This window comes from Streptomyces sp. NBC_00344 (genome assembly GCF_036088315.1).
GTDB lineage: Bacteria > Actinomycetota > Actinomycetes > Streptomycetales > Streptomycetaceae > Streptomyces.
This window is the reverse complement of the sequence record NZ_CP107996.1, coordinates 2,883,993-2,927,500: the sequence shown is the minus strand read 5'-3', so window position 1 is coordinate 2,927,500 and position 43,508 is coordinate 2,883,993. Positions and strand designations below refer to the sequence as shown.

Here is a 43,508-nt window from a genome sequence, read left to right as displayed (position 1 = left end):
AACCATCCTAAGGTAGCGAAATTCCTTGTCGGGTAAGTTCCGACCTGCACGAATGGCGTAACGACTTCTCGACTGTCTCAACCATAGGCCCGGTGAAATTGCACTACGAGTAAAGATGCTCGTTTCGCGCAGAAGGACGGAAAGACCCCGGGACCTTTACTACAGTTTGATATTGGTGTTCGGTTCGGCTTGTGTAGGATAGGTGGGAGACTTTGAAGCGGCCACGCCAGTGGTTGTGGAGTCGCCGTTGAAATACCACTCTGGTCGTGCTGGATGTCTAACCTCGGTCCGTGATCCGGATCAGGGACAGTGTCTGATGGGTAGTTTAACTGGGGCGGTTGCCTCCTAAAGAGTAACGGAGGCGCCCAAAGGTTCCCTCAGCCTGGTTGGCAATCAGGTGTTGAGTGTAAGTGCACAAGGGAGCTTGACTGTGAGACCGACGGGTCGAGCAGGGACGAAAGTCGGGACTAGTGATCCGGCGGTGGCTTGTGGAAGCGCCGTCGCTCAACGGATAAAAGGTACCCCGGGGATAACAGGCTGATCTTCCCCAAGAGTCCATATCGACGGGATGGTTTGGCACCTCGATGTCGGCTCGTCGCATCCTGGGGCTGGAGTCGGTCCCAAGGGTTGGGCTGTTCGCCCATTAAAGCGGTACGCGAGCTGGGTTTAGAACGTCGTGAGACAGTTCGGTCCCTATCCTCTGTGCGCGTAGGAATATTGAGAAGGGCTGTCCCTAGTACGAGAGGACCGGGACGGACGAACCTCTGGTGTGCCAGTTGTCCTGCCAAGGGCATGGCTGGTTGGCTACGTTCGGAAAGGATAACCGCTGAAAGCATCTAAGCGGGAAGCCTGCTTCGAGATGAGTATTCCCACCTCCTTGAGAGGTTAAGGCTCCCAGTAGACGACTGGGTTGATAGGCCAGATGTGGAAGCCCGGTAACGGGTGGAGCTGACTGGTACTAATAGGCCGAGGGCTTGTCCTCAGTTGCTCGCGTCCACTGTGTTAGTTCTGAAATAACGAACAGCCGTGTCCATATCCGGTTTCGTTAATTTCATAGTGTTTCGGTGGTCATTGCGTTAGGGAAACGCCCGGTTACATTCCGAACCCGGAAGCTAAGCCTTTCAGCGCCGATGGTACTGCAGGGGGGACCCTGTGGGAGAGTAGGACGCCGCCGAACAATTTTTAGCCTCAACCCCGAGCCGTTATGGCTCGGGGTTGAGGCATTTTTGCGTTTATGGTCAGGGTATGCGCTACGACCTGGTCATCTTCGACAACGACGGCGTCCTCGTGGACAGTGAGCCGATCTCCAACACCATCCTCTCGGGGTATCTGACCGAGCTGGGGCACCCCACCACGTACGACGAGTCCCTCCGCGACTACATGGGCGCCGCCCTTCACCGGGTGCACGACATCGTCCAGGAGCGGAGCGGGCAGCAGCTTCCCGACGACTTCGACGCCACTCTGCACAGCCGGCTCTTCGAGGCCTTCCAGCGGGACCTGACACCGGTCCCCGGGGCCGCCGAAGTGCTCGGCGCACTTGTCGCCCAAGGTGTGCCGTACTGCGTCGCCTCGTCCGGAAGCCACGAGCGCATCCGGGTCGGCCACCGGGTGACCGGGCTCGACGAGTGGTTCGAGGAGGAGTGGGTCTTCTCGGCCGACGACGTCAGCCAGGGCAAGCCGGCACCGGACCTCTTCCTGCACGCCGCCGAGCGCATGGGAGTGGCGCCCGGGCGGTGTGTCGTCATCGAGGACAGCCGACTCGGCGTGACGGCGGCCCAGGCAGCGGGGATGGAGGTCTACGGCTTCACCGGGATGACCCCCGCCGAGCGGCTCGCCGGGGCGAACGGCTTCTTCTCGAAGCTGGTGGAGCTTCCCGAATTGCTGGCCTGACCCATCTACCCACGGGTAAGCCAGGGGCCTACTGTGCCGCCATGACGACAGATGTTCGGCTGCGGCACGGCAGGACCTCCCTGGGGCTGAGCTTCTTCGCACAGGGCGCGGCCTTCGCCCTCCTCGTGACGAGGATCCCGGCGATCCAGGACCGCTACGGGATATCCGACGGCCTGCTGCCCGTCTTCCTCGCCGCCGTGCCGGTCCTCGCCGGCGTCAGCAGCGTCGCCACCGAACAACTGGTGAAGCGGGTCAGGCCGTCCGTCGTCCTGCGCTGGGTGCAGCCGGTGGTGCTGCTGGCCCTGCTCGGGGTGGCGGCCGGCAGCGAGCTCTGGCAGGCGGCGGTGGCCCTCGGCGTGTTCGGGCTGTCCGTGGGTGCGCTGGACGCGTCCATGAACATGCTGGGCGTCAGCCTCCAGCGGGCGTACGGACGCAGCATCATGCTCGGCTTCCACGCGGCGTACAGCCTGGGTGGCATCGCCGGCGCCTCGCTGGCCTGGGCGGGAGCGCACTGGCATTTGTCGCTGCTGACGTCCTACTGGCCGGTCGCCGTGGTGCTGCTGCCGCTCTGCCTGGTGGCGAGCCGCTGGTACGCGGACGCCCAGCGGCCGGCCGGCCCCGCCGCGGTGGCGGAAGCCGCGGCGGGCGGGTCCGTCGTCTTCAGGATGCTGCTGCCGCTCTGTCTGGTGATGGCCTTCGCGTACATCGGCGACTCGACCGTCTCCAACTGGAGCGCGAAGTATCTGCAGGACGTGCTGGGCAGCTCCGAGCAGCTGTCCACCCTCCCGTACAACGTCTACATGGTCACCACCCTGCTGGGGCGGGCCGTCGGGGACTTCGGGGTGCGGCGCTTCGGCGCTGCCGCCGTGGTGCGGCTCGGGTCGGTGCTGGCGGCGTTCGGGTTCGCCGTGGTGGCGGCGGCGCCCGGTCCCTGGGTGGGGATGCTCGGATTCACGCTGCTGGGCTTCGGGTTGTGTGTGATCGTCCCGCAGACCTTCGCGGCAGCGGGCCGGATGTTCCCGGCAGCATCCGACGCGGCCATCGCCCGGCTGAACATCTTCAACTACGTGGGATTCCTGGTCGGCTCTCCGCTGGTCGGAGCGATCGGCGACGCGTGGAACTACCGGGGGGCGATGCTCGTGCCGATGGTGCTGGTACTCGCGACGCTGCTGTACGCCCGTTCGTTCGGAGCCGGGGACGCCCGATACGGTGGCGGGCATGAGTGGCCGCGGACTGTTGATGTGGGACGACGCAGTAACGAAGTATGACTTCGGGCCTGGGCACCCGATGGATCCGGTGCGGCTCGCACTGACCATGGGACTGATCCGGGCCTACGGTCTGGACAAGGCGGTCGACGTGGTCGCCGCGAAGCCGGCCGGCGAGTCGACGCTGCGGCTGGTCCACCGGGCGGACTACGTGGACGCGGTGCGGGCAGCTTCGGCCGATCCGGAGGGCGCCGACCCCTCCTACGGACTCGGCACGCCCGACGATCCGGCGTTCACCGGAATGCACGAGGCCTCCGCGCTGATCGCCGGGCAGTCGGTGGGCGCTGCCGAGGCGGTGTGGCGCGGCAACGCCACCCATGCGGTGAACTTCACCGGCGGTCTGCATCACGCCATGCCCGGATCGGCCTCCGGCTTCTGTATCTACAACGACGCGTCGCTGGCGATCGCCAGGCTGCTCGAGCTGGGCGCCGAGCGGATCGCGTACATCGATGTGGACGTGCATCACGGTGACGGCGTGGAAGCCGCGTTCCAGGACGACCCGAGGGTCCTCACGGTCTCGCTGCACGAGCACCCGCGGACGCTGTTTCCCGGGACCGGATGGCCCCAGGAGACGGGGAGCGGGGAGGCGCAGGGCTCGGCGGTGAATCTTCCGCTGCCGGCCGGGACCGGGGACGCCGGCTGGCTGCGGGCCTTCCACGCGGTGGTGCCCGAACTGCTGGCCGACTTCAGGCCGCAGGTGCTGGTGACCCAGCACGGCGCCGACACGCACTTCGAGGACCCGCTGGCCCATCTGGCGGTATCGCTGGACGCCCAGCGTGCGGTGCAGGTCGCCTGCCATGACCTGGCCCACCAGTACGCCGACCAGGGGCGCTGGGTGGCACTGGGCGGTGGCGGCTACTCGGTCGCCGATGTCGTGCCCCGGTCGTGGGCGCATCTGGTGGCGATCGCGGCCCATGCGGAGATCGAGCCAGGGTCGGTCGTCCCGGCATCCTGGCGGGACGAGGTGTTCGCGCGGACCCGTGAGCTGGCGCCCGGCCGGATGACGGACGGGCGGTGGCCTGTGGAGTGGCGGTCGTGGGACGAGGGTTACGACCCGTCGGACCGGCTGGACCAGGCGGTGCTGGCCACCCGGCGGGCGGTGTTCCCACTGCGGGGGCTGCTCGCGTAGCAGGATGTGGTGCGCCCGACGGGGCGACTGTGGTGGCGCGTTACGCCAACTGTGCCGCATATCTCCCGTTCCGCCGTGCTGGCCGCCATCCTTACGGAAGCATCGGCGGCGTGTTGAGCACCGGCGCCCTCCGTGCGCATCTGTTGGCGGCCAGGCTGGCCGGCCCTGTGGCCACCGCCAGGGAGACGAGTCTGCGCAGCTACCGCCTCTTTGCCGCCCGGGACCCCCGGGTGACACTGGGGCTCGATCCCGAACAGTGCTGGGACGAAGGGGATTTGCTGCGGCTGATGGCCCGGAAATGCGGGGTGTCCGGCGACCCGCGGCATGTGTCGGGACCCGATGTCATCGATCCCGAAAGGACGTTGGCCGCCCTGGACGCGTTCGCCGACCGGCTGGCGGCGGCGGTCGTCCGGCGGGCGGCGGTGCTGTTCGGCACCGGGCATCCACATCGGCTGCTCGGTTTCTACGCCGCGCTGGCAGACGCCGTGTCGGCGGCCGGATGTGACGTCCTCACCCCCGCAGAGGGTCGCCGTGTCGACATAACGACCCGGTTCGGCGTACGTACCTACAACCTGGAGTACGCCCGAGGCGTCGCGCTGATGCGCGAACCAGGCGTGCGCGCCCCGGGGAGTGAGCCGGGCGCACATACCCATTCCCCGCTGCCCGTCCGAGTGGCTCTGGAGGCTGCCGCGACGAGTGGCGGCGGGCTGCCCGGGCTTGTGGTGGGGGACCATGGATGGGTCTGCGGCGCAGGTCAGCTGGGCATCGAGGCCATCGGTCTGGCCGATACGGACGATCCGGCGCTGTTCGTCGGGGAGGCCGAGGGGCGGGTGTCCGTGGCCGTTCCGCTGGATGATGCCGTGCGGTCCGACTACTACCGACCGCTTACGCGCTATGTACTCAATCGGGCGCGTCTGTCCCAGTAGGCGCCCGATCGCTACTCCTCTTCCCCACTCGTACCACCCGCACCTAGTCTGGTGAGTGAGCGCACAACGACGAAGCGTCACCGGAAGGGGAAGCCGGTGCCCGTCGGGTGCGGAAGGTTCAGGTGGGTCATGGCTGCTGGGAGTGAAAGGCCTCTCAACGAGGTCAAGTTCCTGACCGTGGCGGAGGTCGCCTCGGTGATGCGAGTGTCCAAGATGACCGTGTACCGGCTGGTGCACAGCGGTCATCTGCCGGCGATCAGGGTGGGCAGGTCCTTCCGGGTTCCGGAGCAAGCAGTGCACGAGTACCTTCGCGAGTCCTTCGTGGGGGTCAGGACCGCCTAGCGGCGTGGCAGGCGATGTTTGCTCTGCGGACATCGCCTGCCACGGCACGGGATATGGCCGGGCGAGGAGCGGGCGGTTCCCCTCGGATTACGTCCCTCACTCGGCGGCAGGTAGGCTAGGCCGACGTAGGTCGTGTGGGCCCAGACGCCCCGCACCGAGTGAAGAGAAGTGAGCGAGGGTAGTCGTGGGCTCTGTTATCAAGAAGCGGCGCAAGCGGATGGCTAAGAAGAAGCACCGCAAGCTGCTCAAGCGCACCCGCGTTCAGCGTCGCAACAAGAAGTAAGCGGCAGCTGTACGTGGTTCCGTGGCCCTTCCACCATCATGGTGGGAGGGCCACGGCGCGTTGTGCGGGAAAACTTTTCGTCACGTCGTGCAGCGCCTGGTCATCACAGAGCAACATCGACCCGCTACGGTGGCCCGTACGGGAGTCCGAATGGGAAGGCGCGGATCTTGGGCAAGGTCGTGCTTGTGACCGGAGTGGCCCGGCAGCTCGGGGCTCGGCTTGTGCGGCGCATACAGCGCGATCCCGAGGTGGGCCGGGTGATCGGGGTGGACATCGTGCCGCCCGACCATGATCTGGGCGGCGCCCATTTCGTGCGGGCGGACATCCGCCAGCCGGCCATTGCCCGGGTGCTCGCCGAGTACGACGTCGACACGATCGTGCACATGGATGTCACGGGCACGCCGCTCGGCGCCGGAGGCAGCAGGGCGACGGTCAAGGAGAACAACGTCATCGGCACCATGCAGCTGCTCGGTGCCTGCCAGAAGTCGCCGACCGTGCGTCGGCTCGTGGTGAAGTCCAGTACCAGCGTGTACGGATCGGCGCCGCGCGATCCCGCCGTCTTCACCGAGACCACGCCTCCGAAGTCACTGCCGAGCGGCGGCTTCGCCAAGGACGCGGTCGAGGTCGAGGGGTATGTGCGGGGCTTCGCCCGGCGCAGGCCCGATGTGGCTGTCTGCGTGCTCCGCTTCGCCAACATCCTGGGCCCCAGCGCGGACTACCCGCTGGCCCAGTACCTGTCACTGCCGGTGCTCCCGACCGTTTTCGGCTACGACCCGCGGCTCCAGTTCGTCCATGAGGACGACGTCATCGGGGTGCTGCGGCTCGCACTGGGTGAGCCGCCACGCGGAACGCTGAACAGCGGCACCTTCAACGTCGCAGGCGACGGTGTCCTGCTGCTCTCGCAGTGCTCCCGGCGGCTGGGACGGCCGACGGTTCCGGTGCTGCTGCCCGCCGTGAACTGGGTGGGCTCCGCCATGCGCACCGTCGGCGTCTCGGACTTCTCTCCGGAGCAGATCCGGCTGCTGACGCACGGCAGGGTGGTCAGCACCGTGCAGATGCGGGAGACACTGGGCTTCGTCCCCGAGTACTCGACGGCCGAGGCGTTCGAGGACTTCGCGCTCAGCCGTGGAGCCGGACTGCTGCCTCCCCGGGCCATGGAGCGCGCAGTCGACCGGGTATCTTCCTTTGCCACTTCTGTCAGCAAGGAGCGCATCTGACATGGCCGATGCCAAGGTGATCCCTTTCGGCGACGAGCCGAGGTCACGGCGGGTCAGGAATGGCAAAGCCGTCAAGAGGCCGATGGGGCGCAGCCGGACGGCCGGGTCCCTGGCACCCGTACCGGAGCAGCAGACGGGGCCCGACGCCTCGCCCGAGCCGCCTGTGCGGACGCCTGAGGAGCGACGGCCGGCCGTCGGCGGCCTGGAACGGCGGATCGCCGGCGGTCTCGCCTTTCTGCGGCGGCGGGTCACCGGGGACTACGACGTCGACGAGTTCGGCTATGACAAGGAACTCACCGACCAGGTACTGATGTCGCTGGTGCGGCCGTTGTACGAGAAGTACTTCCGGGTCGAGGTGAAGGGCATCGAGAACATCCCGTCGGAGGGGGGCGCGCTGGTGGTGGCCAACCACTCGGGGACTCTTCCGCTGGACGGGCTGATGCTCCAGGTCGCGGTACATGACCGGCATCCGGCCGAACGCCATCTGCGGCTGCTCGCGGCGGACCTGGTCTTCATGCTCCCGGTCGTCAATGAGCTGGCCAGGAAGGCCGGTCACACCCTGGCGTGCACCGAGGACGCGGAACGGCTGCTGGAGCGCGGTGAGGTCGTCGGGGTGATGCCGGAGGGCTTCAAGGGCATCGGCAAGCCTTTCGCGGACCGTTACAAGCTGCAGCGTTTCGGGCGGGGCGGCTTCGTCTCGACCGCGCTGAAGGCGGGTGTGCCGATCGTGCCGTGCTCGATCGTCGGCGCGGAGGAGATCTACCCGATGATCGGCAATGCGAAGACCGCGGCGCGGCTCCTCGGCTTTCCGTACTTCCCGATCACGCCGACCTTTCCGTGGCTGGGACCGCTGGGAATGGTGCCGCTGCCGACCAAGTGGACCATCCAGTTCGGGGAGCCGATCCAGACGGACGGATATCCGGCGGAGGCGGCGGACGATCCGATGCTGATGTTCAACCTGACGGATCAGGTGCGGGAGCAGATCCAGCACACCCTGTACAAGCTGCTGGTCGAGCGCAGGTCCGTCTTCTTCTGAGTGGCCGCGGGTGCCGCAGCCCGCGAGTAGCCGACCCCGAGGGCCGCCTGCCTTCGCGTAGCGCGCGCAAAGGAGTGCGCCGGGCCCTTTGCGGGCCCGGCGCACTCCTTTGAACAGACTGCGGACTACTGCGCGTCCTCCGCGTCGATACCCAGGCCGGGGAGCAGGCCGGGGAGCAGCGGCGGCAGAGTGACATGCGGAGCGCCGGGGTGGCCACCGCCCGCCGGGCCGGAGTCATCCGGGGACGACGGGCTGCTGCCGGGTTTCGGCGGGTCGAGCAGACCGCCGGTGTTTCCGCCGATCAGCCCCTGGTCGGCCCTGCTGCCCGAACTGGAGGGCCGCGGTGTGTCGCTTCCCGTCCCGCTGTGGCCGGAGGCGGACGCGGTGGGCCCGGGGCGGTCCGTTCCTGGTGCGGCCGACTGGGACGGCACCGTGTGCCGGGGGGCACGGGTCGTGCCGGGGTGGCGCGGCAGCTGCGACTCCAGGGGTTCGACCTCCTGGTCTATGGCGTCGAAGACCGCGTTCACCTGGTTGCCCACGTCGTGCAGCTGGGCGGGCAGCCGGCCCCTGAGCTTGCTCCAGGCCGATCGGTGCGACCGGGAGAACGAGGAGAGCGTCTGGATCGGGCCGAGAGCCCCGTCCCTCGCGTACGCCTCGTGCAGCAGCCGGTGGCCCTCACTCGCGTCGTGGTTCATGCCGTTCAGCGCGCGCCTGACTTCGCCCAGCTGTTCGTGGTCGAGCGATCCTGCCCGTTCGCGCTCCATGAGGCGGCGCGCCTCCTGGAGACGGGTCGAAGCCTGGTCCAGATAGATCTCACCGCGGTCGGCGTTGTCATTCGCCATCCCCAGTTTGAGATCTTCCATGCCGCGCTTCAGCCCGTACAGCGAATCACCTGGGAGGGCGTCGGAGCTGGCAGCGGCGACGCCGCTGAACGCTCCTGCCGCCACACCGACGGCGAGTCCGCCCGCAGCGATGCCCTTCGACCAGCGGGAGCGGGGGCGCAGTTTCCGGAGCGCGCCCGCCCGATGGGCGCCGCGTCCGGTCCGCTGGGCGGGCACCTGAGGGCCCTCGGACGCACCTCCCTCCGTGGCTGCGCCTTCCAGCAGCAAAGCCTCCATGGCGGCAACGAGCTGAGCCCGCTGCACCACTTTGACCTCGGGATCCAGCTGCGGTTTCGGTAGCTCGCCGAGACCGGCGACCAGGGCGAGCAACTGCCCTGGTTCGCCCTGGTCGGCGGGAGCTTCTGACTGGTCGGCCGCCGTGTCCTGGAGCGATTGCTCCTCCAGGGCCTGGGCGAAGGCGTTCGCCCGCCGGTGTGCCGAAACTTGTCCGATCACTGGCGGCACCTCCTCTCGTCATGACGATCGACTCCCCTCGGGGTCCGGAAGGTTGCACACCTTGAGCGCTTCCACACGATCGGGTGAGCATCTTCGGGCGTGGCGTGACCACAGGGAGCCTGCATCCCACTCAACGAGCGCCACAGCACTTGGGTTACGGACGAAGGATGATCCGACCGCACTATTACGGCAGGGTCATCAGGCGGTAACCGAGGGTGAGTTGTGACCGGAATGATCAGCGGACGTCATCCGGGAGAAGTCGTGCCAGAGTGCGCACGGCCCGGTACTGGAGGGTCTTGATCGCACCCTCGTTCTTGCCCATCGCCCGAGCTGTCTCGGCGACGGACAGCCCTTGCAGGAAGCGCAGGGTCACGCACTCCTGCTGCTGGGGGTTGAGTCGCCGCACCGCTTCGAGCAGGGCGGCGTTGGAGAGGGACTCCAGGACGGAGTCCTCGGGGCTGCGTTCGACCTCGTTGGCGTCGAGCATTTCGCCGGTGGTCACTTCGAGCCGGAATCGGCTCGACTTGAAGTGATCAGCGACCAGGTTCCGGGCGATGGTGACCAGCCAGGCGCCGAAGTCGCGGCCCTGCCAGGTGAAGGTGGAGATGCGGCGCAGGGCGCGCAGAAAGGTCTCACTGGTGAGGTCCTCTGCCGTCGCCTTCCCGCCGACGCGGTAGTAGATGTAGCGGTAGACGGTGTCGCAGTACTGGTCGTACAGGCGCCCGAAGGCGTCGGTCTCGCCGGCCTGAGCGCGTTCGACGAGATCCATCATGCGTGCGCTGTCGCTGTCGGCCGCAGGCCGACGGGCGGTGGACGTGCCGGTGCCGCCACGGCTGCGTCTGCCGACCGTCGCATGGCCCTCGGCGAGGGCGTAGCAGGGTCCGGCAGGCACAGGGGTGGCAAAAGCGGGGACGGCGTACGCGGTGGGGACAATGCCGCGCAGCTGGTCAAGGACCGTTGCGCGCAGCGTAGCCAGGCCCGAGGCGTCAACCCCGACGTGTGGGTACACGGGACTCCCAGAGGCAGAGCTTCCATCACGTGCAGTGCTGGACCTTTCACCCGACGTGATGGCGAGTGGGGTCCGGTATGCGTCTGAGGAGAATAACGCTTCGTACAGGCAGTGCTACACCCAGTTGCTCAAATCATCGATTACGTCGCTTCTCTTACGTGAACGCGTCGAATCAAGTAGCACTTCGTGACCGTTTATTGATCGGATAGCCCCACGATCCGCTTGATTACGGGGTCACTTGTGGCCGGGAGGGCACAACAGGACTGGCGGAGGGTGCGCAGGGGTAGCAAGTTCGATTTGCCCGTGCATGCGTCGGATGGCGGCGTGTCGCGGCGGGTGAGGCCCGGCGTGTCGGCGCGCCGTACCGGCGTGGCGCGCATACCGGCGCGGGTGACGACCGTGGGTGACGAAGGTCCGGCCGTCCCCGCCCGGTCCTCCCCGCCCGGGCGGCCCGGCCGGGGACGGCCGGACGGCGGGTCAGCGGCGGCGGCGGTGCAGGGCGACGGCGGCCGCTGTGCCGCCTGCCAGAGCGCCGACACCGGCGGCTGCCGGGATGCCGACCCTGGCCGCCTTGCGGCCGGTGCGGTAGTCCCTCAGCCGCCACTCCCGCTCGCGGGCGTGGCGGCGGAGCTTGGTGTCCGGGTTGATCGCGTACGGATGGCCGACCAGCGAGAGCATGGGGATGTCGTTGTGCGAGTCGCTGTATGCGGCGCAGCGGCCGAGGTCCAGGCCCTCGGCGGCCGCGAGCGCCCGTACGGCTTCGGCCTTCGCCGGACCGTGCAGCGGTTCGCCGACGAGGCGGCCGGTGTAGACGCCGTCCATCGATTCGGCGACGGTGCCGAGGGCGCCGGTCAGTCCCAGCCGGCGGGCGATGATCGTCGCGGTCTCGACGGGCGCGGCGGTGACCAGCCACACCTTCTGGCCCGCGTCCAGATGGGCTTGGGCGAGCGCACGGGTACCGGGCCAGATGCGGTCCGCCATGTACTCGTCGTAGATCTCCTCGCCGATGGACATCAGCTCGGACACGCGATGCCCTTTGACGATGGACAGCGCGCTGTCCCGGGCGTCCTGCATGTGCTCCGGGTCCTCGACGCCGGCCAGTCGGAACCACGCCTGCTGCCAGGCGAATCTGGCCAGCTCGCGGCGCTGGAAGAACTGCCGCTTGTAGAGGCCCCGTCCGAAGTGGAAGATCGCGGCGCCCTGCATCACGGTGTTGTCGAGATCGAAGAAGGCGGCGGCGAGGTCGTCGCCCACGACGGGGAACGCGGGCTCCGGAGCGGATTCGCCGTCCGGTGTCACCAGCGCCAGCTCTTGCGAGGTCTTGCGGGCTGCCTCGGCTGCGGCCTCGCCCGCCAGCACGCTGCGTGCTGTCGCCGAGCGCCTACGAGGGGTCAGCCATCCCAGTGCGGCCATGCCGTGAGCATAGCCATTCTGTTCGGTCGTTCCCGACTTGCCGGGATGCGGCCGGGTGAACTCTCCGTTGCGGAAAGGGCCGCCCCGCCCCGCATCGGGGCTTCGGTCCCGCGCCCCGCGGCTCCGGCCGGAGCGGTCTTCAGATGTCCCCCGGCCGTCCCGGGCCGCCCCGCCGGCTCCCGGCGTCCCCTTTGAACGCGCGGCAGGTGAACGCGTGGCAGGGGGGCTTGAGTATGAGGCCCGGCGGGCGAGGCCGGAGATCATCACGCTGCGAAGGGAGGACGGACGAAGGGGCGGGGAGCGGAACGGGGCCGCGTCGGGCGGACAATGGCGGGATGAGTCTCTTTCCGCGCAGTCGGGCCGGCAGCCGCAAGCGCCTCGTCACCCTGGTCGGCAAACCCGGCTGTCATCTCTGCGACGACGCACGCAGAATCGTCGCCACCGTCTGCGATGACCTCGGCACGGAATGGGAGGAAAAGGACATCACTCAGGACGCGGCGCTGAATGAGGCCTACTGGGAGCAGATTCCCGTAGTGCTCATCGACGGCGAACAGCACACGTTCTGGCGCGTCGATCCGAATCGGCTCCGACGCGCACTGGGCGCCTGAGGCGAAAAGCCAGCTACCATCGTGGGCGATTTGAGCGATCTCGGGGGCGATGACGCAAGGAGTGTGTGCGGTTTTGTCCCCTTCGGGATCTCAACGCATCCGATCGATCCGCAGTTCCGGGGTCGCACGGCCGAAGCGCGTGACTCCGGTCACTTCACGCGGACAAAACGGACACCATCTTTGTGCACGCGTTCACAAAGACATAGCCTGCATTCGACGGGGCGGTCCTGCGACACGAGGCCGCCTGCAGCCTCGCTCATCCCGCAGGAGCACCGTGGCAACTGGCCGAACTCACCGACCGGCGACCCGTAGCCGAGGAATCCCCGAGGCCACCGTCGCCCGACTTCCCCTGTATCTCCGCGCCCTCACCGGGCTGTCCGAGCGTTCCGTGCCCACGGTTTCATCCGAGGAGCTCGCCGCCGCGGCCGGGGTGAACTCGGCGAAGCTGCGCAAGGACTTCTCCTATCTGGGTTCGTACGGAACTCGCGGTGTCGGATATGACGTGGAATATCTCGTATATCAGATCTCGCGTGAGCTGGGTCTCACCCAGGACTGGCCGGTCGTCATCGTCGGTATCGGAAATCTCGGTGCCGCGCTCGCCAACTACGGCGGCTTCGCCTCCCGTGGCTTCCGGGTCGCGGCACTGATCGACGCAGACCCGGAGATGGCGGGCAAGCCGGTCGCCGGAATGCCCGTACAGCACAGCGACGATCTCGAGAAGATCATCAGCGACAACGGCGTCTCCATCGGAGTCATCGCGACCCCGGCGGGCGCCGCCCAGCCGGTGTGCGAGCGGCTGGTCGCCGCCGGAGTCACCTCCATCCTCAACTTCGCGCCCACCGTGCTCTCGGTGCCCGAGGGTGTCGACGTGCGCAAGGTCGATCTCTCGATCGAGCTGCAGATCCTGGCCTTCCACGAGCAGCGCAAGGCCGGCGAGGGAGCAGCTGCCGCCGCTGCCGCAGCCGCAGGGGCGCCGCCTCTCAAGGGCGCGGCCCGTGCCGACCGGAAGGGACCCGACGGGGACATGCCCGCCGTGATGCCGGCATGAGTCTCCTGGTAGTCGGACTGAGCCACCGCAGCGCTCCGGTCAGCGTGCTGGAGCGGGCGGCGCTCTCCACGGACGCGCAGGCCAAGCTGTTGCAGGACACGCTGGCCGCGGAGCCGTCCGCCGAGGCGGCCACGCTCGCCACCTGCAACCGCATCGAGCTCTACGCCGACGTGGACAAGTTCCACGCGGGCGTCGCCGAGCTCTCCACGCTGCTCGCCCAGCACAGCGGAGTCGGTCTCGAGGAGCTCACTCCTTATCTCTATGTGCACTACGAGGACCGGGCGGTTCACCACCTCTTCTCGGTGGCCTGCGGGCTCGACTCCATGGTCGTCGGCGAGGGGCAGATCCTCGGCCAGATCAAGGACGCCCTGGCGCTCGGCCAGGAACTGCACACCGCGGGGCGGCTGTTGAACGATCTGTTCCAGCAGGCGCTGCGGGTGGGCAAGCGGGCCCACAGCGAGACCGGCATCGACCGGGCCGGGCAGTCGCTCGTCACCTTCGGTCTCGAACAGCTCGCCGACGGATCCGAAGTGGCCGTGTGGGCCAAGGAGAAGCGGGCGCTCGTCATCGGCGCCGGTTCGATGTCCTCACTCGCGGCCGCGACGCTCTCCCGAGCCGGAATCGGCGAAATCGTGGTGGCCAACAGGACGCAGGCGCGAGCCGAACGGCTGGTGGAGATCCTCGGCGAAGCGGGCACCGCGGCGAGGACCGTCCCGATGGACGCCGTCGACAGCCAGCTCGCCCAGGTGGATGTCGTCGTGTCCTGTACGGGCGCGACCGGCCTCGTGCTGACTGCGGAGTCCGTCGCGGATGCGCTCGGCCAGCCGTTCACACCGGCCGACGTGCCCACTGCCGCAGCCACCGGCCACGTGCCCGCCGACCGGCCCGCCGGAGCCCGGACGACCGCGGCCGACGAGCTGGAACAGCACGGCGCCTGGGCCGAGAACGCCGTCACCGTCTCCCGCCCGCGCCGTGTCCCCGACGGCACGCCCGTCCGGCTCGCGCTGCTCGATCTCGCGATGCCCCGCGATGTCGACGGCGCGGTGCACCGGCTCGGCGGAGTACGTCTGGTGGACATCGAGTCGCTTGCCGACGCGTCCGCCGACGCACCGATGGCCGCCGATGTCGACGCCGTGCGCACCATCGTCTCCGACGAGGTCGCCGCCTTCGGCGCCGCTCAGCGTGCCGCGCACATCACCCCGACCGTCGTCGCGCTGCGTACCATGGCGGCCGGCGTTGTCGCCGGTGAGGTCGCGCGGCTCGAGGGCCGGCTCCCCGACCTGGACGACAAGCAGCGCGCCGAGATCACCCAGACCGTGCGCCGTGTCGTCGACAAGCTCCTGCACGCGCCCACCGTGCGGGTCAAGCAGCTCGCGAGCGAGCCCGGCGGTGCCGGGTACGCGGACGCGCTGCGGGAACTCTTCGACCTCGACCCGCTGACGGTCGCGGCCGTCAGCAGGGCCGATCTGACCGACCTGAGCAACACAGACGTCAAGAACCGAGGGCGGGCATGACAAATGCCTTGAGGCTGGGGACCAGGCGAAGCAAGCTCGCCATGGCCCAGTCAGGAAAAATTGCCGAGGCGGTGCGCCGGATCACGGGACGCCCCGTGGAGCTCGTCGAGATCACCACGTACGGGGACACCTCCCGTGAGCATCTCGCGCAGATCGGCGGAACCGGTGTGTTCGTCACCGCGCTGCGTGACGCGCTGCTGCGCGGGGACATCGACTTCGCCGTGCACTCCCTGAAGGATCTGCCGACCACGCAGCCGGACGACCTGGTGCTCGCAGCGATCCCGGTCCGCGAGGATCCGAGGGATGTGCTGATCGCGCGGGACGGGCTGACCTTCGAGCAGCTGCCGGACGGTGCCCGGGTGGGCACCGGCTCGCCGCGCCGGATGGCGCAGCTCAACGCGTACGCACGTAACCACGGCATGCGCATCGAGACGGTGCCGATCCGCGGCAACATCGACACCCGCATCGGCTTCGTCCGCAGCGGGGAGCTGGACGCGGTGGTTCTTGCCGCTGCCGGGCTCAGCCGCATCGGCAGGTCCGACGAAGTCACCGAGTTCCTGCCGGTCGACACCATCCTGCCCGCCCCCGGCCAGGGGGCACTGGCAGTCGAGTGCGCGGCGTCCGACGCCGGCCTCATTGCCTCGCTCGCCGAGCTCGACGACCCGTACACCCGGGCCGCCGTGACCGCCGAGCGATCCCTGCTCGCCGCCCTGGAGGCCGGTTGCAGTGCGCCTGTGGGCGCACTGGCCGACGTCCTGGCCGACGGGCAGTCTGATGTCACCGAGATGCGCCTGCGCGGCGTCGTCGGCTCGACCGACGGTTCCTCGCTTGTGCAGTTGTCCACCACCGGTCCCGTACCTGCGTCGCACGAAGGCATCGAGGCGCTCGGACGCGAACTCGCGTCCGAGATGCTGGCCAAGGGTGCGGCCGGTCTTATGGGGGAGCGAGCACGATGAGCCCCACGACCTCGAACCATCCCGTCCTTCCCGCACACGGGCACGTCACCTTCCTCGGTGCCGGACCCGGGGATCCGGGACTGCTCACACTGCGCGCTGTGGAAGCGCTGGCGAGTGCGGACGTACTGATCGCCGAGCCGCACGTGCTCGACGTCGTACGCAGCCATGCGCGGGCGACCGTAAGCACGCCTCAGCTGACGGTTGTTGACGAAGCGTCAACAGCCGCCGGAATCCCGGCCATCCGAGATGCGGGCAATCTTGTCATGGAGGCCGCGAAGGGCGGCAAGCGGGTCGTCCGTGCGGTCACGGGCGACCCCGGACTCGACGGGAACACCGGCGAGGAGATGCTCGCCTGTGCCGCGGCCGGCATCCCCTTCGAGGTCGTTCCCGGCGTCTCGACGGCCGTCGGCGTCTCCGCGTACGCCGGGGTGCCGCTGCGTGACGCGCACGGCTCGGACGTGCGCTTCGTCGACGCCCGTACGGCGTCCGACCGCTGCTGGAGCGAGGTCGGCGCCAGTGACGCGACCGCCGTTGTCTCCACCACGCTGGACACGGTCGGAGCGACCGCCGGTGAACTGGTCGCGGCCGGCCGCAAGCCGGACACCCCGATGACGGTGACCGTCGCCGGGACGACCACCCGCCAGCGCACCTGGTGCGCGACGCTCGGTACGGTCGCCCAGGTGCTGAAGCAGGCCAAGGTCCTTCCGTCGCCGGAAGGCCACCAGCCGGTCATAGCCGTGGTCGGCGAGCGCAGCTCCGCCGCCCAGCGCGACCAGCTGTCGTGGTTCGAGTCGAAGCCGCTCTTCGGGTGGCGGGTGCTCGTGCCGCGAACGAAGGAGCAGGCGGCTTCGCTCTCCGACCAGTTGAGCTCGTACGGCGCGGTGCCGCACGAGGTTCCCACCATCGCCGTCGAACCGCCGCGGACCCCGCAGCAGATGGAACGCGCGGTCAAGGGCCTGGTCACCGGGCGCTACGAGTGGATCGCGTTCACCTCGGTCAACGCGGTCAAGGCGGTCCGGGAGAAGTTCGAGGAGTACGGGCTGGACGCCCGCGCCTTCGCCGGGATCAAGGTCGCCGCCGTCGGCGAGCAGACCGCGGCCTCGCTGGTCGAGTTCGGTGTGAAGCCCGATCTCGTACCTTCCGGCGAGCAGTCGGCGGCCGGTCTCCTCGAGGACTGGCCTCCTTACGACCCGGTCTTCGACCCGATCGACCGGGTCTTCCTGCCGCGTGCCGACATCGCCACCGAGACCCTGGTGGCCGGTCTCATCGAGCTGGGCTGGGAGGTCGACGATGTCACCGCCTACCGCACGGTGCGTGCGTCCCCGCCGCCGGCCGACACCCGCGAGGCGATCAAGGGCGGCGGTTTCGACGCGGTCCTGTTCACCTCGTCGAGCACCGTCCGCAACCTGGTGGGCATCGCGGGCAAGCCGCACAACGTGACGGTCATCGCCTGTATCGGACCGGCCACCGCGAAGACGGCCGAGGAGCACGGGCTGCGGGTCGACGTCATGTCGCCCGAGCCGTCCGTGCACAGACTGGCCGAAGCACTCGCCGCGTTCGGCGCGCAGCGCCGCGAGGCGGCGAAGGAGGCGGGCGAGACGGTCACCCGCCCGAGCGAGCGCCGCCCGGGCGGCCGCAGGCGCCGCACCACCTGAGCGGCGGCGAGCAGCAACGTCTGATGCGTTCGATGCATTCGAGAAGGTAATTTGAGGATGACTGTGTACGGATCATTTCCCGGCGCCCGTCCCCGGCGGCTGCGCACCACCCCCGCGATGCGGCGGATGGTCGCCGAGACGCGGCTGCACCCGTCCGATCTGATCCTGCCCGCCTTCGTGCGGGAGGGGATCAGTGAGCCGGTGCCGATCACCGCGATGCCGGGGGTGGTCCAGCACACGCGCGACACTCTCCGTAAGGCGGCCGTCGAGGCCGTTGAGGCGGGGGTCGCCGGGATCATGCTGTTCGGCGTTCCCGAGGACTCCAAGAAGGACGCGGCCGGCTCGGCCGGCACCGACCCGGAGGGCATCCTCCAGGTCGCCCTGCGCGATGTGCGCGCCGAGGTGGGCGACGAGCTGGTCATCATGTCCGACCTCTGCCTGGACGAGTACACCGACCACGGCCACTGCGGTGTCCTGGACGATTTCGGCCGTGTCGACAATGACGCCACTCTGGAGCGGTACGCCGAGATGGCCCAGGTCCAGGCCGACGCGGGCGCCCATGTGGTGGGCCCCAGCGGCATGATGGACGGCCAGGTCGGCGTGATCCGCGACGCCCTGGACACGATCGGCAAGGAGGACGTGTCGATCCTCGCGTACACCGCGAAGTACACATCCGCCTTCTACGGACCGTTCCGCGAGGCTGTCGGCTCGTCGCTGCGGGGCGACCGCAAGACGTACCAGCAGGACCCGGCGAACGTCCGCGAGTCGCTGCGTGAGCTGGCTCTCGACCTCGAGGAGGGCGCGGACATGGTCATGGTCAAGCCGGCCGGACCGTATCTCGACGTCCTGGCGAAGGTCGCCGAATCGGTGGATGTGCCGGTGGCCGCGTATCAGATCAGCGGTGAGTACTCGATGATCGAGGCAGCGGCCGAGAAGGGCTGGATCGACCGTGACAAGGCGATCCTGGAGACCCTGACGGGGATCAGGCGCGCGGGTGCGAGCATGATCCTCACGTACTGGGCGACGGAGGTCGCACAGCAGTTCTGAACACCGCTTCGACACGCCGACCGGCCGCCCCGCCGCCCGTCGCCCTGACCCGCACTCCGGGTTCCGGGGACGGGTCCCGGGACCGGCCGGTCAGCTGTCTCGTGGGCGGCCTGCCGGCCGCCCGAGCCTCGACGGCGACACACAGTGACGGTTATGGCCGCTTTGCGTGCTTGATGGATACAGTGCGTGACGAATGGCCGGATGATCACGGCCCCGAATGCACGGAGCTGCCCTCATGCGACGTATCACCACCAAGCTCGGGACCCTTGCGGCGGTCGCGCTGCTCGCGCTCACCACGACCCAGGCCGCCCGGGCGGAGAGTGCGTCCCCATCGGCGCCCCGCGCGGCGGCGGACGCTCCCGCCTACTTCAAGATGCAGGACATCGCCCGGGACGAGTTCATCGTCAAGATCACCGAAGCCGCCAAGATCGCGGAGGCCCGGGAGATCATCGCGGACGACTCCCGCAAGATCCTCATCGGCCGGATCGTCAAGCGCAAGGCCGACTACAACCCGCGGTGGGACTTCCACTACAACCCCGACACTGTCTCGTTCGCGGACATGGCCATCGAGGTGTGCGACTCCACGATCCGGTACACCGATGATCACCTCGACGAGGCCGGTGGCGCCTTCCTGCCCGGTCTCTACTGGTGCCCGTGGACCGGACGTCTGACGGAAGAGGTCCCCGCGCCGTAAGTCGTGCTGTGCGGTCCCGTCGGGAGGGCTGCGCAGCATGGAGCGCCGTGACCGGCAGGGTTGGTGCCGGTCACGGCGCTCCGTCACGTGATGCGGGTTCCCGTGCGGGACGCCGGGCCGGCAGGGGCGTCCGGCCGGGGGTCGCGGTGACTACGGGAGGGTGTGCACGGTGGCGAAGAGACCGCGCGTCGTGGTGCCGTCCGGCAGCTGCCAGCCCGCGGTGACATGTCCCCGGGCCTGCCCCGGGGTGTCCTGGCCGGGGTGCAGGACACGGTTGAAGTGCAGGTTGAGCAGCGATCCGCCGGGTCCGGCCGTGACGGCGGCATCGCTGCCTTCCGCGGCGTGGGTCGTCCTGAGGTGAGTGATCGGCGCCGTGGCGTGAGGGTGTGCGAACCACCCGGTGACTGACGGGTCCGGGGTGTGGCTCGTGCTCTGCATCTGCGGTTCGGCCGCACCGGCCATGAGCGCGAACAACTCGGCGACGAGCTCGGTGTCCTGCGTTCCGTCGTAGACCCACCGCTGCCCCAGCACCCCGTGCTCGGTGGTGCCGACGAGGGCGTGCCCGGCCGCTGCGACCGGTTCGCTCCGGTAGGTGAGAGGCACGTGGTAGGTGACCGGCCGGTCCCCCGACGTGTCGGTGACCGCCATGAACTCCATCCCGATCTCGCCCTGCGGGTCGTCCAGCCGGAACCCGCCGGCCTTCGCCAGTTCGGGTTCGCGGTCGCCGACGTACCAGGGCCGCTGGGGCAGCCAGGAGGTGAGCAGCTCCAGCTTGGTGGGTGTGAGGGTGGTGCGGTGGATGACAGACATGGTGGCGCTACCTCTTCCGTCGGCCCGTGCCCGCTCGGGCAGCCGTTGACCCACGGCCGCGGCCACGGAGCGGGCGAAGGCGGACCACGCTACGGGAGTGGGGCTGTTGCCGGGGCCGCCGGCTTCGCGTACGAGGGTGGCCGGGAACGGGGCCGCCCCGGCAAGGTGGTCCGCTGTGCGGGGCGCCCTCGGGCGGTCGGTCCTACGCGAAGGCCGTGAGCTGGTCGTCGACCGGGGCGTCGAGCAGCCGGTTGGCCAGGGTGGAGGTCGTGTAGGCGCCGATGCCGAGCACGACCTCCAGGGCGTTCTGCGGGGTGTATCCGCAGGCCAGGAACGACCGCAGGCGGTCGTCGCCGACGGCTCCGGCGGTGGTGACGACCTCCAGGGTGAAGGCGCGGATCGCCTCCAGCTTCCGGTCGGCGAGGGGCCGCTGTGTCCGCAGGTCCTCGATGAGGCCGGGGTCCGCGCCGAGGGCGGTCAGCTTCGCGGTGTGCATGGCGACGCAGAGATGGCAGCTGTTGCGGGTGGCGATGGTGAGGATCACGGTCTCGCGGGCGAGCGGGTCGAGGGTGGTGGATTCGAACAGTGCGCTCAGCTTCAGGAAGCCGTCGAGGAGCTGGGGAGAGGTGGCCATGCGGCCGACCCCGGCGGGGAGGTAGCCGAGCCGGTCGGCGGTCGCCCGCATGGTGCGGCGGGCGGCCGCGGGGGCGGAATCGACGGTGTGGTCGGGGAAGTGGGCGTGGGGAAGCGGCATGGTGGAGCCCTTCGCTAAACTCGACAATGTGATTGACGAAAAGGTAAACCAAGTTGTCGAGTTGCGCAATGTCTGAGACCGGTGCCGGGGACGGCCGTGGCTATGAGCTGCCGATGCTGCTGTTCGCCGGATTCCGTTCGCTGATCGACGAGTTGCACGAGCGGCTGGCCGATGAGGGGCACCCCGACGTCCGCCCCGCCTACGGCTTCGCCCTGCAGGCGGTCGGTCTCCAGGGGGCCACCGCGAGCGAGGTGGGGCGGCGGCTCGGTGTCTCCAAGCAGGCGGCAGGCAAGACGGTCGAGCGGCTCGAGGCGCTGGGATATGTCGAGCGGGTGGACGACCCGGCGGACGGCCGCCGGAAACTCGTGCGGCTCACGGCGCGGGGCACGCAGGTGCTGGTGAGATCCGGCGAGATCTTCGACGAGCTGCATGCGAAGTGGGCTGACGCGCTGGGTTCGCGCCGGCTGGCCGATCTGGAGTCGGGTCTGCGGGCGGTGGTCCCGGGCGCTGTGGCGGGCGGCGGGTTCCGGGTGGATGTGGCGGGGTGGTTCGGGGGGTGAACGGCATCTGCGCGGCGATACCTCCGGCCCCGTCCATGAAACCCACAGCCTCTGCGGCCCTGACGGGCCCGCACGTCTCGTCCTGGGCCCGGCTCCCGGACCGCCGGGCACCCTGGTCTTCCGGAGGAGGGAACACCAGGGTGGGCTCGGCGGCGGGCCCCGTGACGGGCTACCAGATGAGGGCGTCGGCCGCCGTGTACTGCCAGTACGAGACATACGCGCCGTCGTCGACCACGGTGCCCGCCGGGAGCTCCAGTTCGTCCGGAACGGTGTGCGTCGAGCCGCCGCCGATGGCGGAGAACGAGAGGGTGGCGTGGGAGGCCTTGTGCCGGTGGTGGCCGGTGCCGTCGCCGGACAGACCGAGAGAGGCGTAGCCGGACTCGCCGGGGGCGAGGGTGACCACGGCCTGCGGCATGCTGTCCTTGATGATCTTCGCGTGCCAGGTGTCGTTGTCGAAGCTGACGGTGGGTGCGTAGTACGCGTCACAGTTACGGGTGCCGGTGTTGGTGATCTTGACGAGCAGGTGGTTCACCGGGCGGCTCACCTTGCTGACGGTGACTTTGGTGTTGTCGCCGACGCAGGTGAGGCGCTTCGAGGCCTTCGCCTTGGCCGGTGCTGCGGTGGCGCCCGTGCTGGACAGGCCGGTCAGGGCGAGCGCGGCGACCAGGGTGGACGCGGCGGCGGTGGCGATGCGGGTGCGGCGGACGTTCATGGTGAGTGGATCTCCCCGTGTTGCTCACGTACGGGACGTGAGGCCGAGATGTCGGTCAGAGGTGCGCGATGAGAGCGACGACCGTCGTGGTGGACGCGGCGAGTACGCCGAGGGCCACACCATCGACGAGGCCGAAGCCGAGTCCGTTCCGGAGGCGGTTGAACACGAACTCAGCTTGTGGGGTGGCTGATTACGGCCGCAATCATCCGCGAGCCATTGGGGACGCTGGAACGCCTGCGCGTACTGTGACCTGGGGGGAAGGGACGTCCCTGGAACGCCTGCCTGGGACGCGGTACGAGGGGGAACAGTGGCCGTGGGGTCGGAGACCGGGGAATTCGCCGCGCTGCTAAGGGATCTGAAGACCCGTTCGGGGCGCAGCTACGGGGCGTTGGCAAGCAAGCTCCATATGAGTACGTCCACCGTCCACCGCTACTGCAACGGTGACGCGGTGCCCACCGACTACGCGCCGGTCGAGCGCTTCGGACGGCTGTGCGCGGCGTCGCCGGACGAGCTGGTCGAGCTGCACCGGCGATGGATTCTGGCCGATGCGGGGAGGCGGCGGCCGAAGGGGGCCGCGGTCGCGGACGCCGGACCGGAACTCGCCCTGAGGGGCGCGGACTCCGCTGCCGGGGGTGCGCCGGATCCCGCCGCCGGACCGGGACCCGCACCGGAGCGCGAGCCGGAACCCGCGCCGCGGCCCCCCACCGCAGAGCCCGCCGCGCCGGCCGTCCGCCGGACGAAGCGACGGCTCCGGCTGACCGTAGCCGCCCTGGTCGTGGCTGCCGCGGCGGTGCCGACCGCCGTGGTAGTCCTGCACTCCGGCTCGCGGGCGCCGTCCGATACCGCGTCGGTCGCCGGGGCCTCGGAGATACCCGTGCCTCCGAGGGTGACCCCCCGGGCCTCTTCTCCGGCACGGACGGCCCGCTCCGCTGCGCCGTCCGGTTCCGCTTCGCCTGCCGCCCCCCGCAGTGCTTCACCTTCGGCTGCCCTGGGCAGCCCGGACGGGGGCAGCGTCCCCGCCGTTCCGCTGGCCGTGAGCGTCCGGCCGTACATCTGGGACGATCCGTGCAGCCAGTGGTATCTGGTGAACCGGCAGCCGTCCAAGGTGCCGCCGCCCCCGGCCGAGCAGGACGCGAAGGGCTGGGCCGACGCGCTGGGCGGTGTGTCGAGCGGGGGCGCGCGCATCGAGCTGGCCGTCCAGGGGAAGTCGGCGGACGTGGTGGTGCTGCAGGCCCTGCACATCCGCGTCGTGGGACGTCACGCACCGCTCGCCTGGGCGTCGTACGCGATGGGCGACGGCTGCGGGGGCGGACTCGTACCGGCGGCCTTCGATGTGAACCTCGACGCGGGGACCCCGTTGGCCCGTGCGACGGCCGGCGTCCAGGGCGACCGCAGGATCCCGGCGACCGACTTCCCGTACCAGGTCTCCGCGACCGATCCGCAGGTGCTCGAGGTGAACGCGCACACCTCGTCCCAGGACGTCAGCTGGTACCTGGAGTTGCAGTGGAGCAGCGGGAGCCGGCACGGGACGCTGAGGCTCGACGACCACGGCAGGCCCTTCCGCGCGAGCGGCGCGAAAGGCCGGCCCCAGTACGTTCACCCGCTGGGCGGGGACGCCTGGGAGCCGGCCGTTCAGCCGTAGGGCGCCGGCGCGGGCCCGGTACGGGCTACAGACGCTCGGGTGTCCTGATGCCGAGCAGGTCCATGCCCTGGTGGAGGGTGCGGGCGGTCAGCTGCGAGTAGAAGAGGCGGTTCTCGGCGACATCGCCGGGGACCTCGGGCTTCAGAACGGGGCACTGGTCGTAGAACGTCGTGAAGAGCGAAGCGAGTGAGTAGAGGTACGCGGTCAGCTTGTGCGGCTCGTAAGCGGCCGCCACCTCCGACAGAACCTCTCCGAACCGGTCCAGGTGCAGTCCCAGCGCGCGCTCGGCCGGGGCCAGTTCCAGCTCGGGACGAGCCTGCGCCCGCAACTCACCGGCCTTGCGTGTGATGGACCGGGACCTGGCGTGGGCGTACTGGATGTACACACTCGTGTCGCCGTTCAGCGACACCATCTGGTCCAGGTCGAACTTGTAGTCGCGGCTCGCGGAGGTGGAGAGGTCCGCGTACTTCACCGCGCCGATACCGACCTGGGTGCCGCGCTCGGTGATCTCGTCGGCGGTGAGGTCCCGTGCCTTCTCGCGCACGACGGCCGAGGCACGCTCGACCGCCTCGTCGAGCAGGTCCTCGAGGCGCACCGTCTCGCCCTCACGGGTCTTGAACGGCTTGCCGTCCTTGCCGAGGACCGTGCCGAAGGCCAGCTGGACGGCCTTGACGCCGTCATTCAGCCAGCCGATCCTGCGGGCGGTCTCGAAGACCATCTTGAAGTGCAGGGACTGCCGGACGTCCACGACGTAGAGCAGCGTGTTCGCCTTGAGGTCCTGCACCCGGTTGCGGATCGCGGAGAGGTCGGTCGCCGCGTAGCCGTACCCGCCGTTGGTCTTCTTCACGATCAGCGGGACCGGGTTGCCGTCCGGGCCCTTCACGTCGTCGAAGAAGACACACAGCGCGCCCTCGGAGCGCACCGCCACGCCGGACTCCTCCAGCAGACGGCACGTCTCCTCGAGCATGTCGTTGTACGCGGACTCGCCGACGATGTCGGGGTCGTCGATCTCCATGTCCAGCTTGCTGAAGACCGAGTAGAAGTAGATCTTCGACTCGTCGACGAACTGCTGCCACAGGGCGCGGGTCTCGGGGTCACCCGACTGCAGTGCCACCACCCGGTCACGGGAGCGTTCCTTGAACGCCTCGTCGGAGTCGAAGACCGCACGTGAGGCCTTGTAGATGCGGTTGAGCGCGGACATGGCGGCTTCGCCGTCCGCCTTGCCGTCCTGGTGGTCCAGCTCGTGCGGATGCTCGATCAGGTACTGGATGAGCATGCCGTACTGGGTGCCCCAGTCGCCGATGTGGTGCCTGCGCACCACCGTCTCGCCCTCGAACTCCATGATCTTGGCCATCGCGTCGCCGATCACCGCGGACCGCAGATGGCCGACGTGCATCTCCTTGGCCACGTTCGGCTGGGCGTAGTCGATGACCGTGGTGCCCGGGTTCTCGGCGTACGGCACACCGAGGCGGTCGTCGGCCGCACGGGCGGCCAGTGTCCCGGTGATCGCCCGGTCGGTGAGCGTGATGTTCAGGAAGCCGGGGCCCGAGACCTCGATGTCCTTGATCAGGTCGTTGGCCGGGATCGCCGATGTGACGGTGGCCGCGAGGTCGCGCGGGTTGCCCTTGAGCTTCTTGGCGAGCGCCAGGATCCCGTTGGCCTGGAAGTCGGCCCGGTCGCTTCGGCGCAGCAGCGGGTCCGCGGAGCCGGCATCCGGCAGGGCTGCCTTCAGGGCGTCCGCGAGGTGCTGCTGGAGCGTGGAAGCGAGGGAATGGACCGAGGCCATGAGCCGGCTGCCGTTTCCGTAGGGGTACAGGGAATCGGTCCAGTATCCCATGACCTGTAAAGCCGTTTTCGCGGTCGCGGGGGTACCTGGGACAATGGTTTTCGCCAGTACTCCCAGGCGCACGGCATGCGCAGACCGCAGGCGTACGAGAAAGAAGGACGTGCCGATCGTGGCTCAGAGCACAGAGACCGACTGGGTCTCCCGTTTCGCGGACGATGTCATCGCCGAATCGGAGCGTCGTGCCGAGGGCGCGAAACACATCGGCGCCGATGCCCCGGTGGTCGTCGTCGCGTCCGGCCTCTCCCCTTCGGGCCCGATCCACCTGGGCAACCTGCGCGAGGTCATGACCCCGCACCTGGTCGCGGACGAGATCAGGCGGCGGGGCCACCAGGTGCGGCATCTGATCTCCTGGGACGACTACGACCGGTACCGCAAGGTGCCGAACGGCGTCCCCGGTGTCGATTCCTCCTGGGCGGAGCACATCGGCAAGCCGCTGACCTCGGTGCCCGCGCCCGCCGGGTCCGCGCACCCGAACTGGGCCGAGCACTTCAAGGCGGCCATGGTCGAGGCGCTGGCCGAGCTCGGCGTGGAGTACGACCCGATCAGCCAGACCGAGCAGTATCTGGCGGGCACCTACCGCGAGCAGATCCTGCACGCCATGAAGCACCGCGGCGACATCGACGCGATCCTCGACCGGTACCGGACCAAGAAGGACCCGGCGAAGGGCAAGAAGCAGAGCCAGAAGCCGGTCGACGAGGCCGAGGTCGAGGCCGTCGAGGGGTCGGGGGCCGCGGACGAGGACGACGGCAGCGGCGCCGGCACGGCGTACTTCCCGTACAAGCCGTACTGCGGTTCCTGCGAGAAGGACCTCACCACGGTCACCGCCTACGACGACGAGACGACCTCGCTGACGTACACCTGCACCGCCTGCGGGCACTCCGAGACCGTGCTGCTGAGCGAGTTCAACCGCGGCAAGCTGGTCTGGAAGGTCGACTGGCCGATGCGCTGGGCGTACGAGGGCGTCGTCTTCGAGCCGAGCGGTGTCGACCACTCGTCGCCGGGGTCCTCGTTCGTCGTCGGCGGGCAGATCGTGCGGGAGATCTTCGGCGGAGTGCAGCCGATCGGCCCGATGTACGCCTTCGTCGGGATCAGCGGCATGGCGAAGATGTCGTCTTCCAAGGGCGGGGTGCCGACCCCGTCCGACGCGTTGAAGATCATGGAGGCGCCGCTGCTGCGCTGGCTGTACGCGCGGCGCAGGCCCAACCAGTCGTTCAAGATCGCTTTCGACCAGGAGATCCAGCGGCTCTACGACGAGTGGGACGCGCTGGCGAAGAAGGTCACCGACGGCTCCGCGCTGCCCGCCGACCTGGCGGCGTACTCGCGGGCCACCCGCACCGCCGCGGGTGAACTGCCCCGTACGGAGCGTCCGCTGCCGTACCGCACGCTCGCCTCGGTGGCGGACATCACGGCCGGTGCCGAGGCCCAGACGCTGCGCATCCTCAGTGAACTGGACCCGGAGAACCCGATCACCTCCCTCGGCGCGGTGCGCCCGCGACTGGACCGGGCCGAGAACTGGATCACCACCCAGGTGCCGGCCGAACAGCGCACCCTGGTCCGCGACGAGCCGGATGCCGAGATCCTGGGCGGCCTCTCCGACCAGGACCGGGAGTCGCTGCGGCTGCTTCTGGACGGGCTGGATTCGCACTGGTCGCTGGACGGGCTGACGACGCTGGTCTACGGCGTGCCGAAGATCCAGGCCGGTTTCGAGCCCGACGCCAAGCCGACCCCGGAGATGAAGGTCGCCCAGCGCACCTTCTTCGCGCTGCTCTATCAGTTGCTGGTCGGGCGGGACACCGGACCGCGCCTGCCCACTCTGCTGCTCGCTGTGGGGGCGGACCGGGTCCGCAAGCTGCTCGGCGCCTGAGCGGTCCTGCCACGGCCGAGGGCCGCCGTCCGGGATTCGTTCCGGACGGCGGCCCTCGGCCGTGGGCTCGCTGCTAGGCGATGTGCTCCGCGTCCAGTTCGGTGTTGTACCGGACCTGGAAGCGGTTGATGTAACCGCGCATCGAACTGTCGCTGAGGGTGTCGCCGTTGCGGCCGGTGACGCCGTACAAGTCCTTCAGATACCGGCCGAACTGACGCGGGGTCGGGGACTCGTTGTTCTCGCTGATGTACTTGCGGAACGCCGTGAAGTAGGCGTCCTCGCGGCTCACGTCGTCCGGCAGACCGGTCGTCTCGGGACCCACCACGTCGGGCAGGCCCTCCGCCTGCTCCTCGCGGGGGCCGGGGACCACACCGCCGAGGGGGCGGGTACGGCCGGGGCCCGAGGGGATCATGACCTGGCCGGCCTCGGAGCCCTCGGGACTCCCGGGGCCGTCCGGGCCGGCGTACGCCTCGGCGACGCCGGCGCCCTCGGCGTAGGCCTGTTGCTGATGAGGGCCGTCCTGCGGCTGCCCGTACTGCTGGGCGTATGCCCGCTGGTCGTACCCCTCCTGGTCGTACCCCTCCTGGTCGTACTGCGGGTGCCCGCGTTCGAACTGCGCCTCGTAACCCTGCTGGTCGTAATCCTGCGGGTCGTAGTCCTGCGGGTCGTATGCCGGGTCGTAGGTCCCCGCATAGGCATCCTGGGAGACCTGGGGCGCCGCGAACCACGGGCTCTCATGGGTGGGCGGTGGCCCCTCCTGCTGCTGCTCACCGGCCGGTGCCTCGACGGCGGCGGGAGCTTCGGTGGCGGCGGCCGGGGCCGCTGCCAGTGCGGGAGCCGGCGGCAGCAGCACGGGCTCGACACCTGCGGCGGCGAGGCCGGAGGGGCCTGTTTCGGCGAGCGGGACGCCGTATTTGGCGAGCCGCAGGGGCATCAGGGATTCGATGGGGGCCTTGCGCCGCCAGTTGCGGCCGAACCGGGCCTGGAGGCGGGCCCGGTAGATCAGCCGGTCCTGTTCGAGCTTGATGACCTCGTCGTAACTGCGCAGCTCCCAGAGCTTCATGCGGCGCCAGAGCCGGAAGGTGGGAATGGGGGAGAGCAGCCACCGGGTGAGGCGGACGCCTTCCATGTGCTTGTCGGCCGTGATGTCGGCGATCCGGCCGACCGCGTGGCGTGCGGCCTCGACGCAGACCACGAACAGGATCGGGATCACGGCGTGCATCCCGGTGCCGAGCGGGTCCGGCCAGGCAGCGGCGCCGTTGAAGGCGATCGTCGCTGCCGTCAGCAGCCAGGCCGTCTGCCGCAGCAGCGGGAACGGGATGCGGATCCAGGTCAGCAGCAGGTCCAGCGCGAGCAGCACGCAGATCCCCGCGTCGATACCGATCGGGAAGACCAGCGAGAACGTGCCGAAACCCTTCTGTTCGGCAAGCCTGCGCACGGCCGCGTAAGAGCCCGCGAAACCGATCCCCGCGATGATCACCGCGCCTGCGACCACGACGGCGATGAGTATCCGGTGCGTGCGTGTCAGCTGCATCGCGGCCACCCGCGATCCCCTCCTGATTTCGACATCTGGCGGGCACAGCCTGGCACATGTGTGCGGGCAGTGTTGCGCGGGTACGCCGGGAGCCCGGCATCCGAGGACGGCCGGGCTCCGCAAAACGGACTACTCGTCTGTTGTTCGACGGCTGCCGGGGAAGTGCTCGACGGCCGCTCGCCGAGTGATCGCCGAACGCTCGCCGACTATTTGTTGGCCGTGGCGACCGACGCCACTGCCTCCTTGGCGGCGGTCTGCGCGCCCTTCGTCATATCGCCGGCCGAAGGGGACTTGGAGCCCTCGTAACCGGCGCCGTTGTGGTTGACGACGACGACCACGTTCTCCGTACGGGCGATGACCACCGCATACGTGAAGTCCGTGTCGGTCTTGTGCTGCTCGTAGGTGACCGTGGTGGCCGCGTTGCCGAGACCGGTGGCGGGCGCCGTCTTGACGTTCTTGGCACCGTCCGTGGCCTTGGCGTCGGCGACCGCCTTGGCGTACTGCTGCCCGGCGCGGTCGGCGCCGCTGCCGAGCGTCGCGTCCGAGTCGTACCGCAGATACGAGACGGAGAGCCAGCGGTACTGGGAACCCTTGGTGCCCTTGCTCTCCAGGCCGTTCCACGAACAGCCCGAGCGGGCGGACAGATCGCTCGACTTGTCCTCCGTCCCTGACTTGTCCTTCGCCTTGGGGACCAGGTCCCCGACCGTCTTCGACGAGATCGACTTACAGGCGTCGGGCAGCTTGGCGAACACGGCCTTCGCGACCGTGGGGGACTTCGAAGGGCCGGGGGTGCTGGACGCGCTGGAATCCTTCTTGCTGCCGGAGTCCGATGAGCAGCCGGCGACGACGAGCATCACGGGGACGGCTGCACAGGCGAGAAGGCGGGTGAGTCGCGGGGCTGATCGGTGCATGGTTCCTTCGCTCATGTGTCGTACGGGGGCGTTCGGTCCGGGCCGCAACGGTACGCCGGGGGCGGTGGGCGACGGCCTATTCGCTGATCTGGTCGGCGAGTTTGTGGGCCATGGCCTGAGCCCGGTCCTGGAGGTCCTTGCTTTCCGGCAACTGGGACGACCCGGTGGGCTGCTCGCTGTACTCGACCGTGACGAGGACATTCGACTCGCGGAAGACCACCCGAATGGTGCGCTGCTGGGTGCCTGCGTTCGGCGCGGACGGGATGTCGTCGATGAAGGCGGCGCTTCCGAGGTCGTCGAGCACCCGTGACTGGAGGTCGTCGGAGCTCTGGGGCCCGCTGGAGCCGTCCGTGCTGCCGGAGCCGTCCGGGCTGCTGGAGCTGCTGGAGCCGTCCGGGCCGGGGGGCTGCTTTGAATCCGTGGTGTCGACCCCGGGGGACGCGCTGGATGTTCCCGACGGGGTGCCGGAGCCGGGCAGGTCCGCGGCGGTCTCCTTCTGGTCGTACAGCGCCTTCGCCCGGTCGTCATCGCTGACTGCGTTGTCGTAGCTCACGACACGCTCCATGTCGACGTACAGCCGGTGCGAGGCGGTGGCGCTGCTGCCCTTCCAGCGGCAGCCGACCCGGCGGTCGGTGTCGAAGGTGGGCTCGGGCGTGCCCGCGTACACCTTCTCCTGCTGCTCCTCGGACAGGCCCGCGACCCCGGGGAACATGTCCTTGAGCACCCCCTGGTCACCGGCGCCGCACGGCTCGGGCAGTGTCAGATACTTTCCCGGCGCCGCGGCGGGTGTGGTCTCGCCGGGCTTCGCGTCGATGGGGGAACCACCGTCCGCAGAGCCCGATGTGCAGCTCGTGACGAGCGCTGCGAGCAGCACCAAGCCGGGTACGTACGCCCTTCGCTGCACTGTCCGAGGCTCCCTTCGGGACGGAAAACGGATACCGCCCGATGGCGGTGGCCGGACACAATGTCTATCGCACGCACTGGTGTACATGCCGGTCCGCTGTCGCTTTCGCGGGCATTGCTGCGTGTTTTTCTGTTACAGGTCTTTCGGGGGAATTGGGGAGTTATGTCGTATGTAGAGGTTCCGGGTGCGCAGGTTCCCATCCGCATGTGGGCCGACCCTTCCACTGTGGAGGACGCCGCGATGCAGCAGCTGCGCAATGTCTCCACCCTCCCCTGGATCAAGGGCCTGGCCGTGATGCCCGATGTGCACTACGGCAAGGGCGCGACGGTCGGCTCCGTGATCGCCATGCACGGGGCTGTCTGTCCGGCGGCGGTCGGAGTGGACATCGGCTGCGGGATGTCGGCGGTGAAGACGTCACTCACGGCCAACGATCTTCCGGGGGATCTGTCGCGGCTGCGCTCCAGGATCGAGCGGGCGATTCCCGTCGGCCGCGGGATGCACGACGACCCGGTCGACCCGGGCCGGGTGCGGGGGCTCCCGACGGGGGGCTGGGACGATTTCTGGGCACGGTTCGACGGGATCGCGGAAGCCGTCAAATTCCGTCAGGGCCGGGCGCTGAAGCAGATGGGAACGCTGGGCAGCGGGAATCACTTCGTCGAGGTCTGCATCGATTCGGCCGGTGCTGTCTGGCTGATGCTGCACTCCGGTTCCCGGAACATCGGCAAGGAGCTGGCGGACCACCACATCGGAATCGCGCAGAAGCTGGCACACAACCAGGGTCTGGTCGATCGCGACCTGGCGGTGTTCATCGCGGATACTCCGCAGATGGGGGCGTACCGGAACGACCTGTTCTGGGCGCAGGAGTATGCGAAGCACAACCGCGCCATCATGATGGGCCTTCTCCAGGACGCGGTCAGCAAGGAATTCAAGAAGGCCCGGGTCGCCTTCGAGCCGGTCATCAGCTGCCATCACAACTACGTGGCGGAGGAGCGGTACGAGGGCATGGATCTGCTGGTCACCAGGAAGGGCGCGATCCGCGCCGGTTCCGGCGAGTTCGGGATCATCCCGGGCTCGATGGGCACCGGTTCGTACATCGTGAAGGGTCTGGGGAACGAGAAGGCCTTCAACTCGGCCTCGCACGGCGCGGGCCGGAAGATGAGCCGGAACGCTGCCAAGCGCCGTTTCTCGACCCAGGATCTGGAGGAGCAGACACGGGGTGTGGAGTGCCGCAAGGACTCCGGCGTCGTGGACGAGATCCCGGGTGCGTACAAGTCGATCGAGCAGGTCATCGGGCAGCAGAGTGACCTGGTCGAGGTCGTGGCCAAGCTGAAGCAGGTCGTGTGTGTGAAGGGCTGACTGCCGGCCTCGGTCCCCGGGATCCTGGATCCCGGGGACCGAGCCGTGTCACAGCTCCCTGTGCACCTTGGAGTTGGATGCCTGCGCGCGGGGACGGACCACCAGGAGATCGATGTTGACATGGCTGGGGCGGGTGACCGCCCAGGTGATGGTGTCCGCCACGTCCTCGGCTGTCAGGGGCTCGGCCACGCCCGCGTAGACCTTGGCGGCCTTCTCCTCGTCGCCTCCGAACCGGGTGGTGGCGAACTCCTCGGTCTTCACCATTCCGGGGGCGATCTCGATCACTCGTACCGGCTGTCCGACGATCTCCAGCCTCAGCGTCTCGGCGATGACGCGGGCGCCGTTCTTCGCTGCCACATAGCCGCCGCCGCCTTCGTAGGTGGCGTGGCCGGCGGTGGAGGAGAGGATGACCACCGTGCCGTCGCCGCCCGCGATCAGGGCGGGGAGCAGGCTCTGGGTGAGGTTGAGGGTGCCGATGACGTTGGTCTCGTACATCTGCCGCCACTGGTCGGGGTCGCCGGTGGCCACCGGGTCCGCGCCGAGCGCGCCGCCGGCGTTGTTGACCAGGACGCCGATGGTGGGGAAGGCGCGGGCGAAAGCCGCGACGGCCGGCCGGTCCGTGACGTCCAGGGCGTAGGCGGTGGCCTGGTGGCCCGCCGCGTTGATCTCCGCCGCCAGGGCTTCGAGGCGGTCCTTGCGGCGGGCGGTGAGCACGACGCGGTAACCGGCCGCCGCGAGTTGCCGTGCGGTGGCGGCGCCGATGCCGCTGCTCGCTCCTGTGACGACGGCGATGCGGTTGGTGGCTGCGGGCGCGGCGGTCATGGGGCTGCTCCTCGGGCATACGGTCGATTCACGGACAGGATATGCGGGTGGGGTCCCGGGCCGGTCGGGCCACTTCGACGGGAGGTCAGCGGCCGCGCGGTGCGTACATGATCACTGCCATGCCTGACAGGCAGATCAGTGCTCCGATCACATCCCAGCGATCGGGGCGGTAGCCGTCGGCGACCATGCCCCAGACGATGGAGCCGGCCACGAAAACACCGCCGTACGCGGCGAGGATCCGTCCGAATTCGCCGTCGGGCTGGAGCGTGGCGACGAAACCGTAGATGCCGAGAGCGATGACCCCGCCGCCGATCCAGATCAAGCCGCGGTGCTCCCGCACCCCCTGCCAGACGAGCCAGGCGCCGCCGATCTCGAAGAGCGCGGCAAGCACGAAGAGGGCAGCGGAACGGGCGATCAGCATGACCGCACTGTGGCATGCGGCCGGCCGTCAGACACCCAGCAGGTGTGCGAGCCGATCGCCGGTGTCCTCCTTCTCGCCGGCCCAGGCGATATAGCCGTCGGGGCGGACCAGAAGGGAGGTGCGGCGGGCGCCGGGCCAGTGGGCGGATATGACATGGGCGGGGAGGTCGGGGGTCCGGCCTGCCGGGGTGATCAGGACGGGAGAGGCGTTCCGCAGCAAGGTGTGGAGGCGGCCTTCTGCGAGCTCCAGGTCGGGCGCCCGCTTGCCGGTGAGGCGGTGGGCCCCGCGCTCCGCTCGATAGGAGATGCCGATGCCGGAGACCATCTGCATGGCCTTGGCGGAGGCCGGCCGGACGGTGTTGACGAGCTGAGCGCAGACCGACCGTGCCGCGCGCTGGAGCGGGGTGTGCGCCATGGCGAGGCGGACGAGGGCGCCGCTGCTGCGGAGCACCGCCCTGCCGACCGGGTGCCGCTCCGATTCGTAGGTGTCCAGCAGGGCGGCAGGTGAGTGCCCCTTCAGCACGGCGGCGATTTTCCAGGAGAGGTTCGCGGCGTCCTGGATGCCGGTGTTCATGCCCTGTCCGCCGGCCGGCGAATGGACATGGGCGGCGTCTCCGGCGAGGAAGACCCGTCCCGCCCGGTACGCAGGGGCCTGGCGTTCGTCGCTGTGGAAACGGGAGATCCAGCGGGCTTCATGCATGCCGAGGTCGGTGCCGAGGGCCGCGCGGGTGATCTCGCGGACCTCATCGAGCTCGACGGGCTCGGAATCGGGGACCTGGCGGTTGCGGTTCCAGCCCATCACGCGATACCAGCCGTCGCCGAAGGAGGCGATGACGGTGAAGGCCTCGCCGTTGCCCCTGACGCTGAGGAGCGCTTCCGGTTCCCGGGCCAGGCGTACGTCCGCGAGCACGATGGAGCGGATGACGGAAGTGCCGGGGAAGGGGAGTCCGAGTGCCTCGCGGACCGCGCTGCGCATACCGTCCGTGCCGACGAGATAACGGGCGCGGAGGGTGGTCAGGGCGTCGTCTTCGCCCCGGACCTCTGCGGTGACGGAATCGGCGTCCTGCCGGAGGCCGACGAGCCGGGTGTCGTACCGGAAGTCCACGGTCGCCGACCGGGCCCGGCGCTCCAGCAGGTGCTCGACCTCGTACTGCGGGGTGACGAGCAGGTAGGGGAAGCGGGTGCGCAGCCGGCCGAGATCGAGGGAGAGACGGCCGAACAGGTGCATCCTGCGGACGATCTCGCCCCTCCGTATCAGCTCGTCGGTGAGGCCGCGGGCGTCGAGCATTTCCAGGGTGCGGGCATGGACGGCGAAGGCGCGGGTCAGATTGCCGGTCTCGCGCGGGCGGCGCTCGACGAGTGTGACGCTCAGGCCTACTGCGGCGAGATCGCCTGCGAGCAGGAGTCCGGTGGGGCCTGCGCCCACGACGAGGACGTCGGTGGTGTTGCTGCTGCTGGTGGGCTTGCCTGTCATGACGGCCTCCTGAGCCACTCCTGAACCGACGTGCACATGAACCCGGAAAGCCTCTGCCAACACACGTTGGCAAACGCTTGTTGGCAAACGTAGGCCAGAGGCCGGTCGATGTCAACACTTGTTGGCCAACGGGTGTTGGCATACAGTGGATGTCATGAACGACACCCGGTCTCCGGCGCCTCCCAGGCGTTCGTCCGAAGCGACCAAGGCAGTGATCCTCGAAGCTGCCCGGGAGCGGTTCGCCGCCGACGGGTACGAGCGCGCGACCATCCGGGCCATAGCGCGGGACGCGCGGATCGATCCGTCGATGGTGATGCGTTACTTCGGCAACAAGGAGGCCCTGTTCGCCGCCGCTTCGGAATTCGACCTGCGGCTTCCTGAGCTCACCGAGCTCACCGGGATGGGCGAGAGCGGCCCTGGTGCTGTGGGTGCATTCGGTGCACTGCCGGGCAGGCACATCGGCGCCGTGCTGGCCTCGCACTTCGTCGACCGCTGGGAGCAGGACGATGTGCTCGTGGCCCTGTTGCGGGTCGGTGTGACCAATCCCGCGGGGGCCGAGCGGATGCAGGGCATCCTCAGACAGCAGCTCGGGCCCATCGCCGATGGGGTCTGTCCCGACCCGGAGCAGGCTCCCGCCCGGGCGGCACTGGTGGCCGCCCAGATCCTGGGGATGGCCATGGCCCGCTACATCCTGCGCTTCCCGCCCATCGTCGACATGACCAGGGACGAAGTGGTCGCCTGGCTCGGCCCCACGATCCAGCGCTACCTGACCGCCGAGCAGCCATGAGGGTGCTCCGGGTGCCGGGCCCGGCAGGCACGGGCCGCCACACACTTCTGCGTCGTACACTTTCTGCATGACACAGGATGTGCGCGATCCGGCGCGTCAGGCGGGGCACCGGGAAGCCCTGGTGGCCGAGCTGGGTGTCACAGCGCGCCGGTACATGGCTGCCTATGCGCTGTTCAACCAGGCGATGGCCGACCATCTGCAATTGCACCCCACCGATCTGCAGTGCCTCAACCTGCTGGGGCTGGAACGCGATCCGGTCACCACCGGGCGGATCGCGGAACTGACCGGACTCACCACGGGGTCCGCGACCCGGCTCGTCGACCGGCTGGAGCGCGCGGGCTATGTCACGCGCCGGCGCGATTCAGCGGATCGGCGGAAGGTCCTCGTCGTCACCGTTCCTGAGCGGATGGCGGAGGTCGGCGCGGTCTGGTCGCAGCTGAACCGCGACTGGTTCGCCATGTTCGACACCTACGACGACGAGGAAATCGCCCTGCTCACCGCGCACATGCAGCGGACCGTGGACCTCAGCGCCCGGCAGATCAGCCGTCTGCGGAGCGGGGCACTGGGCTGAATTCGCGCAGCGCCTCGGCCACGATCGCCTCCAGGCGGTGGTGGTGAGCGCCCCGCCAGTAGACCCGTTCGCAGGCGATGCACTGGGCGAAGACGTCGTGCGAGCGTTCGGTGCCGCCTTCGATTCGGTCCCGCACACTGTCCTTCGAGGCTGGGGCGAGATCGCCGTTGCAGGCGGTGCAGCGGGTCCATGGCGCGAGCCCGGGGGCGAACCTGCTCAGTACGTCCCGGAGTTGCTCGTCGGGCTGGTCGCTGTAGACATAGGCGCCGGCCCACAGTTCCCGGCGGCGCAGCAGTCCCCGGTCACGCGACAGCATGACCCGTCGCTCGCGGGCGGAGCAGCCGGCCAGCGCCGGGTCGCCGATGTCCTCGCTGTAGTACTCCGCGTCCACGCCCAGCAGGCGCAGCCGCCGCGCCAGGGTGCCGAGATGGACATCGAGCAGAAATCGGAGCGGGGCGCCCGGCACCCGCTGGGGGCGCTCCACCGCGTGCACCTCGACCGACTCGCCCGCGCCCGGAATGTGTGAGACTCCGACCGGATGTCCGTCGACGACGATCCGGCCCGCTTCGGTGAGCGGTACGCCGATCGACTCGATGACATGTCCAAGAGTGGACCGGCCGTCGGTGATCACAGGGGTGCGTCCCTGACGGCGCTCCGACGGGACGAAGAGGCGCAGTTCGGGGGCGAATTCGAGATGGATCTCGGGTCCGTTCACGCCCTCAGGATGTCATCCGGACGGATGTCCCGGCCACGATTTTCCTGCCGTGGCGGTGTCCTGTCGATGGTGCTCGGATCTGTCCGTGGCGTTCGCCCGGCCCGTGGCGCGCTGCTTCTGCCGGCGTTCACTCCGGCCTCTTGTGCTGCGCCTCGTTCGTGGGGGTCGACCGGTTACGTGGCGGCGGCCCGGTGCGGCGGACTGCGCCGGAATGCTGAACCTCGCGTGAGCGGCTTGCCGCCGGGGCGGCCGCCCGGGCGGGGAAGGCCTACGCGTGGGTGGGGGCCTGCGGCGTACGGAACCGGTCGGCGTTCTCCGCCGCCCAGGTGGCGAAGGTGCGGGCCGGATGGCCGGTGAGTTTCTCCACATCGCGGGTGATCGATGTGGGAATCCCTTCGTTCGCCGCCCAGAGGCTCAGCAGTGCGTCCGCGAAGACATCGGGCAGGTAGTCGCCCATGGCCTTCTTCCAGGTCTCGGGTGAGACGTGATTGACCGGGATGGTGTGGCCGATCGCGCTCGACAGGGCCGCGATCTGCCCACTGAAGGTCAGGGACTGCGGCCCGGTCAGGTGGTAGGAGGCGCCCCGCAGTCCGGGTTCGGTGAGCACCGCGAGCGCCGCCTCCGCGATGTCCTGCTCGTGGATCGGGTCGGTATAACTGCCCGGATGCGTGAGGTCGATGGCGCCTGTGGACTTCAATGCCCACGACCACTGGAGGGCGTTGGCCGCGAAGGCACCCGGCCGCAGGACGGTCGATTCGACGGAGGCGGCGGCCAGGGCCTTTTCGACCGCGAGGTGCGAGGCGGCGATCGGGCTGTCCGCGGCGCCGGGGTCGAGTACCGAGCTGGAGGAGAGCAGCACGATGTGCTGCACACCCGCCGATGCGGCTGCTTCGATGAACGCGCTGATCCGGGTCGGCTCCGCGTACAGAAAGACCGAATCGGCCGAGGCGAGCGCGGCCGGGAAGGTGGCCGGGTCGTGCAGGTCGCAGCGTACGGCGGCCACGCCGGCCGGCAGGTCGAGTTCCTCCGGGCGGGCCGACGCGGCACGCACGCCGGCGCCCCGCTCGTGCAGCAGCCGGACGAGCGTGGAGCCGACCTTGCCGCGGCTTCCGGTGACGAGGATGGTCATGACGGATCTCCTTCCAACGGGCCGTTCGGATGCGCACGGCCAGAATGACATGGTCGCACAGAATCTGCGTGGCGCAGATAAAAATGCAAAAAAACTCCGTGCAGAAATCAGGGTTCAAGGGGTGCGCGCGGGCTTCGGAGCACTGCCGGACGGGCGTTGAGGGCGCGGAGGGAGACGGATTCGCGGCGGGTCGCGTGCCTTCGGGCCCCGCCAGGCGTTACATCGATCATGAACGTACGTCGAATTCTCACCGCCGCTGCCGCAGCGTCCGCGCTCGTCGCAGCCATTGCCCCCGTCGCTCAGGCAAGCGACCTCGACGGCACCCTCGGCAGAGCGGCGTCCACCGCATCGGCCGTCGGTGACCAGGCCAAGCCGGTGACGGACAGTGTCGTGGGGAAGAAGATCGGCACGAAGGTGCGTGCCGTGAAGCGCGCGGCCAGCGCCGGAGGCGATGTGCTGAAGGCCGGCAACGAACTCGTCCGCTGACCCTCGGAATCCGGGGCGGACCCGCAGGCCCGCCCCGGAACACGGTTCGTCAGAGATCCCTGCCGTGCACCGGGCCGAGTTCCACCCGCCAGTCGTTGCAGCGCAGCGGGGTCCCGGGTGGATACTCGAAGTCGCACTCACCCATGAGCGTGAAGCCGGCCTTGCGGCACACCGCGTTCGACGGAGGGTTGCCCACCGACGGATAGGCATGCAGATACCGGTGCTTCCGCTCCTGCGCGGCCTTCCGGATCACCGCCTCGATCGCGGCGGACGCCATGCCCCGGCCCTGAAAGCCGGGCAGCACGCCCCACCCGGATTCGTACACCTGCTGTCCCTGCCAGTCCCGCTCCCAGTAGCCGATGGTCCCTACGGGCACTCCTCCCGGCAGCTCGACGATCCGGAACATCGTGCCCGCGCCGGTGGTGCCGGCGCCGGCGCTCATGGCGACGTACCTCTCATGACGGACGAGCAATTGCTCCTCCGTCTCGGGCCCACCCAAGTGGTCCATCAGCTCAGGCGCGTTCATCTGCCGGAGCAGGTCGAGGTCGCTCTGCGACCAGGGCTCGATCCGCACGTGGTGTCCCATCCGGCCGACTGTAGGGGCAGGGTCGGACAACGGAGCATCACGGCAGGTCAGTGCGGTGCGTAGGCCGTCGGTGGAACGCCGATCGTGGAGGTGAAGTCGCGGGTGAGATGCGCCTGGTCGCTGTAACCGAGTTCGGCGGCGAGCCCGGCCCAGTCGATCGCGCTCTCCGACTCCGCACGCTCCAGGGCCTCGTGGATGCGGTAGCGCAGAATCACCCACTTGGGGCTGACACCCACATACGCGGCGAAGAGCCGCTGAAGCGAGCGTGCCGATACGCCTTCCTCCGCGGCCAGTTCCTCGACCCGGCGGATCGTGCGGTCGGTGCGGATCCGGTCCACCAGGTCCATCGCCCGTGTCGCCTGCGGGTCCGGCTCAGGTGCGAGCGACAGGAGGAAGGCGTCCAGCGCTCTCACCCGTTCGTCCTCGTCGGACGGACCCAGTACGCAGGGCGGCGCGCCGGACACCGGGGAGCCGGGGAAGACGTCGCGCAGCGGCACCCGCAGACCGGTCCAGTCCGACACCGGCCGGTCCGGCGCGAAGGGGCGGAAACCTCCGGGCCTGAACTGGATTCCGCAGACCTTGCCGCGCCCTTCAAGCCGCTGGGTGAAGAGATCAAGGCCGATGCCCGAGACCTCACCGAAAGCGGGGGAGTCACCGAATTGCTCGAAGACCACATTCACCGAGGGGTGCGGCACCAGGTGGGAGAGGTAGGGCTCGTCCAGATCCCAGTCGATGAGCCAGTAGTGCTCCAGATACGGGCGGAGCGCGGGGGCCGGTTCGCGGCGGCGGAAACGGACACGGGCGAAGAGTTCGGAGGCATCGACGATGCCCCGGGTGTCGCGGCGCGGACCAGGCATGACAGCGAGCCTATGTCGCGTTTGTTCAAGACGCATGCGCTTGCCCTTCCGTAGCGTCGAATCATGAACGACACGACGAAGACCCATACCGAGAAGACCAGTACTACGGAGACCGGGACCTCACGAAGCGGTACGGCGGCCGGAGAGCCGCAGAAGATCAGCGAGCTGCTCGCAGCGGCTGCGGCGCAGGCCGCCCCCGTCGTCCGGGCGATCGAGGAAACCCAGCTGAGGGACCCCACCCCTTGCGCCGAGTACGACGTCCGGGCGCTGCTCAACCACCTGATTCAGGTGGTGATCAACTTCCAGGCGCTGGCCGCCAGGCAGGAGGTCGACCTCGGCGATGAGGGTGACTTCCTCGGTGGCGACTGGCGCACGGAGTTCACGCAGCAGACGGATCGGCTCGTCACCGCGTGGGCCGCCCCCGGCGCGGACGAGGGCACGGCCGGCTCCATGGGGCTGCCCGCCAGGACCGTCGCGCACATGGTGCTCGGTGATCTGACCGTGCACGCCTGGGACTTGGCGCGGGCGACCGGGCAGGAGTACACACCGCCCCCCGCCGTGCTGGACGAAGTCAGTCCGGCACTCGGGCAGATGGCTCCGATGGCGAGGAGCGCAGGAGTCTTCGGCGAGCCGGTCACGGTGGCGGACGGCGCCACCGAACTGGAAAAGCTGCTCGCCGCCACCGGCCGGGATCCCCACTGGACCCGCTGACCGGGATGGCTGCGCACACCTGCGCCGGGTCCGAGGACGGATCGCCGCGGCCACACCGGTACCGTGACGGCCCCTACGGCCCCTACGGCCCCTACGGCCACACCAGGCAGTACGCCTGATGTCCCGCGTCGTGCAGCCGGTGGGAGAAGTCCTGCCACTCATGGAGCAGCTGGTACGCGTTGAAGGCGTCCCGGGGCCCGCCGCGGTCCGGGACCGTCGACCAGATGAATGCCGCGGCGCCCACCGTCTCCTCGCCGATACCGCGGAGCGGGTCCACGACGGTCATCGGCAGTTTGACCACGGCGTAGTCCGGGTGAAGTACGACCAGCTCAAGCGGCGGGACCTTGCCGAGCGGGATGCCCTGGATGCCGGTGAGGACCATGGCGGCCATCGTCTCCGGCTTTATCTTCGTGAACAGTCCGCCCATGCCAAGCTCGTCGCCGCCCAGTTCCTCCGGGCGCATGGTGATGGGCACCCGCGCAGCCGTCGCTCCATCGGGCGCGCCGAAGTACTTGTAGGTCACCCCCACAAGCCCACCACTGCCACTGCTTCTGTTCCCTGCCTGTGCCCGTGCCTCGGCCTCTCGTCGGTGTTTGCCCTTTCGGGCAGGCTCGGGACCCAGGTCGTCGGTCCCCTCGCCCAGTCCGCCACCGCGATGCATATCTCCACCCGACCACTCGCGGCCCCCGCCGCGCAACCCGATCATCGTGTCAGAGACCTCCCCCGCGGATGTGCTGTGAAACACCTGTCCGCAATCCTGTCTGCGCCTCTGACACCATGGCTTGTGTGAGCTATCCGTACGAATACGAAGCCCCAGTTTCGCAGACGCTCTTCGACCGCGCGTCTCTTGTGACACCCGGCGGGGTGAACTCGCCCGTTCGTGCTTTCCGCGCGGTGGGCGGTACGCCCCGTTTCATGGTGTCCGGTTCCGGGCCCTATCTGACCGACGCCGACGGGCGGGACTACGTCGACCTCGTGTGCTCGTGGGGGCCGATGATCCTCGGACACTCCCATCCCGAGGTCGTCGCGGCGGTCCAGGCCGCGGTCGCGCGCGGTACGTCCTTCGGTACGCCCGGAGAGGGCGAGGTCGCGCTGGCCGAGGAGATCGTCGCCAGGGTGGACCCGGTCGAGCAGGTGCGCCTGGTGTCATCGGGCACCGAGGCGACCATGTCGGCGATCCGGCTGGCCCGCGGTTTCACCGGACGCGCCAAGGTGGTGAAGTTCGCGGGCTGCTACCACGGCCATGTGGACGCGCTGCTGGCCGCGGCCGGCTCCGGGGTGGCCACCTTCGGTCTCCCCGACACGCCGGGGGTGACCGGTGCTCAGACCGGTGACACGATCGTGCTGCCCTACAACGATCTCGAAGCCGTACGCCGGGCGTTCGCCGCCGCCCCGGGGGAGATCGCCTGCGTGATCACCGAGGCGTCACCCGGGAACATGGGTGTGGTGCCGCCGGGCGAGGGCTTCAACGCCGGGCTCAAGCAGCTCTGCTCCGAGCACGGCGCGCTGTACATCTCCGACGAGGTGATGACCGGATTCCGTACGTCGAAGGCGGGCTGGTACGGCGTGGACGGCGTCCGTCCGGACCTGATGACCTTCGGCAAGGTCATGGGCGGCGGGTTCCCGGCCGCGGCGTTCGGCGGGCGGGCGGACGTGATGGCGTATCTGGCGCCTGTCGGCCCCGTCTACCAGGCGGGCACGCTCTCCGGTAATCCGGTTGCCACCGCCGCGGGTCTCGCTCAGCTGAAGCTGCTCGACGACGCCGCCTACGACAAGGTCAACGCGGTGTCCAAGGAGATCCGGGGGCTCGTCTCCGCCGCCCTCACCAAGGAGGGTGTGGCTCACCGGATCCAGACGGCGAGCAATATGTTCTCCGTCTTCTTCAGTGAGGGCGACGTGCGCGACTACGAGGACGCCAAGGCCCAGCAGGCCTTCCGTTTCACGCCCTTCTTCCACTCGATGCTGGCGCAGGGCGTCTATCTGCCGCCGTCGGCCTTCGAGTCCTGGTTCGTTTCGACCACGCACGACGAGCGGGCGGTCGAGCGCATCGCCGCCGCACTTCCCGCCGCCGCCCGAGCAGCCGCCGAGGTATCCGCATGAGTGACAGCAGTAGCTCCAGCACCGGCAGCGACGATGAGATCACCGTCGTCCATCTGATGCGCCACGGCGAGGTGCACAACCCCGACGGGGTGCTGTACGGGCGCAAGTCCGGATACCACCTCTCGGAGCTGGGCCGGGAGATGGCCGACCGGGTCGCCGAGCACCTGGCGAGCCGCGACATCACTCATGTCGTCGCGTCCCCGCTGGAACGCGCACAGGAGACCGCGACGCCGGTCGCCAAGTCGCACGGCCTGGACCTGGCGACCGACGCGCGTCTCATCGAGGCGGCGAACGTCTTCGAGGGCAAGACCTTCGGGGTCGGCGACGGCGCCCTGCGCAAGCCCGCCAACTGGAAGCACCTCACGAACCCTTTCCGGCCGTCCTGGGGCGAGCCGTATGTCGATCAGGTCGTGCGGATGATGGGCGCGCTGAACGCCGCGCGCGACGCGGCCCGCGGGCATGAGGCGGTCTGCATCAGCCATCAGCTGCCCATCTGGACCGTGCGGAGTTTCGTGGAGCGGCGCCGGCTCTGGCACGACCCCCGTAAACGGCAGTGCACGCTCGCTTCGCTGACGTCCTTCACGTACC

44 protein-coding genes and 2 rRNA genes (2 of these 46 cut by a window edge) are annotated in these 43,508 nt (G+C 69.1%); 28 read left to right on the top strand and 18 right to left on the bottom strand.

The annotated features are described in order from the left end of the window. From OHS16_RS13255 to OHS16_RS13210, 10 genes are all read left to right on the top strand, one after another. Window positions 1-982: ribosomal RNA gene (locus tag OHS16_RS13255) — 23S ribosomal RNA — on the top strand; it begins 2,143 nt to the left of the window's first position. A 78-nt stretch (window positions 983-1,060) separates the two neighbouring features. Beyond that, window positions 1,061-1,177 (top strand): 5S ribosomal RNA (gene rrf / locus OHS16_RS13250). A 68-nt stretch (window positions 1,178-1,245) separates the two neighbouring features. Further along, window positions 1,246-1,890, top strand: a complete 645-nt coding sequence (locus OHS16_RS13245) for an HAD family hydrolase (protein ID WP_328537390.1) — start codon at window positions 1,246-1,248, stop codon at window positions 1,888-1,890. Window positions 1,891-1,931: 41 nt separating this feature from the next. Then, window positions 1,932-3,158, top strand: coding sequence for an MFS transporter (locus OHS16_RS13240; protein ID WP_328537389.1), 1,227 nt, complete (start codon window positions 1,932-1,934; stop codon window positions 3,156-3,158). Next, complete coding sequence (locus OHS16_RS13235; protein ID WP_328537388.1) at window positions 3,109-4,284, top strand: acetoin utilization protein AcuC; 1,176 nt, start codon at window positions 3,109-3,111, stop codon at window positions 4,282-4,284. The genes OHS16_RS13240 and OHS16_RS13235 overlap by 50 nt, the downstream gene beginning before the upstream one ends. A gap of 110 nt (window positions 4,285-4,394) precedes the next feature. Further along, window positions 4,395-5,210 carry a phosphatase gene (locus OHS16_RS13230; protein WP_328537387.1) on the top strand — a complete coding sequence of 272 codons (816 nt, stop codon included), beginning with the start codon at window positions 4,395-4,397 and terminating at the stop codon, window positions 5,208-5,210. 129 nt (window positions 5,211-5,339) lie between these two features. Then, on the top strand, window positions 5,340-5,552 hold the full coding sequence (locus OHS16_RS13225) for a helix-turn-helix domain-containing protein (RefSeq protein ID WP_328537386.1): 213 nt from the start codon (window positions 5,340-5,342) through the stop codon (window positions 5,550-5,552). A 184-nt stretch (window positions 5,553-5,736) separates the two neighbouring features. Continuing rightward, a complete protein-coding gene (locus OHS16_RS13220; RefSeq protein ID WP_003948845.1) occupies window positions 5,737-5,835 on the top strand; it encodes a 30S ribosomal protein bS22 in 99 nt (32 codons plus the stop codon). Window positions 5,836-6,002: 167 nt separating this feature from the next. Beyond that, window positions 6,003-7,052: an NAD-dependent epimerase/dehydratase family protein gene (locus OHS16_RS13215; RefSeq protein WP_328537385.1), complete on the top strand. Its 1,050-nt coding sequence runs from the start codon at window positions 6,003-6,005 to the stop codon at window positions 7,050-7,052. A 1-nt stretch (window position 7,053) separates the two neighbouring features. Then, window positions 7,054-8,088: a lysophospholipid acyltransferase family protein gene (locus tag OHS16_RS13210; protein WP_328537384.1), complete on the top strand. Its 1,035-nt coding sequence runs from the start codon at window positions 7,054-7,056 to the stop codon at window positions 8,086-8,088. Between the two features lie 125 nt (window positions 8,089-8,213). Here OHS16_RS13210 and OHS16_RS13205 read toward each other — a convergent pair whose 3' ends face one another. The 3 genes from OHS16_RS13205 to OHS16_RS13195 form a co-directional block, all read right to left on the bottom strand. Further along, complete coding sequence (locus OHS16_RS13205) at window positions 8,214-9,425, bottom strand: DUF5667 domain-containing protein (RefSeq protein ID WP_328537383.1); 1,212 nt, start codon at window positions 9,423-9,425, stop codon at window positions 8,214-8,216. 235 nt (window positions 9,426-9,660) lie between these two features. Next, the gene (locus OHS16_RS13200; RefSeq protein WP_328537382.1) at window positions 9,661-10,434 is read right to left on the bottom strand and encodes an ECF subfamily RNA polymerase sigma factor, BldN family; all 774 of its coding nucleotides are present in this window, start codon (window positions 10,432-10,434) and stop codon (window positions 9,661-9,663) included. Window positions 10,435-10,911: 477 nt separating this feature from the next. Next, window positions 10,912-11,847 carry an HAD family hydrolase gene (locus tag OHS16_RS13195; protein WP_328537381.1) on the bottom strand — a complete coding sequence of 312 codons (936 nt, stop codon included), beginning with the start codon at window positions 11,845-11,847 and terminating at the stop codon, window positions 10,912-10,914. A gap of 335 nt (window positions 11,848-12,182) precedes the next feature. On the opposite strand from OHS16_RS13195, the gene OHS16_RS13190 reads away from it, so the two are divergent. The 7 genes from OHS16_RS13190 (at window position 12,183) to OHS16_RS13160 (ending at window position 19,369) form a co-directional block, all read left to right on the top strand. Further along, the gene (locus OHS16_RS13190) at window positions 12,183-12,455 is read left to right on the top strand and encodes a glutaredoxin family protein (RefSeq protein ID WP_328537380.1); all 273 of its coding nucleotides are present in this window, start codon (window positions 12,183-12,185) and stop codon (window positions 12,453-12,455) included. 274 nt (window positions 12,456-12,729) lie between these two features. Continuing rightward, window positions 12,730-13,503, top strand: coding sequence for a redox-sensing transcriptional repressor Rex (locus tag OHS16_RS13185; protein ID WP_328537379.1), 774 nt, complete (start codon window positions 12,730-12,732; stop codon window positions 13,501-13,503). Further along, window positions 13,500-15,017 (top strand): glutamyl-tRNA reductase, encoded by a 1,518-nt coding sequence (locus OHS16_RS13180; RefSeq protein WP_328537378.1) that lies wholly within the window; start codon window positions 13,500-13,502, stop codon window positions 15,015-15,017. Before OHS16_RS13185 ends, OHS16_RS13180 begins: the two co-directional genes overlap by 4 nt. After that, complete coding sequence (gene hemC, locus OHS16_RS13175; protein WP_328537377.1) at window positions 15,014-15,973, top strand: hydroxymethylbilane synthase; 960 nt, start codon at window positions 15,014-15,016, stop codon at window positions 15,971-15,973. Before OHS16_RS13180 ends, hemC begins: the two co-directional genes overlap by 4 nt. After that, on the top strand, window positions 15,970-17,628 hold the full coding sequence (locus OHS16_RS13170; RefSeq protein WP_328537376.1) for a bifunctional uroporphyrinogen-III C-methyltransferase/uroporphyrinogen-III synthase: 1,659 nt from the start codon (window positions 15,970-15,972) through the stop codon (window positions 17,626-17,628). The genes hemC and OHS16_RS13170 overlap by 4 nt, the downstream gene beginning before the upstream one ends. A gap of 57 nt (window positions 17,629-17,685) precedes the next feature. Beyond that, window positions 17,686-18,675, top strand: a complete 990-nt coding sequence (gene hemB, locus OHS16_RS13165) for a porphobilinogen synthase (protein WP_328537375.1) — start codon at window positions 17,686-17,688, stop codon at window positions 18,673-18,675. A gap of 235 nt (window positions 18,676-18,910) precedes the next feature. Next, window positions 18,911-19,369 carry a BP74-related protein gene (locus OHS16_RS13160; RefSeq protein WP_328537374.1) on the top strand — a complete coding sequence of 153 codons (459 nt, stop codon included), beginning with the start codon at window positions 18,911-18,913 and terminating at the stop codon, window positions 19,367-19,369. 150 nt (window positions 19,370-19,519) lie between these two features. On the opposite strand, the gene OHS16_RS13155 is transcribed toward OHS16_RS13160, so the two are convergent. Both OHS16_RS13155 and OHS16_RS13150 read right to left on the bottom strand, forming a co-directional pair. Then, entirely contained in the window at window positions 19,520-20,179 is a 660-nt protein-coding gene (locus OHS16_RS13155; protein WP_328537373.1) for a maltokinase N-terminal cap-like domain-containing protein, read from the bottom strand. Window positions 20,180-20,381: 202 nt separating this feature from the next. Further along, window positions 20,382-20,933: a carboxymuconolactone decarboxylase family protein gene (locus OHS16_RS13150; protein ID WP_328537372.1), complete on the bottom strand. Its 552-nt coding sequence runs from the start codon at window positions 20,931-20,933 to the stop codon at window positions 20,382-20,384. A 68-nt stretch (window positions 20,934-21,001) separates the two neighbouring features. On the opposite strand from OHS16_RS13150, the gene OHS16_RS13145 reads away from it, so the two are divergent. Continuing rightward, the gene (locus OHS16_RS13145; protein ID WP_328537371.1) at window positions 21,002-21,493 is read left to right on the top strand and encodes a MarR family winged helix-turn-helix transcriptional regulator; all 492 of its coding nucleotides are present in this window, start codon (window positions 21,002-21,004) and stop codon (window positions 21,491-21,493) included. 169 nt (window positions 21,494-21,662) lie between these two features. Here OHS16_RS13145 and OHS16_RS13140 read toward each other — a convergent pair whose 3' ends face one another. Next, complete coding sequence (locus tag OHS16_RS13140; RefSeq protein WP_328537370.1) at window positions 21,663-22,205, bottom strand: DUF4232 domain-containing protein; 543 nt, start codon at window positions 22,203-22,205, stop codon at window positions 21,663-21,665. 307 nt (window positions 22,206-22,512) lie between these two features. On the opposite strand from OHS16_RS13140, the gene OHS16_RS13135 reads away from it, so the two are divergent. Next, window positions 22,513-23,847, top strand: coding sequence for a helix-turn-helix domain-containing protein (locus OHS16_RS13135; RefSeq protein WP_328537369.1), 1,335 nt, complete (start codon window positions 22,513-22,515; stop codon window positions 23,845-23,847). A 25-nt stretch (window positions 23,848-23,872) separates the two neighbouring features. Here the strand turns inward: OHS16_RS13135 and argS are convergent, their stop codons facing one another. Next, window positions 23,873-25,633 (bottom strand): arginine--tRNA ligase, encoded by a 1,761-nt coding sequence (argS, locus tag OHS16_RS13130; protein WP_328540827.1) that lies wholly within the window; start codon window positions 25,631-25,633, stop codon window positions 23,873-23,875. Between the two features lie 160 nt (window positions 25,634-25,793). Here argS and lysS point away from each other — a divergent pair, with 160 nt between their 5' ends. After that, window positions 25,794-27,557, top strand: coding sequence for a lysine--tRNA ligase (gene lysS, locus OHS16_RS13125; protein ID WP_328537368.1), 1,764 nt, complete (start codon window positions 25,794-25,796; stop codon window positions 27,555-27,557). 73 nt (window positions 27,558-27,630) lie between these two features. On the opposite strand, the gene OHS16_RS13120 is transcribed toward lysS, so the two are convergent. The 3 genes from OHS16_RS13120 to OHS16_RS13110 all read right to left on the bottom strand — a co-directional run bounded on the left by OHS16_RS13120 (window position 27,631) and on the right by OHS16_RS13110 (window position 30,906). Then, a complete protein-coding gene (locus OHS16_RS13120; RefSeq protein ID WP_328537367.1) occupies window positions 27,631-29,100 on the bottom strand; it encodes a DUF2637 domain-containing protein in 1,470 nt (489 codons plus the stop codon). 197 nt (window positions 29,101-29,297) lie between these two features. Next, on the bottom strand, window positions 29,298-30,002 hold the full coding sequence (locus OHS16_RS13115) for a DUF3558 domain-containing protein (protein WP_328537366.1): 705 nt from the start codon (window positions 30,000-30,002) through the stop codon (window positions 29,298-29,300). 76 nt (window positions 30,003-30,078) lie between these two features. After that, window positions 30,079-30,906, bottom strand: coding sequence for a DUF3558 domain-containing protein (locus tag OHS16_RS13110; protein WP_328537365.1), 828 nt, complete (start codon window positions 30,904-30,906; stop codon window positions 30,079-30,081). A gap of 162 nt (window positions 30,907-31,068) precedes the next feature. Between OHS16_RS13110 and OHS16_RS13105 the strand changes: the two genes are divergently transcribed. Then, window positions 31,069-32,262: an RtcB family protein gene (locus OHS16_RS13105; protein ID WP_328537364.1), complete on the top strand. Its 1,194-nt coding sequence runs from the start codon at window positions 31,069-31,071 to the stop codon at window positions 32,260-32,262. Between the two features lie 48 nt (window positions 32,263-32,310). On the opposite strand, the gene OHS16_RS13100 is transcribed toward OHS16_RS13105, so the two are convergent. The 3 genes from OHS16_RS13100 to OHS16_RS13090 form a co-directional block, all read right to left on the bottom strand. Next, window positions 32,311-33,084, bottom strand: a complete 774-nt coding sequence (locus tag OHS16_RS13100; RefSeq protein ID WP_328537363.1) for an SDR family NAD(P)-dependent oxidoreductase — start codon at window positions 33,082-33,084, stop codon at window positions 32,311-32,313. An 85-nt stretch (window positions 33,085-33,169) separates the two neighbouring features. After that, window positions 33,170-33,505, bottom strand: a complete 336-nt coding sequence (locus tag OHS16_RS13095) for a YnfA family protein (protein WP_328537362.1) — start codon at window positions 33,503-33,505, stop codon at window positions 33,170-33,172. A gap of 27 nt (window positions 33,506-33,532) precedes the next feature. Next, window positions 33,533-34,978: an FAD-dependent monooxygenase gene (locus OHS16_RS13090; RefSeq protein WP_328537361.1), complete on the bottom strand. Its 1,446-nt coding sequence runs from the start codon at window positions 34,976-34,978 to the stop codon at window positions 33,533-33,535. Window positions 34,979-35,132: 154 nt separating this feature from the next. Between OHS16_RS13090 and OHS16_RS13085 the strand changes: the two genes are divergently transcribed. Together OHS16_RS13085 and OHS16_RS13080 are read left to right on the top strand one after the other, a co-directional pair. Next, entirely contained in the window at window positions 35,133-35,765 is a 633-nt protein-coding gene (locus tag OHS16_RS13085) for a TetR/AcrR family transcriptional regulator (protein ID WP_328537360.1), read from the top strand. Window positions 35,766-35,832: 67 nt separating this feature from the next. Beyond that, window positions 35,833-36,336, top strand: a complete 504-nt coding sequence (locus tag OHS16_RS13080; protein ID WP_328537359.1) for a MarR family winged helix-turn-helix transcriptional regulator — start codon at window positions 35,833-35,835, stop codon at window positions 36,334-36,336. Here OHS16_RS13080 and OHS16_RS13075 read toward each other — a convergent pair. Then, entirely contained in the window at window positions 36,305-37,051 is a 747-nt protein-coding gene (locus OHS16_RS13075) for a Mut7-C RNAse domain-containing protein (RefSeq protein ID WP_328537358.1), read from the bottom strand. The two genes, OHS16_RS13080 and OHS16_RS13075, sit on opposite strands and share 32 nt — an antisense overlap. Before the next feature lie 268 nt (window positions 37,052-37,319). Next, window positions 37,320-38,180 carry an NAD(P)H-binding protein gene (locus tag OHS16_RS13070; protein WP_328537357.1) on the bottom strand — a complete coding sequence of 287 codons (861 nt, stop codon included), beginning with the start codon at window positions 38,178-38,180 and terminating at the stop codon, window positions 37,320-37,322. Here OHS16_RS13070 and OHS16_RS13065 point away from each other — a divergent pair. Continuing rightward, a complete protein-coding gene (locus OHS16_RS13065) occupies window positions 38,179-38,340 on the top strand; it encodes a hypothetical protein (RefSeq protein WP_328537356.1) in 162 nt (53 codons plus the stop codon). The two genes, OHS16_RS13070 and OHS16_RS13065, sit on opposite strands and share 2 nt — an antisense overlap. Window positions 38,341-38,408: 68 nt before the next feature. After that, window positions 38,409-38,666 (top strand): hypothetical protein, encoded by a 258-nt coding sequence (locus OHS16_RS13060; RefSeq protein WP_328537355.1) that lies wholly within the window; start codon window positions 38,409-38,411, stop codon window positions 38,664-38,666. Between the two features lie 49 nt (window positions 38,667-38,715). Here the strand turns inward: OHS16_RS13060 and OHS16_RS13055 are convergent, their stop codons facing one another. Continuing rightward, window positions 38,716-39,252 carry a GNAT family N-acetyltransferase gene (locus OHS16_RS13055; RefSeq protein WP_328537354.1) on the bottom strand — a complete coding sequence of 179 codons (537 nt, stop codon included), beginning with the start codon at window positions 39,250-39,252 and terminating at the stop codon, window positions 38,716-38,718. A gap of 47 nt (window positions 39,253-39,299) precedes the next feature. Next, window positions 39,300-40,109: a helix-turn-helix domain-containing protein gene (locus tag OHS16_RS13050; protein WP_328537353.1), complete on the bottom strand. Its 810-nt coding sequence runs from the start codon at window positions 40,107-40,109 to the stop codon at window positions 39,300-39,302. A 63-nt stretch (window positions 40,110-40,172) separates the two neighbouring features. Here OHS16_RS13050 and OHS16_RS13045 point away from each other — a divergent pair, with 63 nt between their 5' ends. Next, complete coding sequence (locus tag OHS16_RS13045) at window positions 40,173-40,820, top strand: TIGR03086 family metal-binding protein (RefSeq protein WP_328537352.1); 648 nt, start codon at window positions 40,173-40,175, stop codon at window positions 40,818-40,820. A 91-nt stretch (window positions 40,821-40,911) separates the two neighbouring features. On the opposite strand, the gene OHS16_RS13040 is transcribed toward OHS16_RS13045, so the two are convergent. Beyond that, entirely contained in the window at window positions 40,912-41,481 is a 570-nt protein-coding gene (locus tag OHS16_RS13040) for a hypothetical protein (protein ID WP_328537351.1), read from the bottom strand. 116 nt (window positions 41,482-41,597) lie between these two features. Between OHS16_RS13040 and hemL the strand changes: the two genes are divergently transcribed. Beyond that, the gene (gene hemL / locus OHS16_RS13035; RefSeq protein WP_328537350.1) at window positions 41,598-42,920 is read left to right on the top strand and encodes a glutamate-1-semialdehyde 2,1-aminomutase; all 1,323 of its coding nucleotides are present in this window, start codon (window positions 41,598-41,600) and stop codon (window positions 42,918-42,920) included. Continuing rightward, window positions 42,917-43,508, top strand: the 5' portion of a protein-coding gene (locus OHS16_RS13030; RefSeq protein ID WP_328537349.1) for a histidine phosphatase family protein. The gene runs 116 nt beyond the window's last position; 592 of the gene's 708 nt are visible here — the first part of the coding sequence; its start codon is at window positions 42,917-42,919; its stop codon lies beyond the right edge, outside the window. The genes hemL and OHS16_RS13030 overlap by 4 nt, the downstream gene beginning before the upstream one ends.

Excerpts from the sequence above, each read along its gene's own strand:
- OHS16_RS13085 (WP_328537360.1), top strand. The coding sequence starts at position 35,133 with ATGAACGACACCCGGTCTCCGGCGCCTCCCAGGCGTTCGTCCGAAGCG.
- OHS16_RS13090 (WP_328537361.1), bottom strand. The coding sequence starts at position 34,978 with ATGACAGGCAAGCCCACCAGCAGCAGCAACACCACCGACGTCCTCGTC.
- hemL (WP_328537350.1), top strand. The coding sequence starts at position 41,598 with ATGGCTTGTGTGAGCTATCCGTACGAATACGAAGCCCCAGTTTCGCAG.
- OHS16_RS13210 (WP_328537384.1), top strand. The coding sequence starts at position 7,054 with ATGGCCGATGCCAAGGTGATCCCTTTCGGCGACGAGCCGAGGTCACGG.
- OHS16_RS13060 (WP_328537355.1), top strand. The coding sequence starts at position 38,409 with ATGAACGTACGTCGAATTCTCACCGCCGCTGCCGCAGCGTCCGCGCTC.
- OHS16_RS13105 (WP_328537364.1), top strand. The coding sequence starts at position 31,069 with ATGTCGTATGTAGAGGTTCCGGGTGCGCAGGTTCCCATCCGCATGTGG.
- OHS16_RS13080 (WP_328537359.1), top strand. The coding sequence starts at position 35,833 with ATGACACAGGATGTGCGCGATCCGGCGCGTCAGGCGGGGCACCGGGAA.
- OHS16_RS13095 (WP_328537362.1), bottom strand. The coding sequence starts at position 33,505 with ATGCTGATCGCCCGTTCCGCTGCCCTCTTCGTGCTTGCCGCGCTCTTC.
- OHS16_RS13150 (WP_328537372.1), bottom strand. The coding sequence starts at position 20,933 with ATGCCGCTTCCCCACGCCCACTTCCCCGACCACACCGTCGATTCCGCC.
- hemB (WP_328537375.1), top strand. The coding sequence starts at position 17,686 with ATGACTGTGTACGGATCATTTCCCGGCGCCCGTCCCCGGCGGCTGCGC.
- OHS16_RS13050 (WP_328537353.1), bottom strand. The coding sequence starts at position 40,109 with ATGCCTGGTCCGCGCCGCGACACCCGGGGCATCGTCGATGCCTCCGAA.
- OHS16_RS13190 (WP_328537380.1), top strand. The coding sequence starts at position 12,183 with ATGAGTCTCTTTCCGCGCAGTCGGGCCGGCAGCCGCAAGCGCCTCGTC.
- OHS16_RS13180 (WP_328537378.1), top strand. The coding sequence starts at position 13,500 with ATGAGTCTCCTGGTAGTCGGACTGAGCCACCGCAGCGCTCCGGTCAGC.
- OHS16_RS13155 (WP_328537373.1), bottom strand. The coding sequence starts at position 20,179 with ATGTCTGTCATCCACCGCACCACCCTCACACCCACCAAGCTGGAGCTG.
- OHS16_RS13040 (WP_328537351.1), bottom strand. The coding sequence starts at position 41,481 with ATGCATCGCGGTGGCGGACTGGGCGAGGGGACCGACGACCTGGGTCCC.
- OHS16_RS13145 (WP_328537371.1), top strand. The coding sequence starts at position 21,002 with ATGTCTGAGACCGGTGCCGGGGACGGCCGTGGCTATGAGCTGCCGATG.
- OHS16_RS13225 (WP_328537386.1), top strand. The coding sequence starts at position 5,340 with ATGGCTGCTGGGAGTGAAAGGCCTCTCAACGAGGTCAAGTTCCTGACC.
- argS (WP_328540827.1), bottom strand. The coding sequence starts at position 25,633 with ATGGCCTCGGTCCATTCCCTCGCTTCCACGCTCCAGCAGCACCTCGCG.
- OHS16_RS13115 (WP_328537366.1), bottom strand. The coding sequence starts at position 30,002 with ATGCACCGATCAGCCCCGCGACTCACCCGCCTTCTCGCCTGTGCAGCC.
- OHS16_RS13195 (WP_328537381.1), bottom strand. The coding sequence starts at position 11,847 with ATGGCCGCACTGGGATGGCTGACCCCTCGTAGGCGCTCGGCGACAGCA.
- hemC (WP_328537377.1), top strand. The coding sequence starts at position 15,014 with ATGACAAATGCCTTGAGGCTGGGGACCAGGCGAAGCAAGCTCGCCATG.
- OHS16_RS13235 (WP_328537388.1), top strand. The coding sequence starts at position 3,109 with ATGAGTGGCCGCGGACTGTTGATGTGGGACGACGCAGTAACGAAGTAT.
- OHS16_RS13070 (WP_328537357.1), bottom strand. The coding sequence starts at position 38,180 with ATGACCATCCTCGTCACCGGAAGCCGCGGCAAGGTCGGCTCCACGCTC.
- OHS16_RS13240 (WP_328537389.1), top strand. The coding sequence starts at position 1,932 with ATGACGACAGATGTTCGGCTGCGGCACGGCAGGACCTCCCTGGGGCTG.
- OHS16_RS13160 (WP_328537374.1), top strand. The coding sequence starts at position 18,911 with ATGCGACGTATCACCACCAAGCTCGGGACCCTTGCGGCGGTCGCGCTG.
- OHS16_RS13055 (WP_328537354.1), bottom strand. The coding sequence starts at position 39,252 with ATGGGACACCACGTGCGGATCGAGCCCTGGTCGCAGAGCGACCTCGAC.
- OHS16_RS13170 (WP_328537376.1), top strand. The coding sequence starts at position 15,970 with ATGAGCCCCACGACCTCGAACCATCCCGTCCTTCCCGCACACGGGCAC.
- OHS16_RS13045 (WP_328537352.1), top strand. The coding sequence starts at position 40,173 with ATGAACGACACGACGAAGACCCATACCGAGAAGACCAGTACTACGGAG.
- OHS16_RS13100 (WP_328537363.1), bottom strand. The coding sequence starts at position 33,084 with ATGACCGCCGCGCCCGCAGCCACCAACCGCATCGCCGTCGTCACAGGA.
- OHS16_RS13065 (WP_328537356.1), top strand. The coding sequence starts at position 38,179 with ATGACGGATCTCCTTCCAACGGGCCGTTCGGATGCGCACGGCCAGAAT.
- OHS16_RS13245 (WP_328537390.1), top strand. The coding sequence starts at position 1,246 with ATGCGCTACGACCTGGTCATCTTCGACAACGACGGCGTCCTCGTGGAC.
- OHS16_RS13140 (WP_328537370.1), bottom strand. The coding sequence starts at position 22,205 with ATGAACGTCCGCCGCACCCGCATCGCCACCGCCGCCGCGTCCACCCTG.